The following is a 56413-nucleotide window of genomic DNA, read 5'->3' as shown; positions in this document are numbered from 1 at the left end:
ATATTCCAATGCCTGATATTCAGCCTGCAACGCGCGCTTGCGATCCGATGGATCAAGTGATGCACTGGCGCTGCCGCCGATAAGACCATTGCCAAGCGCAGCAAGAACGTCCGCTGTCGCGGGTTGAGATGCCTTGCCGGTTAATCGGGCGAATGCGCCTCCGCTGCTCTTGGAGCCTGATGTGGTCGAGCAGCCGGAAAGAAGGGCAATAGCGAGAAGAGAAAGAGCAATCTGGGATTTCATCATGGGTCCGCTTTTACGGGGCCTCGCAATAAAGGCAATATCTGGCAAGCAGTTATGACCTGATTGGGTACCCGCTTGCAAGCTCCATTCAGTTTCCAGCCACCGGGAGCGTAATACGCGCGCATAAACCGCCCAGATCCACGCTGCGTTCGAGCCGCAATGTTCCGCCATATTCGCGCACCGTATCGTACACGATGGAGAGGCCAAGACCGGTGCCGGGTTTGCTTTCGTCAAGACGTTTGCCACGGGTCAGGGCATCTTTGATCTGGTCCGGCGCAAGCCCCGGACCATCATCCTCAACGCTGATATCGAAGGCGTTATCCATGGCGTCCGACTTTGCCGCCGCCAAAGTCAGGCGGATCGCGCTGCGACCCCATTTGCCGGCATTCTCCAGCAAATTGCCGATGATCTCCTCCAGGTCTTCCTGCTCCCCGGCAAAGACAGCATCCGCCATCTCGTTGACGAAACGAATTTCCATTCCCGGATTGAGTTTGGCCGTAACCCGCACCAGCCGGGCAAGAATTGGTGTAACCGGCGCGCGGAAAACTACACTGTCCCGCTGGGCTGCAACACGGGCTCGCTGCAGATAATGCTGGATTTGCACCTGCATGGCCGTGCTTTGTTCGGCGACAATCTTGCCTTTGGCACCACCAATAGTGCGGCTTTCATTGGCTAGCACCGACAGCGGTGTCTTCAACGAGTGCGCCAAATTGCCGACCTGGGTGCGCGAACGATCCATGATACGGCGGTTATTATCGATCAGGGCATTCATCTCTCGTGCGAGCGGTGCGATCTCGATTGGCAAATCCTCGTCAAGCCGCGAAACCTTGCCTTCACGGATATCGGTAAGAGAACGGCGCACACGATCCAAGGGCCGCAAACCGAACAGAATGACGGCAGCATTGATCAGCGTTCCGCCTACACCGAAAAAGCCGAGATAGAAGTAAAGCGTATTGCGGAAGTTTGCGATCTCGCCTTCGAGTTCGCTCAGATTGCCCATGACCCGAAAGCGCGCAACGCGGTTTTCCGCATCAAGAACCACTTCAGTTTCGACAACCGATACTTCCTCGCCATTCAAACCGGGTTCCGTATAGGAACGCTGGAATGACGTATCGAACGGCACCATCAGGGTCGAAGGCGAGATGATGGACTTATCGCCCAGCGAGATGGATCGCAGCGACCCCTTGAGATTGTCCGCCACGGGGTCAACCGACCAGTACCAGCCGGAATGCGGGCTCGAATAGCGCACTTCGCCGGGATCCGGGCGCCCGACCAGCGTACCGTCATTGACACTGACCGAGGCTATAACGCTAAAAAGATGAGCGGAAAGCAGTTGCTGAAAACTGTGCTGCCGGGCCTCGCCATACAGCGCCGATATAATCGTGGCGATGGCTACAAAGGATACGATTGTCCATAGCGTCGAGAACAGGATGACGCGCAGGGAAAGCGAGCGGAAATTGGGGAGATAGCGGGTCAGCCGGTTTATCACGCGTTTCCCCTGCCCCTGATCAGGCTTTGCTGTCCTGCGATTTGATCCGGTAGCCCATGCCGCGGATCGTTTCGATCAGATCAATGCCCATCTTCTTGCGCAGGCGCCCGACGAAAACCTCGATCGTATTCGAGTCGCGGTCGAAGTCCTGATCATACAGATGCTCAACGAGTTCCGTGCGGGAGACAACCTCGTCCATGTGATGCATGAGGTAGGAAAGCAGACGAAACTCGTGCGAGGTCAGTTTCAGCGTTGTTCCATTGACTGCCGCCTTTGACGTCTTGGTATCAAGACGCAGCGGCCCGCAGCTGATTTCCGAAGATGCGTGACCAGCGGCGCGGCGAATCAAAGCGCGCAGACGCGCCAGCACTTCTTCAATGTGGAAGGGTTTGGCGACGTAATCATCGGCGCCGGCATCGATACCGGCAACCTTGTCGCTCCAGCGGTCACGAGCGGTGAGCAGCAACACCGGCATGATACGGCCGTCGCGCCGCCATTTCTCCAAAACCGTCAGGCCGTCCATTTGCGGCAGGCCGATATCAAGGATCACGGCGTCATAGGGTTCTGTATCGCCGAGAAAATGCCCTTCTTCGCCATCAAAAGCATGATCAACCACATAACCAGCCTCGGTGGTTGCCTCAACCAGCTGACGATTCAGATCACGGTCGTCTTCGACGATGAGTATTCTCATGCGCAATTTTCCCCGGCGGAGACACTGAATGGTGAACCAGACAGCATTCCGATTTGACGCGTCCTAGCTCTAGTTGGCCGGAACCGCAACCTCGACACGGCGTGGACGTTCGCCATCCTTGCCGGGGATCAGCACAACAACCACGCAAACCTCGCGGCCATTCTGGGTCTGCGCCGTCGCACGGGCAAGCGTACCGCCCTGCGACTCCGCCACCTGCTGACCAACAGCCGAACAGTCAGCTGCTGCCAGCGTCACCGGCAAACCGGTTTCTGGCGAACCCGGCACAATCGGAACTGCCCCGGCATAAAGCACGCCGGATGCTGATATCAGAGCCGCTAGGGGCAAGGAGAGAAATGTGTGTTTCATCATGGCGTCATTAATATCAATTGCTGTCTGAACGATGCATGAACGGCTGGAACATGGCGTGACCCGTGACACATAGGTTTGCCACAGGTCACATCTTATAACACTACAATTCTTTACGTGAAATGAGCGCCGTGGCATCCAACCGGCCAAAAAAAGCAACGATACCGCTGAGTGCGGTCAAAAACTGCGTTACCGTCTGGGCAAGATCAGCTTGGGTGGCATGGTCCAGCGATACGTTGAAGAAGCCGGAACAGGACAACAGAATGGTGGCAATCGAGGCCCAGATGGTCTTTGATAAATACCAGGCTTTCTCTTTGGTCATGATCAATTCCTTTGTTAAATATCGAGATTTTAAAGGGTTTTTGGCTCCATATTCAGAAGTGCACGGGCAAACCGGCCGGAGCCAACCGTGCCGGAAACCATTGCCACGCTGAAATCGATTGTTGTGGCAAGGCTGCAGTAATCCGCCAGCCGCTGCGCTGCCGAATAGTTCCATTCAGGCCGATCCACCGTTAGAGACCGGATCAAAATGCCGCTATTGCGAATTTCGATGCGATAGGTCTCGCGCTCCTCTCCCAATGCGATATCCGGAGCAAGCCAGTTATCGGCATCGATACGCCCGCGCCTGATCCAGCTTATTCGCAAATCACCCTGTCGCCCGATCCGAGAGCGGATATGTACCGGTTCGAGCGGTTCGAGTGCACGTATGCCGCCTGTCATGCTGACAGTGCTGCAATATTGGTCGGAAAAGTCCTGACCGGACGCGCCGATGCGCCAATGCAGATCCAATCCGGTTTCGCGCATTTTTAACCCGGCCGGTAAAACTGTCCCATCAAGAAGAATAAAAGGCGTGTCCTTTTCCCTCGGTTGCGACGCTTCCCGTTCGGTTCCACATTGCCCGCGCAGCAACCCGCTAAGGCGCCACCGATCCTGCTGAATTTCCTCCGCATTGAGAAATTGCAGGATTTCCCACGAGCCATCGGGGGTTGCCATCAGCGCTGAATTGGCACCATTGAACAATTGCGGTAGCGTCGTTGACCGCAATGCACCAAAGTAGAGCTCTACTTCAAGGACGGCATTGGCCAGCAAACGACCGCTCGGACCTCCCCTCAGGGGTTGTGTCAGCCTGCCCATGACCGAGCGGTCAACGAGCGCTGTTCGGGGCTCAAAACCTGAAGTCTCCGGGGAGGCATAGGCACTCGCACCACTCCATGGCCGGGCAAAGGCTGCAACCCGCAATTGATCTACCGGATTTTCGGCACCCGGCCACATCGGCAGATCACACAGGTGAAAATAGGGCTTGCCGAAAACCGCTGCCCTCTCGAGAACCGGTGGCATTGGCAGTCCCGCCCGGTCTGGATAACGTATGTGTCGCGGTAATCCTTTCGCCTCGATACGCCGTGTTGCACCATCTTCGATAGAGGTGATGACATAATCCTTGACCGGCACCGAAGCATCAAGCCTGATCCGGTCACCAGCCTGCAGCGCCGCATATTTCCAGGGCAAGTCAAAATTGACGGTGCGCCGACCTGCTCGCCGCTTTTGCAGCCAGTCTTCCGCAAGTGATTTTGCCTGCCCGGCATCAATCATGCCGGGAATAGCAATATTGTCTGTGCCTTTACCGTCAAGCCTTTCGGCAAAAGCCATGGCCGCCTGATAATCCAGCGTAGGATCGCGATAATTGACCTCGACCCGCGACGGCTGCTCCATCATTTCCTGCAACTGCCGTTTTACCGGTCCTGTCTCTTCCGGTTCGACAAACTCGCCGATGAACAATGGTTCGGCATTCATCCGCGCCGCACTTTGAAACACCAGATTGGTGCCGCTCTCGAAGGCGTTGACGCAATATAATGCCAGAAGCGGCTCAAGAATGGACCGCGCACTGGTTGGCTCTTCAACGATAAAGCCACTGACGAAGCCATCCACCTCTGTGGCATCGACATTCGTTACGCCGAAATCAGCCAAAACAGCGCTGATCAGTTCATCGAGCGCAACACCGGCAAGCCTGCCGTTCAACCAATGCCCTGATGTCCAGTTATCGCCATCGGACCACAAAGTACGGTTGAGAGGAAACTCCGGAAACGGCCGCGTGTCCCATGCCCAGACATACAAGCGGTTCGTATCCAGCATCGCGCCGCCATGCGCCGCCCAATAATCCAGATGTGCCCGCAGGAAGCGGTTCTGAGCCAGATCGCAGCGGCCATGATCGGAAAAATAGGGAAATGCTCCTTCCGATGACTTGGCGTCGGGAAATACATTGGGCTGGTTAGGCCCTTTATCGACTGCAGGGCATCCTAACTCAGTAAACCAGAGTGGCTTTCCCCGGGGCTGCCAGAGCGTCGCGACAGCGCTCTCGACGCCATCCTTTCGGTTGTGATGCGGGTTCGCCCACCAGGCGGCGATGTCCTTGTAGCGATAGACCCAAGGCTTGCCGGCGCCATCCGTAATAGGCGTACGCTTGCGCGACGTTCGGTCAGCATCCGATGCATAATACCATTCGGACCCTTCGCCCGCAGCAATTTGAGTTTTCAAAGCATTGAGATCATAGGGTGCCGCAAAACCGTCCGGGTTCGGGACGCTATAATCTTCGTCGCGCCAATCACTGAGCGGCATATAATTGTCGATGCCGACCGCTCCGATGTCCGGATGCGCCCACAGCGGATCAAGATGATAATAGACATCGCCGGAACCGTCCTGTGGATGATGACCAAAATACTCAGTCCAGTCAGCGCCATAGGTCAACGTGCAACCGCCGCCAAGAATAGTGCGCAGATCACCAGCCAAGGCACAAAGCCCTTCCACGAAGGGAAAGCTATCCGTTTCATCCCGGATGATTGTCAGGCTGCACAGTTCGGAGCCCAGCAGGAATGTATCGACGCCATCGGCACAAAGGGCGAGATGTGCCAGATGCAGGATAAAGCGCCGGTAGCCCCAATCATCGGCGTCGCCTCTGTATTTGACCGCGTTTTTCTTGATGCTGAAAGAGCCAGCAGCTGCTGTACCCAGAAAGGCAGTAACTTGCGCCGTTGCCCCTGCCGTACGGTTGGCGCTGTCTGGTTGATACGGCGCAGGGTGGCAGGTGATACGGCCACGCCAGGGATAAGCGGCCTGCTTTGCACCGCCATAGGGATCTGGCAAAATATTGTCCGACTGAACATCAAGCATAACAAAGGGATAGAGTGTTACCTTCAACCCTCTGGCCTTGGCGTCCCGGATCGCTGCAATCACACTTTGATCAGATGGCGTACCGCCATAGGCCGCGCATTTTCCAAGCCGCGAGATTAAATGAGCATCGGTGCGCGATACACCGCCTGCCTCCCAATCGTCGCTTTCGTTAAATCCCTGCCTGTCCATAATTCCCGGACGAATGCTGCAGTGAGATGCCCGCAAATCCGCACCAAACCATGGAACGACAATGGCCACGTGCTGAAGCTGCGGGCATAGCGATTGCAATTCATCCAGCGAGGTCTGCCAGTCCGTTTGGTTGCGCAGGCAATTGCGGTTCAAGCCCCGCGTTTCGCCCTTGGACGGTTCATTGGTGATGAGCACGGGCGACAGGCCAAACTCGGTCGCCCCCGGGATAAGCGCGACCGCTTTAAGGTTATGCGCCAGCGTTCCGATTGCCCGCACAACTTCAAACTGAAACTGCGGAACGCGATTGCCGTATGTATCGAGGGGAAATTGCTCGAACACGACATAGGCCGTGTTGCGATAGGCGGGCGCGTTACCAGTTCCCTGCTTTGCTTCGATTAGCGGATCCGGCAGTTGTGACGCACTGCCTTTATAGACCCGCATATTTATTGCGCTTTGGTCCATTTCTTTGCCGTCCACCCAAACTCGGCGAACAAGGCTGATCTCCCCTTCTGTGAGCGCAATGGCGAAATTGGCAAAGTAGCTGTACGTATTGACCTTGGGGCCACCTTTGCCACCACTTCTGCTGGTTGATTTCTTTTCCTCGAAACGAGTCGCCCAGATAAGCGTGCCTGAAAGCCGCACCGCGCCATAGACCTTTGGCAGAGCTGCGCCCTCTTCAGCAGACATAGGCCGCATCGAAGACAGACGTGCGCCTTCGATAGATTTTGCAAAGATGGTCTGGTCGATCAGATACCCGCCCAGCGCACCAACTGCAGTGCCAATGGCAGCCGACCCCAGAGCCTCACCAAGGAGGCTGCCTGCTACCTCCAGAATAATGGTCGCCATGGTTTTTCCTAAACGCCTGATCGGTTCATGGGGTGGTCCGGAAAGGCAAACACCGCCGCTATGCGTCGCCGCCATTGCGGAACAAGCGCCGATTCCAGAACCGCATGTCCTTCGTAGGCGTGAACAAAATGATGTGGTGTGGTGACAATACCAAGATGCTTTGCCGCCATGCCGTCGCGCCAGCGAAAGATGATCAAATCGCCTGTCGTGATCGCGGCAATATCCTTGGCAAGCATATGCCGGCACGCCGCATCAATCAGCGGATCACCCTTACCGGTTTCAGCCCAATCGCCGGAATAGGCCGGCACCGCTTCCGGCTCACGGTCATATAATGCCCGCCAGACACCGCGCACCAAACCAAGGCAGTCACAGCCAATCTGAAAGGATGAGCCGCCATGCCGGTACGGCGTGCCGATCCAGCGCCTGGCCTCGGCCACGGCTCGCACGGCAATTGTCATGGCACCAGCACCCCGCCATCGAAGTTGCCTTTGCCGTCAGCATAAGTATAGGCGGCGTCATTGCCAGGCATGTGCGGAAAGCCGCGAAAGTTGGCGGCATTGTTAAATCGTGCCTTGCATTGGCTGAAACTTTTGTCACAGCCCGGAAGCAGCGAAAATTTGTCGCCCGGCTTCGCGTCCGGCACTGGCGCATCACGCAAATCCAGCCGTAGACCGCCGCTGGACGGCGCTTGTGCCACAACCACGTTCGTTCGTGCAGCATGCGCTGCATCTGCCCAAGTCAGCACACCATAGCGAAACCAGCTGTCATCCCGCGGCTGCAATCCACTGACGACAAAAGCTGTGTCGGATATCACGCTGACCACAACACCGTCTTGCTGACCGCCCTGAAAGCTGCAACGGGCATCGCCAAGCTGCGCATCGCAAAGCCGGGTTATCCGCCGTCCCTTCACCTTGTCGAGATCGGCTGCACTGCTTTTCAGTTCTGCAACGAAGCTGTTGCCCGACCGGGTGATCATTCCGATACGCGAGCGCCGCAACATCGAGCGCTGTTCAGGTGCTTGCCAATTGACGAGAAAGGTCTCAACTATGGCCTCATCGAAAGCGCCCGCTTCTATGTCGCTCTCGGAGATACTGAGTGAGGACAATGCGCCTTCCACTTCGGCACTATCCACAGCCAGCCCTAGTGCACTTGTCGCCTCGCTTGCTCTCAAACCCGTTTGTGGCTCGCAGGAAACGCCCGAGATTACCAACTCTTGGTCATGATCGGTAAAGCCGTGAACCACGCCATCCTTACGCCGGATGATCCAGCAGAAACAAAGTGTTGTCACATCACCCGCAAGATGTGATTCAAGCTCCGCAGATAAGCGGTTCATACTTTCACCTCGACAATGGGAATGGTCGGAATTTCTCCCACCTTGAAGGATTTAATGCTGATGGTCAGCCTGTCCGCATCGAAACGTGCAGGAACATCGAAGGCGAAACCGGCGGTCACTACCGAACCGGCAGACGGTATCTGTCCCGCTTGGAAGGCAATGTTTCCGGTCAGCAAGTCGGTGCCAAAGTCGACCGACTCATGTTTCTCGACTCCATCCACCGCCACGCGAACCGAACCTGCCTGCGGCTTGGTAATCGGTCGCGTGTGGTCACCGTAGTGCTTCAGCAATGCGAAAGTTGTCTGTTTGCCATCACCTTGACCGAGCAGTTGATCTGTCGCGGCGGCGAGCCTTCCTGTTGCACAGGATTGATGGTCAAAGGGGTCGCGAAACCGAAATGCATAAAGTGAGCCACGCCGCGCCTGAAAGAAATTCAGCACATCTTCGAGATCGCCAAGCGAACGCAGGCCTGTCCCCGCATCATAATGGTGGCGGGCATTGGCCCAGCGCGCATTGCGCTGTTCGTGGCCCGAAGTCAGGGGAACGATTTCGTTCTTCCATTCGGGACCGCCCGTTGCACCAAAGGAAACGCCGAGCGGAAAGCGGACGTCGTGAAAAGCCTGCACGCTTTGCTCCTAGAGTGTTCGACTGCCGCGGCGCACGGCACGCGCCAGCATACCCGTCAACTGTGCCTCGGATTTGCGGAATGACGCGGCATCCGGCGTATTAATGTGCATGACAACCTGCACGGGTGATCCGCCACCTTGGGCCGCTACGCCGAGCCTGCCGTCAGCGCCGCGGGTGAGCGGCATGATTGCTTCGGCACCGGCCTCGCCCATGAGCCCAAGCGAGCCGCCCGCAGTGAAATAAGTGGGACTGGAAACAATGCCGCCCTTGGCGTGAGGTTTTGCCGGACCGAGCGCCCCAATCATATCCGAAAAGAACTTTGAACCGATCTCCTGGATCGGTTTCAAACCAGCACTTAACGCCATACCGGATAGGCTAAGTCCGAGTTGCCGCAGCACATCATCAAGGCTCTTACCGCTCAGCGTTGCACCCTTCAGCGCATCAGTCAGCGATCGCCCGAATTGATCGGAATGGCTTTTCAGGTTCTTCAACGTCGTCTCAAAACCGTTGGTGTCGGCTTTGATTTCAACCCTCATTTCTTCTGGCATCGGCTTTCCCTAACTTTTGTCCGGAAACGTCTGCATCAAAAGTTCAAGCGCCGGGCGCGATAACCCCGCGTCTGCTGGCGGGCTCCCGAGTGCGGCGCTCAACTCCCTTGGCGTCATCGCCCAAAAATCGCGTGTGGAAAGCCGCAGCAGCCCAAACCCTGCCGCCATGACTGTCGCTCATGGAAAGGGGTCTGAAGATTCTGCTGCGGCATTCAAGGGTTTGCGGCGGATTGCTCCGGTTTCGATTCACCGAATGTTGCAGTCAGCAACTCATTGACGATGCGGGCAAAACCCGTTGCACCACCATCGGCACGCATCTGCGCGACCTGTTCCAGCGGCACAGGATTACCACCGCCTTTCAATCCTGCAGCGATAACCCTCGCCGCATCATGTGCAGAAAGCGTGCTGCCGGAAAAGCGTTTAAGCAACGCACCCATATCACTGGCTTCAAAGGCGGTTTCCAGTTCAGCCAAGGTGCCCAATGTCAGACAGAGTATCCACTCGTGCCCGTCCAGCATGGCACTGATTTCTCCGCGATGCCGGTTTGCCATCATCCGGCCTCCTCAAATGAAATGAACCCGGCCGATTCCAACGCAACGTCGAACGTCACTTCGGCATCGTGTTTGCCGCCATATTCCAATGCCGTGATCTGAAATGGCCCTTGCAAGGTGCCGAAATCCGGCAGGATGATCTGCCATGTCAGGATATTGCAGGCAAAGAATGCCCGCCGTATCAGTGCGTCTGATTGCGCATCCTTGAATAATCCGGAACCGCTGATCGACGCCCGCTGCATACCGCAGGCGCCGAGCAGTTCACGCCAACGTCCGGCGGCATCGGCATCGGTCACATCGACGGTTTCTGTATTGAAAGCGATGCGATTGGAACGCAGCCCCGCACAGGTGACAAACGCCCCTTTTTCATCCCGCGCTTTTAGCAGAATGTCCTTGCCTCTCTGGGCACTCATCTTCGATCCTTTCGAGAAAATAATGCACGTGCTTCGACAGATTCAGGGCGCAGACGCGCTCACCTCTTCTGTAACCGCGCGGTAGCGCATGGTCCCCGCGTAACCGTCGCGGCTGTTCGCTGCGATTGCCTGCGTGTATTCAAGGTTGAGATTGATCAGTTCGTGTGCATCGAGTTTCAATGGCGCAATGCCAAGCACCCGGCTGATCCTGTCCATGATCTCAAAGACTGTCTTTCTGAAGTCACCGCGGCTCCACACCTGCAGCGTCATCAGATGTTCGCTGCCCCGTTCCGTGGCCGTGCTCCAGTCATAACCCGTTGCGGAACCAAACGTGATGTACGGAAATTCCGACCGCGAAGGCACATGGTCATAAATCCGGCCATCCACCCAGTCGTTGAGTTCGGCATCCGCCTTCAAAGCTTTCAGCAGCGCCTTTTGCAATTGAAGTCCGGCGCTACTCATCGTGCTGGCCCTTGATCAGATGGCTGAGCCTCGTTCGTGGCCGCTATCGAAGCTCGCTCAACCCTGGTTGGTTTGGCCACATTCATTGTCGCTTCGGAAAGCTCGACTGCTCGCCAGCGCAACGCACGAATGAGATCAGAAATCGTCACTTCCATGCTGAAATTCATCGCCCTTCCTCCCGTGCCCGGCAGATGAGATAACGTCCGGTTTCGTCCGGGTCGTGAACCGTGATTATCTGAAAACTGCGCTGGCCTTTGCGCAAGCGCATGCCTGTTTTTATGTCGTTACGCAGGCGCATGGTGATACGGTGCGTTACCTCGGCTAGACTTTGCTCGCCAAAGAGAACCGTGCTTGTTCCGACCGGTTCAAGATGCGCCCAGACCGTTGCAATTTCTTGCCAGCTCTCAATTTTGCCGTTGACATCGTCATCACCAAGAAGGGCCTGTTCCAGCTGAAATTCATGCGAAAATTTACCGGGATCTATGAACAGCGTCGGCATTATAACGGCACCCGCCGCCAGAGCGCGACGGCCCGATCAAATGCTGGTGTCAGGGAAACTGGATGATCAGCCGGGCCGTAAACGCCGCGAAACTCATACCAATGCGCAACCAGCGTCATCAGCGCATGTTTCAGTGCGTCGGGTACATCGGCGCCGGTTTCTCCAAAACCGGCGACAAAATCGATCTCAATTCCTGCCAGTTTACTTTCTCTGCCCAGTTCGGACAAATGAAGACAGGCTGGCCGGCTCGCCGCATCAATCCAGATATCAGATTTGGGAATATTGATCGGCGTTCCATCCCGCTGATATGCGGTGATGCAAATCACGGATTGCACGGGATAGCGGGCAATCCTGATCCTGCCGTCCGTTGGCCAGCGATCGATATAAAGCCGCAAACTTTGGCGGATCAGTGCGAGGCCGGTCTGAGCTTCCAATGTTTCTCGCGCTGCCTTTAACAGGCCTGAAACCAAGGCATCGTCATTTTCGCCTTGCAGCCGCAGGAACTGGCGCAACTCCGCCAGTGCCACCGGCTCCACAGCCGGCGGCGTTAACACATTGATGGTCATTGAAAATTCCTGGATTGGTGGGAAAGACCGTGTTGCATCAAATCATGGTGCTATCACGCCGCGAATTTCAGCAACTTGATCGCATCGAAATCCTGCACACCGCCGCCCACACGCTTTGTCGTATAGAAGAGCACATAAGGCTTTGCGGAATAGGGATCCCGCAAGACACGCACCCCGGTACGATCCACCACCAGATAGCCACGGGCGAAATCCCCGAACGCGATTGCAGCGGTCTTGCTGGATATATCCGGCATGCCTTCCGCTTCCGTCAGCCGGAACCCTAAAAGCGAAGCCTGCTGGCCAGGTGCTGCGGGAGGTGTCCAGAGATAGTTGCCGTCATTGTCCTTGAGTTTGCGGACTGCGGCCTGCGTTTTGCGGTTCATCACCCAACTGGCATTTTGCCGGTATCCTGCTTTCAAGGCATAGATCGTATCGAGCAGAATGTCAGATGCATCCGCTGCCGGGAAAGCACCGGTAACGCCCGTCGACAGACCGCCGAGCTTACCCCAGCTCCACTCACTTTCAGGAACACTGTCATAGGACAGGAAACCCTTTGGCCGGTTGATACCATCACCATTGATGAAGGCCTGTCCCTCCTGTTCGGCAAAGGCGGTTTCAACCTCTGCGGAAATCCACTGTTCAACGTCCACTGCCGCATCATCAAGCAGTGACGAAGTCGCCGCAGGCATGGCGTAAAGCTCCATTGTCTGGAACTGCAGTTCGGTCAATTTGGATGCCTCGGTCTGTGGCCGGGCATCCGTTTCGCCAACCCAGCCAACGGCCGGTCCTTCCACCGAGAACGGTTTCTTTAATACGGAACTTGAAACCTGCCGGACAGTAGCCAGAGCACGGATGGGCGAGATCAGCGCCAATCGTGTGCCAATGTCACGCTCCAGCTCCGGTGGAACCAGATAACCGCCATCCGGAGCAGAACCGATGGACATGGCTTTGGCTTCGATCGAGCGTACGCCGTGTTCATCACCGCGCCTGACATAGTTGTCGAAGGCATTCTTGTGTTCCAGCGAAAGCAGCGGGCTCACACCGGTGTCGAGCGCCGGACGGGCTTTCTTCAGCAGCATATGGTCGATAATGCGCTTCTGCTCATCCAGAGAATGATTGATGCGTTCGACTTTGTCATGGGTCAGGACATCGGCATTGGCCCTCTTTTCAATCTGCTTCAGCCGGTCATCATTGTGCTGTCTGAACGCTTCGAAAGAATGCATGAATTCATCAAATGCTTCGGCGACATTCCCGTTGCCGGTACTCTTGATTTCGAGTGCGGGTGTTGAAAATTGTTCGGTCATTTCAAATCCTTTGCGTATGGGGTGAACAGAATGATTCAAGGGCGTATGCGCTGCGCCGCAGCGCGGAAGGCTGTCGCCAGCACAGCTTCAGTATCGGTATGGATGGTATGCGACCACGGGCTCTTCTTGACCTGTGCCACACGGGCCGAGGGCAGCATCGGAAACGTGACCACAGAAATTTCCCATAGATCCGCTTCCAGAATATGCCGAATGCCAGAATTATCGGCCTTGGCCTTTACGGTGCGAAAGCCGATGGACAATCCATCGATGGCTCCTGCCCGCATCAGTTCGAGCACCTCGCGTCCTCGGTTCACGCCTGTCGTCAGACGCCCCTCGACATAGAGTCCGCGTTTGTCTTCAACGATCCGCGTCCACGTTCCAATGGGTTCATTGGCATCGTGCTGCCAGAGCATGCGGATTCCGGAGACACCACGTTTACGAATAGACCCGGCAAAGGCGCCCGGAGATATGGCGTCCTTGCCAAGGTCCACCTCGCCAAATAGGCTGGCATAACCGGAAAAGCTGCCGTCAAGCTCGACCCGGTCGATCGCCAGCCCGGCGAACTTCTTCTCAATGCTGTTATTTGGCATCGGCAATATCCCTTTTGTCTGAGGGATTTGATGCGATTTCCGCAGATTTTGATTCACCCATCCGCGCGGTGATACGGGCAAAAACGCCAAGTGCTGTCCATGCGGCAAGACTGGCAGCAGCAGCTCCCATCAGCATCAATTCGCCATCACCAAGCTGGCCGCGAATGTCCAGTTCGGCGGCGATCTTCACGCCTGCCGCTCCGCCAAAGGCAAGGCCGCAGACAATGCCGACAATGAAACGTATCGCCGCCTCACCCTTATCTCTAGGCAGCATATAGGCGAGGGATACAGCAGACCCGGCAATAGCGCCGGCCGCTTTGGCCACCAGAATCCATGCGGCTTCAGACCAGTTTGTCATCATCATTCTCCTGAAATTTCAATCAGGCATGGCGGGCATAACCCACTGCCTCTCGCTTCTCGTCATCGCTCAGGAATGGGGCAGCGGAGACCCGTTGCCATAGCGCATCGCGCTCCATCGACAGACCATCGATTCGGTCAAAGTCCGGTTCCAATCGCAACTCGTTGCCGTAGACAGGCCCAAGCCAATTGCCGATTGCCTTGGCCGTGCGTGTGATCAACGGGATGACCGTCAGGCGATAGAATGCCCGGTTGGCTTCGGCATAATTGGCGTAAGTGTTGTCACCGGGAATCCCCAGCAGCATGGGCGGAATGCCGAAGGCCAGCGCGATATCACGGCTGGCCCCATTCTTGGCAGCCATGAAATCCATATCGCGCGGGGAAAGTCCCATGGATTTCCAATCGAGCCCGCCTTCGAGCAACAGGGGACGACCAGCCTTGGCTGCACCGGTATATCCCTCTTCCAATTCGGTTTTCAGCCGTTCGAACTGCTCTTCCGTCAGACGGGCCGTATCAGACGGCGCATAGACCAGCGCACCGGACGGGCGGGCGGAATTGTCCAGCAATGCCTTGTTCCAGATGCCGGACGCATTGTGGATATCGAGCGCCATCAGCGCCGCTTCCAGCGGCGCAAAGCCGTAATGATCATCGAGCGGATGAAACAGTTTGAGATGCAGAGCCTGCCCGTCGTCAAGCGTGATCGTCCGTTTGCTGGCTCCGACGCCATAAGCCAACGCGACCGGCCAGCCATTGTCACCTGCTATTACCCGTACCCGGTCGGGGCGCAGGAGATGCAATTCACTGGCGCCATGCCCGTTGCCTACCCGCTCAAGATAGGCATTGCCTGAAAGCAACAGGTGTCCATAAAGCGTTTCGAACAGGCTGGCCCCGTCCGTACCGCGATGTGGATTAGATAGCAGATCAATCAGCGGATGTTCCGTGTGCTCTGACCGCCCTTCGTATAGAAGTAAGGGGGTAGCCGCCGCAGCTTCCGCCAGAAGCCGCACGCAGCGATAAACAACCGGGTTGCGCATGAATCCCTGCCGCGACAAGCCGGTATAACCACTTTGCGACCAGCGCGCTTCGCGGTCAAACTGCAGGGCAACAAAACCTTGCCCCGACTTGGTTTGAAGGTGCGCGTGCTCATTCGCGGCGCGCCGGCGCCACGGCCAAAAGAGTGCCATACGAAGATTTCTCTCTGTTGAATGAAATACGGCCCGCTCCACAACAACTGAGCGGGATTTAGGCGTAAATTTTACAACCCTGCATTCGTTGCGGGGCGGTCAGAACCGGGCATTCTGTTGATCAGGTTCAGTTTTGAGAGCGAAGCAGCACGCACCGAGCCAGCCGGTGTATCGGGATGATGGGCCTCCCGACCTTAGCAAGGGCCTTGCTCTCAAACTTGGAGGTGAGCTGTGTGGTATCTACCACTGAGTATCACCCTGGAAATGAAAAAGACCCGGAGCAGCTGGCAACTGATCATCCGGGTCCATTTCATTCACTAGGAAAGGGGGACGGGCGAAAGTCCGTTCCCCACTCCAAGACCATACGATATTTTATCGGCCTTTCCAAGCAACCCTGGGTCTATCCCAGCACGCGAATACGCGGATTGGCATCGGTTTTCAGCATCAGTTCGCTCAAGGCCCAAACCAGCGCATCAACGCGGTCAGGCGAGCGTCCCGACGAAAGCCCCGCGTGGGTGAAATCACACATCTCGTCTTCCAGTGCCGCAAACCGTCCCGCGTGCCGAACCCTGCCCTGTTCGTACAATGCCGCAATGGGCTCTGCGCGCAATGCCTTTCCACGGTTGGCACGCACACCGCGCACCGGCACAGTTGGGTCTTCTGCCGCGATCACCGCCGGCACCATATCACCGCCCTGATTGATTTCGGCAATGATCAGGTCAGCTTCCAGCCGATAGAACAAGGCAATCGTGCGGCGCGCCCACTGAATCGGTTTTGCGGGTGCAAAACTCTCGTCTGCCAGTACCCAGCCAAACCCTTTTGCGTCGAGCCCGGCGGCCACGATCCCGCAGGCATCTGATTTCTTCGTAGCGCTCGCTGGCGGGTCGATTGCCACAACAATTCGCTTCAGTTCCGGTACGTCAGCGCTGTAAATCTCTTCCATCATCTGGCGTGACCATAGAGCATCCCGGCGATCTTCGATCAGTTCGCCATCAAGCTCCTGCCGCCCGAGGCGAGTACCGCCATAAAGCTTTTTCACATGCACCATGAAACTCGGAGCAAGGTTAGCCTGATTTTCTGATGTCGCCATACGCTGGGTCAAAACTGTTTCATCGGCCATCAACGCCTTCAACAAAGCAATCGGCTTCGGCGTTGTCGTCACGACGAGCTTTGGGCTCTCGCCCAGGCGCAATCCAAATTGCAGCATATCCCACGTCGCCTGCACATTCTTCCATTTTGCCAGTTCATCGCACCAGGCAGCGTCAAATTGCGGACCACGCAAACTATCCGGATCTTCGGACGAGAACATCGCTGCTGTCGCACCACTCGCCCAGACGAGCCTGCGCCGTGTTGCCTCAAAGCGTGGCCGTTCCAACCGCGATACAGCCATGATGCCCGATGGCCCGTCGATCATCACCTCTCGCACATCGGCGAGTGTTTCACCCACCAGCGCAATATTGAGTGTCTCTTTCGGTTCGAACGGCGGAAATCCGCGAACCAGACTGTTAACCCATTCGGCCCCGGCTCGTGTCTTGCCGGAACCACGCCCGCCGAGGATCAACCATGTACGCCAATTATCACGGGGCGGCTGCTGACTCGGTCGCCCGTTCATCACCCATTCCCGGGCTAATGCTTCGATCATCAATGGACTGAATTTGCCGGCGCACCAAGTCATCAGCCCTGGATCGGGCAAGCTCTTGTATTCTTTCATCAATACGGACCAATGCCTTGCATAGTTCGTCAGAATTAAACGCCGTAACCGAACGCTGTTGCTCGCTGCGCCTTTGCTGCATTTCACTCACCCGGTCCATCGTACGGGCAAGCTGCGCCAAGGCATCGAGCCGGGTCTTGACCGGAATTGTCTCGTCGTTCAGCTGCAACCGATGCAACTCTTTCATCAGTAATTCCATAATATCGCGCACAATCGTGAGCTCGTTGTTTTGACATTCCAGATATTTAAGTGTCAGCCCGTCGCGCAGCACAAAGTCTTCGAATTTCCGATGATGAATGCCAAAGACCGGTGCCATTTCACCAGTTGAAATTCCATAGCGACGGCAGAGATCATAGGCGTGCCGCCGGCACAGTGCCGGCGTAATGCGTCGAATGAAGGTCATGGAAATCCTCAGGGAAAGACCAGACAACGCATCCACTCCCGGCAGCCTGCCTGGTTCAATCTTGCGGATACATCTCTGACGATAACCAGAAGCTACATGATGATCGTCACGCAGTCAAGGATTATTTTCCTAGATACGATTATTTTCTTTGAATGACGAAACCTAAGCTGCGGCCTTCTTCCAGCTTAGTGCCAACAGTCCCGCACCAATCATCAGTGAGCCGCCGGTCCGGTTGACGATGCGCTGCACTTTTGGCTTTCGGATGGTCTGACGCGCCATGGATGCCATCAGGGCGTAGGTCCCCGCATTCAGTGTCGCAAGCACAAGGAATGTCGTTTCGAAGATAACCATCTGTGTGAATACCGGCCGTGTCGTATCAAGAAACTGCGGCAGGAAAGCCACGAAGAAAATGATGCTTTTCGGGTTCAAAGCCGTCACCACATAAGTGTGCAGAAAGATGCGCAGGGCACTTTCATTTTGGTAAGCCGCATCGCTCGTGCCTGTATTGGCAACCGGCGCACGCCAAAGCTTGACGCCAAGGTAAATCAGATAGGCCGCGCCGACCCATTTCAGCACGGTGAAGATAGCAGCGGAAGCCGCCAGCAACGCGCCAAGCCCGAGCATGGAAGCAGTCATGGCCGTAAAATCCCCCAGTGCTACCCCCGCCACGGTCGCAGCAGCAAAACGCCGCCCGTGGCCAAGAGCATAGGAAATCACGAGAAGAATAGTGGGGCCGGGGATGGCGAGAAGAATAGCCGATGCCGCAACGAATGCCAACCAATGTTCAATAGACATGCTCTTTTTGCTCCCAACTTAAAAAGGCAGCAATCCATTGCTTTAAACCAATTGCAAGCAGAAATTTCAGGACGCCGAAATCCATCAAATCTCGGTGTTGAAGTCCCTGCCCCTTGTAGCATTGCGCGAAAAAGAGTTAGATTTTTCCTTGAGATAGTAAGGGACGAAACGGACTGCACCTGCGTTGTAACGGCCATCATAAGAAGCTGTTAAGCGTAATCAGCTACACCAGAGCTTCGCGCGAAGACGTGGCTGACGATAGGCAGACAAGAGATTGGCATGATGAACGAGCCTCGGCCCGAGAACAAACGCAAGCGATTCAAGGTCTCGCCGCTGCTTGGACTTGATGCCTGGATTGATTCCTCGCTGTATGAATTGCGTTTCCGCCTTGCCGAGTTCTGGGAAGACACCACGATCTTCTTCCGCCGCTTTCATGTATCAGGCTGGCGGCGCGGCGTGATCGAAGTTCTCAGCGAGGGCTTTACCTGGGGTACCGCCGGGTCTGTGGTTATGCTGACATTGGCCATTCCAGCCTTTCATGACACGGAAAAGAACTGGCGCACTCGCGACGATTTTGCGGTCACGTTTCTTGACCGTTACGGCAACGAGATCGGCCAGCGCGGTATCCTGCATCGCAGCGCTGTACCCATCGATGAACTGCCTGATCATGTGATCAAGGCGGTGCTTGCGACGGAAGACCGGCGCTTCTTTGACCATTTCGGCATTGATTTCCTCGGTCTGTCGCGCGCCATGACCGAAAATCTGCGCGCCAATTCCGTCGTTCAGGGTGGTTCGACCATCACTCAGCAGCTGGCGAAAAACCTGTTCCTTACCAATGAGCGCAGCCTCGACCGCAAGATCAAGGAAGCATTCCTCGCGCTGTGGCTTGAATCCAATCTGTCGAAAAAAGAAATCCTGCAGACCTATCTGGACCGTGCCTATATGGGCGGCGGAACATTTGGCATTGCGGCAGCCTCCGAATTCTATTTCGGCAAGAGCGTCAAGGACGTCAACCTCGCTGAAGCCGCCATGCTGGCAGGCCTATTCAAGGCGCCGGCCAAATATGCGCCGCACGTCAACCTGCCCGCTGCCCGCGCTCGTGCCAATGTCGTCCTCAGCAATCTCGTGCAGGGCGGACTCATGACGGAGGGCCAAGTTGTTGGTGCCCGCCGCAACCCGGCGAGCGTGGTTGATCGCGGCCGTTCGGAAAGCCCGGATTATTTCCTCGACTGGGCATTTGATGAAGTGCGCCGTGTCGCGCAGAAACTGCCAAACCACACGCTGGTGGTACGCACCACGCTTGACACCGGCATCCAGAAAGCTGCTGAAGAAGCTGCCGAATATCATCTCCGCCAGTTCGGCAAGGAATATAATGTCACCCAGGCCGCTATCGTGGTGCTGGAAAACAATGGCGCCGTGCGGGCCATTGTTGGTGGCCGCGACTATGGCGAGAGCCAATTCAACCGTGCCACCGCCGCCCAACGGCAGGCTGGTTCGTCATTCAAACCCTACGTCTATGCCGCTGCCATGGAAAAAGGCATGACGCCCAAGACCATGATATCAGGCGGCGCCGTATCCTGGGGCAACTGGTCACCGCAGAACTATTCCCGCCAGTATCTCGGGCAGATTGACCTGACCACCGCATTGGTCAAATCCATCAACACGGTTCCGGTGCGGCTGGCCAAAGACTATCTGACGACTGCACCCATCGTTGCGCTGGCCAAGGCCATGGGTGTCGAATCACCGATAAGCTCGCACAAGACCATGGTGCTGGGTACATCCGGCATGACAGTCATGGACCAGGCGACCGGCTACAATGTCTTTGCCACAGGCGGCATCGCCGGGTTGCGCCACGCTTTTACCCAGATGACCAACCAGAACGGCGACGTTATCTGGGACTGGAAGAAAGATGGCGATGAACCACACCGCGCTTTGACCGAAAAGGCCGCCTTCAACATGAATATTATGTTGTCGCAAGTGCCCGAGTGGGGCACCGGGCGGCGTGCCGCCCTGCCGATGACACGCGTAGCGGGGAAAACCGGCACAACGCAAAGTTATCATGATGCATGGTTTGTCGGCTTCACCGGCAATTATACGGGGGCTGTTTGGTTCGGCAATGATAATTTCACGCCCACCAAGGAACTGACTGGCGGCATTCTGCCTGCCATGACATGGCAGCGTTTCATGAATTATGCGCATCAAAACATCGACCTGAAGGCGATACCCGGTATCGATCCCGCCATGCCGAAGCAGGATAAGGTCGCGGCGGCCAAACCTGCAACCGCCGATGATGCCGAAGCGCTGAAGGCGGCTGAGCGTCCGCGGGTTCTGTCCAATGCAACAGTCACCTCGTTGCGCGAGATCGGTCAGGCGCTGAAAGAAGCGCCGGAACTGAAACTACCGGTTGTGCCAGCAAAAGTCTCTGCACTTTGACCGCACAGCGCTTGCGTCCTGCCCGCGCTCCCGTGTAGTCATCCATACATGCTTCGAAATGTACTCTTAGCCCTCCTAGCTCTTGTGATTGCCGTCGGCGGCGGTACGCTGAGCGCATGGTATGCTGTCAACCGCTTCGATGGCTTTGGCTCGCTGCGGATCGGCCAGTGGACTGGCTATCCCGATGCAGGCACGCCGCAATCCGATCCCTATGCCAAAGCCCGTGCCGCACGTGAAGGGGCATTTCCGCTCGGCAGTGCCGAGGGCCTCGCCTTTTATGCCTATAGCGACGATCAAGGCAAAGCACTGGAACGTCAGTGTTCCTACAGCATTAATGGTAACAGTCCCAATTCGCGGTTCTGGACAATCTACGCGTCGGATCTGGCGCTGATCCCGCTTGATCCCGATGCGGGCCGACTGAAAGCGCTGCACTCGCGCCAAATTTTCCGCGAGGAAAATGGACAATTTATCGTCAATGTCTCGCCCAAGGCGCAAGCCGGCAACTGGCTTGCCACGACAGGCTTCGGCCGTATGGTGCTGGTCATGACACTCTATGACACGCCGGTTGGCAGCAATTCAGGCCTGGTCGATATGACGTTTCCGGCTGTGAAGAAGGTCAGCTGCGATGGGTAAAATTCTCCGCGCACTGCTTTTCGGTCTGGTTGGCGCGGGTCTCGTCCACGTCGCTGTCGTACTCCTCGTCCCCTATTATTCCGACCGGAACGCGTGGTCGCGCATTTCTGACTATGGTGAAGATTGGCGATTTCATGCGGTGGTGCGCCAGGCGACCACCGAGGCAGTGCCTCTCGCGCTGGATCCGTTATTCGAAGCAGTGGCATGCCGCTTTGATATTACAGACCTCCCGGCCCATATTACGGCCGTCGGTACGGCACCGTACTGGTCAATCTCGGTCTATAACCGGCAGGGTGAAAACATATACTCGATCAACGACCGGACAGCGATTGCCGATCAGCTTGATCTGGTTGTCGCACGGCCTCCGCAGATGATTGAGCTCAACAAGACCAAGCCGATCTCAGCGGCAAACTCTGTGCTTATTGAGGCTGACATGAACGAAGGTTTTGTCGTCGTGCGCGGTTTTGTCCCCGATTCGACCTGGAAGACACAAGTTGACACTTTTCTAAAAAGCGCCAACTGCTTGCCTCTCCTTTGACGAGGATTAAGACTTAACCCAGCAGACCTTCCAATCCGGGGCCAGTTTTTGTCGCGGTGAATTGCTGGATGTCATAGGTCGCCAATTTCTGTTCCCAGAATGGATCCTCGGCAAGAATTTCACGCAACGCTTCCTCGCTCTCACTCCTGGCGAGAATGATGCCGCCGGTGCGCGGTACTTTACGGCCCGATGCCAGAAACGTTCCGGTTTCGTAGTGGCGGTTGAGAAAAGCGATGTGCGCATCTATTGCCGCATCAAGCTGTTCGAGTGGCGCGGTGTAAGTCAGGGAAACAATATACATGGGAGAACTCCGGGAGGGCCTTGCTCCCGTTATATAGGATAACGACAGGCTGACGCGAAAGCCCCAGCATCAAAAAACGGTGATCAAAACCGGTTACAAAACCCGTGCTGATGTTTACTCTGCTCACATACCAACAGTCGAATCCCGCGAAAGAAAACCCATGAAACCTCTGATCCTTGCCGGAACCACTGCCCTTCTTGCTTTGACGGTCTGCCTGCCCGCTTTTGCTTTCGATCCGCAAAATGCCGAACGCATCAAGACGCTGGTCGATACGGGGATGCAATATTACTGGAGCGGTGGTGACGTGAAGAAGGCGGAAGCCGAAATTTTCAAGGGCATCACGCTGCATGGGCGCTATGACGTGGTGGAACAGTCTTTTTCCGAGGCATCGAAACTCGCGCCGGAACAGATGAATTTCCGCTTCGCCGTTGCATCCTCGCAGATCCTTCAGAAGAAGGTCACCGAAGCGCGCGCCACCTATGAAGATATTCTTGCCAAAGACCCTACTTCGTTCGATGCGCAGGCCTGGATCGAAGCCCTCGCCCGTATTGGCAATGATGAAACCGGGGCAACGATTGCGCATCAGGCGCTTGCCGGTCTCGACCGCACCAAGGCAGAAGCCTATCGCCAGCGCTTTGTCCGGGCTGAACAGATTATCGCGGCAAAGCCCAACATCGATGTTCCCACGGTTTCAGGCAAAGTGATGATCGTGGCACTCGGCTATGCGTTGGCCAAAGACGGCACTATGGAAAAACCACTGCTCGACCGCCTCGACGTAACGTTAAAGGCAGCACAAGCCAATCCGTCAGCACGTATCATGGTCACGGGCGGCCAGCCTCAGGCGGGCGTCACCGAAGGCGACCTTATGACCAAATGGCTGGTGGAAAAAGGTGTGGACCGCGACCGGATTCTCATCGAGGACAAATCAAAAGACACGGTCGGCAATGTGCTGAACGTTGCCAATCTTCTGAAGCGCCACACGGCGGACAGCGTCATTCTGGTGACGAGTTCCAGCCATATGCGCCGCGCGCAAACGCTTTTGGAAGATGCCTTGAAGCAATATGATATCGGGGCGAATGTTCTGCCGGTTGTAGCACTCGATGCGCCGTCGGTGGACGAAGCCGCAAAGGTTTCAGCTGACGAACGCCTGGTGATCTACCGCGACCTGATGCGCGTCTCAGGCCTCTGGGCCTATCCCGGATTGCAGCAGTAAGGGGTTTGCAATCACTTCTCTCTGCAAACAAACAGGCCCCGCGAGCGGGGCCTGTTTTAATCTTCGCGCCGTGACGCAGATCAGAACTTCAAGGTCAGATCGGCTTTCACCGCATTGTCATGGGCATTGGACGAGAACTGGCCGTTATAGCTGATGCCAAGGTTGGTGGCTTTGCCGATATTGACATCAAACCCGGCTTCGACCAGTGCGGTGTCCTGTGCAATCGGCAGTCCGTCGATGGAGAAAGCCGAACCACCCGCAAAGGCGAGATTGGCCGTGGGTGCCGTATCGCCAAAAGCATGCCGCCAGCCCGCCATGCCATGGGCGGTAAGGATGGTGGCATCGGAGATGGCAAAGCCGTGCGAAGCCCTGAGCCCGAGCGTTGTGGTGGTGAGGTCCGTGCTGTCGCCAGCGGATGAGAGCGCCGTCAAGCCGCCGGTCTCGGCAAAGCCATCGGTTTTCAGATGCACGTAAGCTGCCCCGGCAAAGGGTTCGAGTGCAGCATAGGGCGTATCGATGCGGTAGGAGGCTTCACCGAACACCTGCACGGACTTGGCCGTATAGGTGGCATCATCGCCTTCATCAATGGTTAGAAGATGCGCCCTGCGGCTGGTGTCGATTGCATGATGGGCAAGACTGGCACCAAGGCTTAAGGTTATGGCATCCAGCTTGGTGCCGCCATAGACACCGACCTGATAGCTGTCGGCGGAGCCATGACCGCGATCCGTATGGATGGATGTGTTGCCATAGCCGGCCAGAAGGCCAAGACGCCAATCGGAATGGAACAACCCGTCGGCAATGATGCCATCAAGCCCGGTGACGAAGCCGCCGACATTGCGGGAAAGCCCGGATGCATTGCTTGTCCCATCGCGCTGGCTCCATGAACCATAGCCTTCGGCCCAGATGGCAGTGGTTTTGGTATCGGCTGAAGCCAGTGCCCCTGCTTGCTCCGCACCATCCGGACCATAGGCCAGCACCGGTGCGGATGCCTTGGCACCTGTTCCGTCCCCGAAGGCTGCCCTGATGCGGCTTGATGCTGCATCGCGGACAAAGCGGCTGTCTTCGGCAAGCACACCCTGGACCGAGGCATGGATCTCGCCGGAGAGGCTGTCATAATTGAAGACGTCACCGACTTTCGAGAACAGCACCGCATCCAGCAGCGGATTGCCCAGATCGAGCATCTTGATGGCAGCGCCGACACTCTTTTGGTTTCTGGTATCGGCACCAACCAGCACTAGGTTTTTGACGCGCTCTTTCAAGGCGCTGATTCGTGCCTGCTCGTCAGCATCTGCCTTGGCTTTTTTGGCTCCGTCGGTCAGATCGAAATCGAGGCTAACTGCATTGTCGGTATAAAGGAGCGATGTGGTGATGTAATTGTACTGGGGCAGAACCTGTTCAAAAATTCCCTTGTCCTTGATACCGCCCGCTGCCGTGAGGATAGCGTAGTTCTGGTGAAACAGCCCGGCGATTTCGCCTTCACTGAGCGTTGTTTTGGAGCCTTCCAGAGAGACCGAGACCACGCCGCCCAGCAAAATGGCCTGACCGCCCACGGCCAGCTGATCGGCGCGGCTCATGTCCTGCGTAATCTCGACCGCAAAGGCACTGCCCTTTTCGAATGTCGCATCGCCGTTAACGCCAAGCTTGCCAACCGAATTGCCCGGCGCAACCGTACCGCCCGCATGCACCATCAACCCACCGACAAAACCATTGCCGCCGAGCGTGCCGCTGTCATTGACAATGGTATTCGATGTCAGCGAGCCATTCACTGCCAGCAGGCCGCCATTGATTATGGTATCGCCTGTATAAGTATTCTTGCCTTCGAGCCCGAGGGTTCCCGTGCCATTTTTAATAAGGCCGCCGCTGCCGCCGATATCATTGCGCCATGCGTCAAGCGCGTTAAAGCCGCCTTTACTGGCATCCATAGTGACGCTGACAGTGGTGTTGAAAGCGCTATATCCATCCGCCGCCGCATAAAGATTAAGCCGTGCCCAGCCCGAACCATCGTCCAGCGCCTGACCCGAGGCAATTTCCGTTGTCGCCAACACCTCCCGACGCTGTTCGGCATCGAGATAGGGCAAGCGCGTCGCTATCAGCACTTCCGCTCCAACAGGAACGACAGGTGCAAGATTTGTCGGCCCGACAGCGGGCAAACCATACGTCAGGCGAAAGAGATAATCCGCTTTGTTCTTGGCTCTGTCGCTAAAGCGATCGACATCACTCGACGCGGCACACGCAGAAATCGATGTGCCACACCCCGCTTCGAGAGCACCGCGCAAATCCGTCTGCGCCGCAGCAAACAGCGCCTGAAAATCATTTGCAGTCGTTTTGCCGCCAACGCTTTGATTGAGATAGTCAGGGTTGTTGTTAAGCATCTGCGCCAATGCATAGGTCGTCATGATGCGCGCGCCGATCACATCAAGCGCATAGTGGACACCAAGAGTGACCCGGCTATTGCCATATTCAGACCCGCGCGTCAGGCTTTCCTGAAAGCGTTCGGGCAGCAACTGAGCAAACAGCAAAGAGTCGGTCAGACCAGAGGCGGCGTGGCAGCTTGGAAATGCAGGGCTTGAGCGCAAGGTTGGAAAAATATCTGTCGCATTACCGGTCTGCATGCCGAAATAATCTGGCGCACTAAAAGCCTGTATACGGTCCGGCACAACCTGGAAGGGTCGTGAATCGCCCGTTGCATTGCGGTTTTCGAGCGTCGGATTATAAGCCAGATCATAGACATTAGCGACGCCGCCAACGGGAAAACTGATCCCGTTAGCGGGTATGCCGGGATTTCCGCTTGCGCTGCCATTGGCATAGAAGTTCTTGCCCAAACCGTTATCGGCCAACACAATCGCATTAGCCTGGCTAAACAGTTTTTCAACATTCACCGAAAACGTCTTGGCGGCGAATGTCTTCGGATCGATACTGTTGATCCCGGCATAGTACGCACTAATTTTTGAACCAAGCGCATCGGACAACAAAAGCCCGTTGCTTATGGAACCGACGAGTGCGGCAATCGTGTTGTCCTTGATCGCCTGCGCGCGCTGCGCGGCATTTGCTGTGTTGTTGATGTGGATTGTCGTCTCAAGATTGCTCGCCAGTGCCGCTTTGCCGGCCTCCGACTGCAACAGCTGGCTGAAACCATCAACAAGCTCCACCGCGTGAACGCTGTTGACGGTTTGGGCAAAACAAGGACTGGCGGCAAAAACTGTCACGAATGTGACTGCTGAAAAGCAGAAGCGAAAACGCATGATCATTATCCAAAAAATATTGAGCCGAAGCTCTGAAAAAATAGGGCAATGATCAAACGCTAGCGCGTAACTATGACACGGGTGTAACAACACCAGTTATTTCAGGATTGGTGGCGTCTTAGGCTGATCTCAAACCGACACTCGCCGACGGCCCATGAGGCTTGCTCGAATAATATGGTTCCCATCAATGCCGGGCCATAAATCGGAAATGAAGCAACAAATTGTGCGCTGCTTGTCAGCTTGGCTGCGGCATGGGATCAAACAAACCCTTGCCCGACTTGTCCTTGTCGCGGGTGCGAACGTCTTTCGCAGTGCGCTCGTAGCGCACGCCCGGAAAAATCATGATCTCTGCGGGTGCTACCCGCTGTTCGGTCTTCCTTGCGATGCGCTGGCGCATAGCACTGTTTGGAAATGTGATGACAAAACCCATTTCGTCCATCCGTTTGGCTTGTTGATCTCCTTGATACGCAAACGCTCATGCTGGTCTTTGCATCCGGCCAAAGCGCCGAACACGGGCTGCTTTGTTCCCCTCTGGGGCATCCCCTAAGGGGGCTGATCGGTAAGGATCAGTCTTCGCGCGATAACTCCGCGCATAATTTCATTAGACACCCCGATGGTTAACGGGTTGCTAACGCTTCGCAGCTAATTTTAGCCATGGTTTGGTAGCGTGTTGCGTCGGCAAGTGGAGTGTGTTCGTGAAGTATCCTGAGTTTCGCGCGCTTGAAGACCGCAATGGCGGCAGCAAGGCTGACGATCTCCTGACCGCATCCATAACTGCATTCTGCTGTGTCGCCCGACCGGCAAAGAGCGATGCCCAGCAGCTTGAGGATCTCGCAGTACCGCTTCTTGCCCTCGCATCGCCGCGCGTGCGCCGTCATGCGGCCGCAGCTCTGTCCGAAATGGCCCATGCGCCCAAACGCCTGATTATCGCGCTTGCCGAAGACGACATCGATATTTCCGCACCGCTGCTCTTGCGCTCACCGGTGCTGCAGTCCGCTGACCTCATTGATCTGATCCAACGCAAAGGTATCAGCCATGCCCGCGCCATTGCCCGGAGGGAGATCGATGACCCCCTGCTCCTGCAAGCCTTGCACCGTTTCCATGATCCGGCCATTGACCGCGCACTGGCGCTGCAGGCGGGCCTGCCGGTTAGCGAAGAGGAAAAGCCTTTGAGCCAAGCTGAAACGGAATCACCGCGGCTGCGGGAAACGCGTGAGGCATTGCGTGCCTTGATGCGCGATTCGGATGCGGGCTTCTCCACCGATCAGGCACTCGCCAATCATTTGATCGACGCGGCATTGCTCGACCACACCCATTATTTTCAAGGTGAATTTGCTAAAGCCCTGCAATTGGATGACGAGACTGCGGCCCGCATTGTCGGCCATAGCCTGAATGCGGAATTGACCATCGCCCTTGCCTCGCTCGGTCTTTCAGCTGAAGCGGCCCATCTGGTACTCACCGGCCTGTTCGGTCTGGTCCATAAGGACCTGCATTCCCTGCGCCTGTTCGTCCAGTCCTACCGCCAGATCGACAAGGACAAGGCGCAACTGACCATTGATCGCTGGAAGACTGAAGAAAATTCGCAAAAGCTCAGGCAAAAATTGCGGGAGATGGCGGCAGACTTTGAACGCGGCAGCACTGTGCCGGGCTCATCGCGCAAGGTTTCGTAATTCAGTCCTTGGCGACAGGGAATAGCTCAGCGCGGTCACCGCGATAATCCTCGATCTCGACAATCCATAAATCCCGGTCCCAGCGCTTCTGCTTTTCCAGATCCGCGTCCGCGTCATAGTCGGCGATGCAGGATTTCAGCAGGCTGAACTGCCGCTCATCGGGCTTGGTCTCGTCATAGACCATCTGCGGCGCGGGACCGAACAGGTCGTAGGTGCCGTCGGCATTGCGAAATTTGATGAAGATGGCCCCGGCCTCCGCCGCCCCCTTATTGCTCAAAGCAGCAAAAGCGCCCGTATCGTTGATCCGGCGCACCAGTGCAGAAACCCAGAATTCAGATGTCAGACGCATTGTGATTTCCCAGCCATGATCAATCAGTTGATCAGGCCGATTTCCTGCATCTTGGCAAGCAGTTTCGCGTCGGGTTCGCCGGTAACCGGCAGTTTGAACAGACCCTGGAATTCCTTGACTGCGGTCTTGGTGGTTGCACCAACCTTGCCATCAATTTCAACCATATCATTGCCGAAAGCACGCAGGCCCGCCTGAATACGGACAATTTCCGCCGGTGCAAGACCGCCACCAGCGGGTGCTTGCGCTGCACTGCTCGTCACCTTGTCGTTCGACGTCGCGGATATGCTCTGGACCGTTGCCTTGTCATTCCCATGGCCCGGCTTGGCTGCGGGAATGGCGATGCTCGCCGTCGTATCACTGGCATTGCCCACAGCCGGCTGTACCTCGACACCCATTTCCGCCGTCGCCTTGCGGTAGGCCTCAATCGCCGCGCGCGTGCCCTTGCCTGCCAGTCCATCGACGGCGCCATTGTAGAATCCGAGCGCCAGCAGCTTCTGCTGCATCTTTGCCACTTCCGGATCGCCGCCTGGTGCCAGAACCGGCTCTCCATTGATGGCAGCGGCAACAGGATCCGGATTGGCCTGTGGCACGGGTACAGAATTCACCTTGCGTATAGGCGCATCGACAGAACTTTGCTTCTGCGGCGTGCCGAACACGGTACCATCATGTTTGACTGGTTTGAACACCAGTTCCGGCCGGGTGCGGAAGAAGACGCCATCATGGCCCTGCGGCTGATACCACAGCGCATTGGCCGAAATGAACCCAAGTGTAACCAGAAAGGCAGTTGCTCCACCCGCTATAGCCGGATTACGGGCAATCAAGCCGCCTGCACCGATGAGAACGGAAGCCATCCGGCCTCTTTTAGGCGGACGGCGTTTCCTGTTGTCAGGCCGATTTACGGGCTTCCGCATGGGAACCTCCCTCACTGTCGCTGTCAGCTCTGAATTCGACGATATTGACCGGTTCTGGCTGAACCAATTCGGTCTGCGGACCGGCGAGCGGAATAAGAATATTCACCACCGTGCCATGCCCCGGACGGCTGCGAATATCCATCCTGCCGCCGTGCAGGCCAATCAGCCCCTTTACGGTCGCAAGACCAAGGCCAGTGCCCTCATGCCTGCGGGTATAATCGTTCTGCACCTGACGGAATGGTTGGCCCAGTGTCAGCAGGTCGGCTTCGGCAATACCGATACCCGTGTCGCTGACCGAGAAAGACAGCATCTCGTCGTGAATGCCGGCATCAACAGTTACAATGCCGCCATGCTCGGTGAACTTCACCGCATTGGAGACGAGATTGATCAGCACCTGCTGGATAGCGCGGCGATCCGCAACAACCGAACCAATATGCGCGCTCACCCGGTCGCACAGGGTGACATTCTTCTGCGAAGCCTGATGGGCCATCATATCATGCACCATCGTTACCGCCTCCTTGAAGGCGAACGTTTCAGCGATGATCGGATAGGTGCCTGCCTCGATCTTCGAAACGTCGAGAATCGCATTGACCACGGAAAGCAGGTGCGTGCCGGATTGATGCACGAGTTCGACATATTCGCGCTGGCGTGCGTCCGGCAGCTTGCCGCAGATTTCCTGCAGCAGCACATCGGAGAAACCAATAATGGAATTCAGCGGCGTGCGCAGTTCATGGCTGACGGAAGCGAGGAAGCGACCTTTGGTAATTTCTGCCGTTTCAACCTTGGTTCGCGCCGCCTCAAGGGCAAAACGATCGGCGACTGCGGCGGATATGTCCGTCGCAATAACAACGAACCCGTCACTTTGGCTGTGTGGCGCACCGGAGAGCCTATAATTGGCAAAGCGAACGCTATGGGCGGACCGGGGCGTATCGCCCGGCGCAACGCAACGTAGCTTCACCTCTGTGACGCTGCCCGCAACACCGCTGCGTAAATCCGAGAGAAACGCCAGAAAATGCACACGGTCCGATACATGCACCCGGTCAAGCAAGGCAGTGCCGATCAACAGACTGCGGGCCATGCCGAAATGGTCCTGCGCCTTGCTGGACAGTGTCGTGATCATACCGTCGCGGCCAATACCCATGACCACGCCTTCAATGGCGCTTTCAAGATCATACACGCGGTCATCGCGGCGCGCCTCACGGCCACGGGCAATCAACGTGGCGGCCGCACGGGTCAAGAGGGAAGCGCCGTAGCCCAGCGAGGCCAGCAACGAGAATGCTGTCATGGTGACTGCGCCGCCCATCCATATGGAGACGCCGAGAAGCACAGCGAGAACGCCAACAGCAACGGTGCCGGAAGCTGCAAGGGATTGCTGCGAGCGATAGACAAACCAGGCTTCAAGCGGAATGGCCGCGCCCATGATCCACAAAAGCAGATTGGCGGATGGTCCGGTCACACTGATCAACCCGATAGCCATGCCATAAGAAGCCAATGCGCCCAACCCGATCATCTTGCTGCTGCGCGCGAGCGAAAGCGCACCGCACAAGATCATTGGCAAAGCAAAAACCCCGATCGCAAGGCTGAGCATACCGCCTGCTTCACTAAAGAGGGTATGGCTCGTCACCAGGGCGACCGCCAACAAGACTGGCATCGCCAGAAAGGCGCCGGCCATACGTGCATCCTTGTCGCGTTCGGCTATGCCCGCAACAGATGCGCTCACCCAATGCTTGCAATGGCGCCGGTAGGCATCAGCAATCTTGGATAGTGGGACGGAGTGAATCGGCACCAGTTTTTTCCTGCTTTCCGTGTGAGTCGGCCGGAGCCGAGCACTTCACGGTCATTTCAATGTCGCCGTTAACTTTCGCAGACGAGGCTTTAAGGAAAGGATAAAACCGGGGCCCGAGATGCCCCTCGCAACCGGTTTCAGCCGAATGTGGAGCGGCTTTTCAATGCATGGTAAACGAAGGGTTTCGGGTTGCGGCCAGATTATGCGTCGAATCGGAAAACCGGCATTTTCGCCGCCAATATTTCTTAATCCTTCGTTTCTATGATCGCTCAAATGCAAAAGCACGTCTCAACGGGTTTTTGCCGTGTCTGTGGCAAGGTCTCGATATGAACCGCTCCTGGGAAGCGGTCTGTGTGTCGACAGAGGGTTGTGAGAAATGTTCTTCCTGATCAGGTTTGCGATCAAGTTCTGCTTCTGGATGATGTTGATCTCACTGTTCATTCCAGTGGATTCAAAAAACAATCCGGATGGAACCGCACAGCCCGGCCCCATCGAGGCGTTCTTTGCCGCGCGTGAAACGATCAGCGATCTCAGCCAGTTCTGCACACGCAATCCCAATGCGTGTGAAACTGGCAAGGCTGCCCTTAACAATGCCGGTGTTCGCGCCAGCGAGGTTGCCAAAGTTGGCTATACCTATCTCGACGGACAGTTAGGCAATAAAGCCACCAGCCCAGATGCAGCGGTTGCCGCCGCACATGCCAATGCCGAGGCCAGCTCCGCCATTGATGCAGCGACCGACAAGAGCGACCTGATCAAATCCAAACTGCGAGAAATGGCGTTGCGGGAAATCCTCGATGTGGTCGTCCGCCAGCGCGAACAGACCGGTGCAGTCGATACCAAAACCACGGGCACTGTCGCCAAGAAGTAATGTCTGCGACATGATTAAACGGTGACGTGCGGTCTTCCCATCACTATATGTGCCCTATAAGGAATGGATCCATGGCACAGACAATCGACGACATTATTGCGGATTTTGACTTTCTCGATGATTGGGAAGACCGCTATCGCTATGTCATCGACCTTGGACGTGAGCTCAAACCCTATCCCGACACAGCGCGCGATGCCGCCCATAAGGTCAATGGGTGTGTCAGCCAGGTCTGGCTGAAAGGCACGCTCGGGGATGGCGCTGATCCGATGATTGAGTTTGTTGGCGATTCCGACGCGCATATCGTCCGCGGTCTCGTTGCCATCATGATGGTACTTTACTCCGGCAAGAAAGCATCGGAAATCCTGGCTGTCGATCCGGAAGCGATTCTTAAAAAGCTTGGTCTCGTTGAAAATCTGACACCACAGCGCTCCAACGGTCTGCGCTCGATGATTGGGCGTATCCGCAACGAGGCACAGGCTGCACTTGGTGCAGCCAACGCCACCCAGCATTAATCGTGCATTAAAATCGTGCGTGGTTCGACAAGCTCACCATGAGGGAGATGGGTGGGTTGCAATGCCAATCGTCACATACATGCTCAGAATTTGGCTCCCTGCAATCCTCCATCTCCCTCATGGTGAGCTTGTCGAACCACGTACCATCAGAATGCAGACCGAAATATCTTAGTCTACCGCGCAATCACCGGCCGATAATCCTCCGTTCCCCAATGTATGATTTGCATGCGCCGCCGCGAGGGTGACGGCGGGTAATAATGCCGGTCCAGCGCCGCAAGGGCCGTCTTCAGGATCAGCTTGGCCGAACGCACAGGCCATAGTCTTTCACGCTCTACCGTTTCCAGACCTTTGAGGAAACAGCACACATCGACGAGCACGCCGGACAATTCCGGCCCAACCGCTTCCAGCGCTCGCTCAACCCTTTGGCGTGCCGCCAGCGCTGCGTCGGTGATTTCGAGCACACCGTTGCTGCCACAATGGCGCGAGCCAGAGCCAGTCACATCCCAGTTGACGCCAAGCGCTGGCATGAGATTGCCTAGCGTATAATCACCGCGCAGCCGCTCTCCCGCCCTGAATGCGGCATCGCTGATCATTGGCTGGCCCGATGCATCCTTGCGCTTGCGCAAAAGGCCGAGCGGTGATTCCGCGTCGTTGCAGCGCGCCTGCGTCGACCCGTTGATATCACTGAGAATGATCGTCGCTTCGCTGCGATGTTGGGCGGCATACGCGTCATCTGTACTATCCAACCGGCGCAACCAGGCTCTGCCCGCATCGCTGATACTCAGCCGGTCTTTGCTGATCATCGCAAGCCCTTGGCGCAGCACCTTATCGACCACCGTCCGTTCCATGGAGATGGCACCACCAGCTGTACTTTCCAGCGTCAGTCTCGCGCCCTCCGATGCCGCCCCCTCTGCCGGAGCTTTAGCGAGAAACCGCAAAACCCTGCGCACCGGCCCACTATCCTTACGAAAATTACTCATCGGCGCACCGTCCCGTAACGCAGAAATGTTGCCCGCAGAATATTCTCGATAGTGTGGATAATGCGGTCAAACTCCGGTTCCTCGCGCAAATCCTCGATCGTTTGGCACGCATGATTGACCGTGCTGCGGTCGCGGCCAAAGGCTCGCCCGACCTCCGCCATGTTCAATTCCAGCGTGACATGAGCCACATACATTCCCACCTGCCGCACCCTGGCGATGGGCCTGCTGCAGCGGGAATGCGCCCGCAGATCGCGCCCGCTGACGTTGAAAAACGTCGACAGGACATCGATAACGCCATCGCACACCTCGTAGACGCGTTCATTGCATGAACTCCACTCGGACAATATCAGGGGCTGAATAGCTTTGGGCTTGATGCGTCCCGGACGGAGAATATCGATCATCGCCTGCGCTTCGGCGCTCGAACGGATCAAACGGGGGAAACTCTCGGACATTCTCACTCCACTTCATGAATAGGAATATCTTCTTATAAACCCACCATCAAGATCGTGGATAAGTTTTCTGACATCTATAGGTTAAGCAGTTGTATTAATTTGTATTTTTCTTACATCTTAAAAAGCTTTAGGATTCTTATCCTCTATCACTCCCATGGCCTGATAATGCCTATATCCACCATCAGAGGACGCAAGCATGGCAATGCAAGAATGGAAAAAGCAGCAACTCGCATTTCTGGCCGCGCGGGAGGCAGAACGCGACACGGCAAGGCAGCGGCTGGCGCTGCAAATTTTATGCGGTGAAGACCTGGATACGATGATCGCCTGGGATAAAACGGAGAAGCTTGTCTACTGCAGGCGATTGAAGCGGCTCATCGAGCGCGAGAGGATCAAGGGCGGTGCTGGACATTGGAGCTATGACCTTAATCGTCATATCGGGTTGAAGCAGGCGCTGGAAACCTTGCAAAAATCCCTATCCGCCGAACACTATCCCGAAGGGAAGTCCAGAAAACAAAACGGCGCCCGAAGGCGCCGCTCTGTCGAAACTTCTGGAAGGTGCTGTTAAGCGGCCTTCTTGCGCTTGCGGCCGAGCCCCATGTTCTTGGCCAGACGCGAACGAGCCGCAGCATAGTTTGGCGCAACCATTGGGTAGGAAGCATCCAAATCCCACTTTTCGCGGTACTGTTCCGGGGTCAAACCATAATGTGTCATCAGGTGACGCTTGAGCGACTTGAACTTCTTGCCGTCTTCGAGACAAACAATGTAGTCGTCCGCTACAGATTTCTTCGGATTGATTGCAGGCTTCGGCTTTTCCTGAACCGTTACGACTGCCTCTGCGCCACTACCGACCCGACCAAGGGCAGCGTGGACATCAGCAATCAGCGCCGGGAGATCGCCAGACGGAACAGAATTATTGCTTACGTAAGCAGCAACCAACTCTGCAGTCAGTTCCAAAAGAACGTCTCCAGCAGCTGTATTTGAGTTGTCGAATGTTGTCATCAAAGTCCAAATCCTTCATCTAATTTGAAAACTGGGGTATTACGCGGGAAAGCACGCAGTATAAATCTGCAAATATCAGAAACCCTGACACTTATGACGACAGTCTATTCAGGATATAGATCAAATTGTCAAATCAATACTTCACTTAAAAAAGGAATATTCGAAATTTCTCGCCGATATAGAGTGTACACGGACCATAAAAGCCAATTAAGGCAAGAAAGCTAAAATCCGAGTACACATGTGATAACATAAATGTTCACACGTGAACATCCATTGCAACACCACTAAGACCAAAAATGGCAAAAATGAGGAAGCAATCCTCATTTCACAAGCATTCTATAATAAGAGATGTTGCTGGATATATTGTCAAAACCTGCATTTGAGCAACACATGGCAATATTGATGCAGTTGTTTTTACCAAGAAGACAATTTTTGCGCATTTGAGCAACATCGAAGAGGCTAAAAAATCTCGAAAAACACGGTAAATTATGTGTTTTCGCTTCAATCGGAACAACGCAGCAAAATATCCGATGTATAGAGATGCACCGCATTCTTCATCACTAAACACGGATATACTGTTGCACGCTGTAACGTGCCAAGCACACCATCGTGAACCGCATATTCAGTGCGGCGGAGGCGAGCCCGACCGCCGCACGCGCGCCAAGGCTTCCATCGCCGCTGTTGCTTGGACCATCAAACATTGGTCTTTGGTGAGGATTGACGTAATCACTATATATGTATTGTCATCGCGCCCTCTTAGGCACACGAGCCCTTACCGCGACAGCATCGGCTTCAAAGATTCAACGCACAGATACTGAAAGCTTTCATGACCAGCACCTCCCGTTTCGCCGCCCTGCCCGCTCCGAAGTCCGAAAAGCATCCAGTATCCGACACACGCCACGGAATTACCCGTGTGGATAATTATGCCTGGATGCGCGCCGAGAACTGGCAGGACGTATTCAAGGACCCTGCTGTACTCGCCCCCGCAATCCGCTCGCATCTGGATGCCGAGAATGCCTATCAGGCTGCACTGATGGCTGACACCAAGGAACTGCAGACGAGACTTTTCGAGGAAATGAAAGGCCGTATCAAGGAAGATGATTCATCGGTTCCTTCCAAGGATGGCCCCTATGCCTACGGAACGTCCTACAAAACCGGCGGCGAGCATCCACGTTTCTTCCGAACACCCCGTGATGGCGGCCCCGAGACGATGCTGCTTGACGGCGATCTGGAAGGCGATGGCAAGGCCTATTTCAGCCTGGGCTCAGCGGATCATTCTCCCGATCATACCAAGATGATCTGGGGTTTTGACGATATGGGTTCGGAATTCTACACGCTGCGTGTGCGTGATCTCGCAACACTGAACGACGAGGTTGACACAGTCAGCGATACGTCGGGCGGCGGGGTCTGGAATGCGCAGTCCAACGGATTCTATTATACGAAGGTCGATGCCAATCACCGTCCATCCCGTTTGTTCTACCACGAGCTCGGCCAGCCCGAGAGCACAGATCGCCTCATCCATGAGGAAAAGGACGCCGGCTTTTTCATGGGTGTGGGCGGCAGTTCGCTGGATGATTTCATTTTCATCGACTGCCATGACCACGAAACTTCGGAAGTCTGGCTGCTGGATGCCCGCGATTCCGCGTCGCAACCGAAGCTGGTTGCAGCACGCCAATCCGGCGTCGAATACAGCCTGACAGAAGGCGGCGAGGTCTTTTACATCCTCACCAATGCCGACGGCGCCAAGGATTTCAAGATCATGAGCACGCCGGTTGGCACGCCGGAACCTGCAAACTGGACCGAAGTTGTCCCGCACACAGCTGGCCGCCTGCTGCTCGGCCATGGGGCCTATAAAGATTATCTTGTCTGGCTGGAGCGTGAAAACAGCCTGCCGCGCATCATGATTCGCAACCGCCATTCAGGCGAAGAACATGCCATTGCCTTTGACGAGGAGGCCTTCTCGCTCGGCCTGCAGGGCAGCGCTGAATATGACACGGAAATCATCCGCTTTTCCTATTCGTCCATGACGACGCCGTCGCAGCTCTTCGACTACAATATGCGCACGCGTGAACGCACCCTTTTGAAAACACAGGAAGTGCCATCCGGTCATAACCCGGACGACTATGTCACGCGGCGGCTGCTGGCACCGGCGGCCGATGGCGAGACGGTTCCTGTTTCTATTCTTTACCACCGCGATACCAAAATCGACGGTTCCGCACCCTGTCTGCTTTATGGCTACGGCTCCTATGGCAGCAGCATACCCGCCAGCTTCAGCACGACCTGCCTGTCGCTGGTTGATCGCGGCTTTGTCTATGCTATCGCTCATATTCGTGGTGGCAAAGACAAGGGCTATCGCTGGTATGATGATGGCAAACGCCTGCACAAGAAGAATACGTTCACCGATTTCATCGCCGCCGCCCACCATCTGGCTGCGGAGAGCTTTACCAGCCCTGCACGCACCATTGCGCAAGGCGGGTCGGCCGGCGGCATGCTGATGGGAGCCATTGCCAATATGGCACCGGAGGCCTTTAGCGGCATTATCGCCGAGGTTCCCTTCGTCGATGTCATCAACACTATGCTCGACGATACGTTGCCGCTTACCCCGCCGGAATGGACGGAATGGGGCAACCCGATCACATCGCCAACCGACTATGCCTACATGGCTTCCTATTCGCCCTATGACAATGTCAGTGCGCAAGCCTATCCGCCGATCCTCGCCGTCGCAGGTCTTACCGATCCGCGCGTCACCTACTGGGAACCGGCGAAATGGGTGGCGAAACTGCGCGAACTCAAGACCGACGATCATCCCATCCTGTTCCGCATCAATATGGATGCAGGTCATGCGGGCGCATCCGGCCGTTTCTCGCGGTTGGAAGAAGTCGCCTATGTCTATGCTTACGCCCTGAAGCTGGTGGACAAGACTAGTCTTTGATCAGCAACACATACCTGAATATTTTCATCCAGCCGTCCGCTTTATCACGCGGAGGGCTGGATGTGTTTCGACACCAATAAGACGCGTGCGTTTTGTTGACCTCTAAAATTCACAGGAAAAATGAGCTACGAAATCACACTTCAGAAACATCAATCAGACGGTCTTTCAAATCGATAAGGTATGTTTTTAAGGGTGAAAGTGGTTTTTTCGGATTGAATAGCAGATACATCCCGTCTTTGACGGCTACCCTTTCTGTTTTGCTGCTGACAACGTTTTCCTCTATGAGGCCCAACATATAGCCTGGCGGATAAGTCTCCAGAACTTCATCGTTGGCACCAAGTTTCCGCCCACCTAACGACCAGAACACATAGGGCAGTTCACCCGTATTTGCGCTTGAACAAAACGGTGCAAAAGACTTGATGGCCGCTTCACTCAGTTCAATGTTTTTTGCGATTTTGGAAATCACTTTCTAAATCCTTGAAACATCGGCCAAACGACCAAATACCAATTAACTTGATTGGAACTTCACGAGCTTTTATCTGCCATAAAGCTGTCGCTGATTAGATATACCCCATGCTATGGGTTAATATTCCTATATTTCTCCAACCTCGTCAATTCGACTTTGGTCGCGCAGATGTGTTTAATGGCACCGCCGGTTTCAGTTACATGGCGCGGCGTTTCGGCTATAAAGAACATGGCGCTGGGTGGGGAACGCCATCACACGTGATTGACTGCGGAGGTATCTTACAATGAAACGAAGCGCTCTTGTCCTGATGCTCGGTCTGGGTTTTGCTGCTCAGCCGGTGCTTTCCGTGCTTGACACGGCCGAGGTTCAGGCCGCCGTCCGCAAGAATGTCAGTGAATATGCCGGCGCGCGCTGCAATACACCGCCGCGAGGTTCCGGTGTTATCGTTGGCCGGTATTCCGGCACCACTGATAATCCGATAATCTCCATGGGCGGCGACAACGTACCCGTTTCGGACTTTCGCTGCTTCCGCTCGATGGAAGAATGCCGCGGCTGGCTTTATACGATGCGCAGCAAATATACCGACGGTAATTCAGTCCTTATCGGTTGCGAAAGACGCTGATTTCCGGCAGCACCAGAGGCTGACATCTGTCGGGCCTTTTCTGGACAGCAAACCTCAGGCAGGTCTGCCATTCCAGACAATATCGCTGATATTGAGCTTCTTCGGAATGATTTTCAGATCATAGAACTCATCGGCCAGCGCCTGTTGATAGGCAATGGCCTCGGGTGACACGGTAGCCACATCACCCAGCTGCAATCCTTTGCGCGTCAATGTGATCCGCTGGATATCCTGCGGAACGCCGGTGATTTTGGAGAGCGCAGCTACGGTATCGTCGAGATTGTCCTGCGCCGCGCGGCCGACTTTCGCCAGTTCGTCGAGTACCTCGGCAACGACGTCGCCATGGGCTGCGGTGAAATCGCCGTTGCTGAGGAAATATGACCAGCTATCAACAATGCCGTCGCCAGTGGCAAGAATGCGGGTTTCAGGGCGCTTTTCCGCCACGGCAAGATAAGGGTCCCAAATCGACCAGGCATCCACTTGGCCGGAGGAGAAAGCAGCGGCGGCATCGGAGGGCGAAAGGTCGGAAGGCTGAATGTCCGTCACGCCAAGTCCCGCTTTGCGCAGCGCCTTGACGGTGAAATTATGTGCGCTCGATCCGCGCTTGAAGGCCACGCGCTTGCCCTTGAGATCAGCGAGCGTCTGGATCGGCGAATCCTTGCGCACCAGAATAGCTGACCCTTCGGGCGAGCCTTTATAGGTTCCGGCATAGACAAGATTGCCGCCAGCCGCCTGTGCAAATAGCGGCGGCACGTCACCCGTCGGGCCAAAATCTACAGCACCCGCGCCTAGCGCCTCCAGCAGCGGCGGACCGGAAGAGAATTCCGCCCATGTCACAGTGATACCGCGCGGCTCAAGCCGCTTTCCAACGCGCCCGTACTCTTGGCAAGGGCGAGAACCCCGCCCTTTTGCCAGCCGATGCGCAAAGTTTTGAGCGGTGTTGTGGCCGCTTTTGCGGTGAGTGGCACCGCCGCAGTCAGGGTTACGGCACCGATGAGAGACAGGGTTTGTCTGCGGGTAAACATGGCTGGCATCCTTTTCAGCTCGCGGCACCGCAATATGCGGAGGCCTTTGATCACAGGATGGGGTAAACGATGTTTTGGATCGACGTCATAAATATTGAACAATGACCTCGTTCGGGAAAATCATTCCCCGCGACCACGACACCAATGAAATGATTTGGTTCAGGGCTTTCCAAAATATTGCAGCACACAACCCGCCACATCCTATCATCAGGGTTTTGGAAAACCGTTCGGATGCGCGGGAATAGCCTTGAGATAGGCTGCAATTGCCTCGCGGTCGGCTGGGTCCAGATGCGCCATGTTCTGCACCACATCGGTCATCGAACCGCCAAGCGAGTCAAAATCCGGGGTAAAGCCGCTCTCAAGTGCATAGGAAATGTCTTTTGCGGACCAGTTGTCGATCCCGCCCTCACCCCCGGTAATATTTGGCACGACACCTTTGCCTTCCGGCGCTTTCGCGCCTGCCAGCCATCGCGTCTTGTCGAGGCCGCCTATAGCATTGCGTGGGGTATGACATTCGCCGCAATGGCCGGGTCCTTCAACCAGATATTGGCCGCGCTTGATCGCATCGCTGGCATCGGCGATGGCCAGCACCGGCTCGGGCGAAAGGTAAAGCCGTTTCCACAATCCGATACCGCGGCGGATATTAAAGGGAAAACCAAGTTTATGCGGCCCGGCCACGTTGTCTGACGGCGGCAGGGTTTTCAGATAGGCGTAGAGATCGGCAATATCCTGCACCTGCATGCGCGCATAGGACGTGTAGGGAAAGGCCGGATAAAAGTGTCTTCCATCCGGTGACACACCCGCCTGCATGGCATTGGCGAAATCCTCGAATGCCCACTTGCCGATGCCTTGATCGGAAGGGGAAATATTGGGGGTCACGAATGTGCCGAAGGGCGTGACCAGCTCATGCCCCCCGGCAAGCACCAGCCGGGCGTCACCGGTTGCGCCGGGCGCGGCATGGCAGGAAGCACACCCACCTGCCCAGAAGACGCTTTCACCGCGCTTCAGATCGCCAGGGCGTGCCGCCGCGAGCTTTGCCGGATCAATCCGCACCGGCACCGAGAGAAACCAGAACCCGGCTCCTCCCGCAATCATGCCCAGAACAATGAGAAGCAGCAGCTTGCGCAGCAACGATCCCCCGGCGTTCAACTAGTTTTTCTTGATGCGGAATGCCTGATGGCAAGCACCGCAATTCTGCGTCACCTGACCGAAAGCCACCTTGAAACTGTCGAGATCCTGCGGCTTGGAGGCAAGAGCTGCGGCAGTATCGGCCTTGTACTTGTTCACCGCTGCAACAAAACCGGCATTGTCTTCCCATATTTTCGGTGAAGCGGTGGTGTCGCCGCCGGTCTCTGTGCCCGCTGGGAACATCGCTGCAGGATCAATCTTTTGTGCATCTTCATTCAGCTTGTTCAGTGCTGCCAGCACCGCAGCCGCATCAAATGGCTTTTCACCCTTGGCGATGGGGGCAAGGCTGCCAACGGCTTTGCCCTGGTCCTTCATCAACGCCTGCCGGTCAGCGATGGGGTCTGCATTGGCCGCAGCCGAAAACACCGCAATGGCCAGCAAGGGCGCAGCAGCAAAAGCAATCAGTCTCTTCATGGAGTATCTCCAACTCTTGTGGCTTCAAAAGCATGTGGCTTCAAGGGTTTCCGGGATCACCTTAGATTAAAGATTCGCGATTGCACCTGCGGCGCTTGATCACATTTTCGTATGCTGCGCATCCCGGTCAAAAAGAAAAACCCCGGTACATGACCGGGGTTTTCAGAACAATGTGATCAGATACGGCGCCATCTGCGATCATGGCGGCGATCCCAGCGGTGGTCGTAACGGCGATCCCACCGGCGGTCCCAGCGGCGATCGTGACGACGATCCCAACGGCGATCCCACCTGCGGTCATAGCGACGGTCCCAACGGCGATCCCATCTGCGGTCATAGCGACGATCATAACGGTCACGGTAGTAGTACTGAACCGTCTGCACATTTGTATTTGCAGCAGCTGGCCCGGTTGTGGTGATTGGCTTCTCGACAGTCATCGGCGCAGCGGATACCGGTGCGCTCACGCCGATTGCGCCGATCGACATCACGACGGCAAAAAAGGCTGAAATCAACTTTTTCATAGTGCCTCCAGTGAAATGCGCTCTGAGTGGCAGGCATTTCCATCATTAAAGTCCCTAGAGATAGACTTAAGTCTAATCCCATGAACCAGAGATGAATAATTAATATGGCGGACCGAAGGCATATAGGGAAAGCGTGATCACATATAAAAACAGGCCGCGTGAATGTGTGAAAGCAACCGTCGTGTGGCCTTTCTTTGTGCCTTCTCCAGTTCTTGGATTGCATCACATCAGGTAAACTCCGCCATGCTGGTGAGTCGAAGGGTGATCTCGTGAAAAAGAAGCGCGCCGACTACGTTTGGGATGTGCCGCCTTCGACGCGCGGCAAACCTGTCCGATTGACCGTCGCCACCTGTCAGTTCCCGGTTTCACACGATATCGCGGCCAATCTCGCCCATATGCTGGATCTGACCGCCCGTGCCGCATCTGCCGGTGCTGACGTGGCGCATTTTCCTGAATGCGCGCTGTCCGGCTATGGCGCTGCCTCATGGCCGACATGGGATGATTTCGAATGGGCAACGCTCAATGCCGCCATGGACAGCCTTGCCGAGGCTGCGCGAAACCACGGAATATGGATTGTCACCGGCTCCGTCCATTGGGACCATTCCCATGCGCGGCCTACCAATTCGCTGTTTATTTTTGATGATAAAGGCGCCATCGCGGGCCGTTATGACAAACGCCGCTGCTCGATCAACGATCTGCGCGCCTTTGCCCCCGGCGATCAGCCTTTAACGCTTGTTATCAAGGGTGTGCGCTGCGGTTTTCTGATCTGTCTGGATTGGGCTTTCCCCGAGCTTTGGCAGGAGCATGCTGGTAAGGTCGAGTTGATTTTTCACTCCTGCTATAGCGATAACGTCTCGCGCGATCGCATCGAAGCCCATGCAATCCAGCCACTCATTCAAAGTTATGGCTGGTTGCATCAATATGCGATCAGTTCCTCGAACTCCTGCCGCCCACGCCAGAATTTTCCCAGTTTCTGGATCGAGCGCACCGGCCATCGCGGCAGCAGCGCCATCCCTGACGAAACCGGTTTCGTCCTGAATGCACTGACCAACGATCCTGAGCTTGATGCATTCTGCGATCGCGTCTTGGAATTCCGGCGTTCGGCGAGCGACGGCAGCCTCTATGCGCCTTATCTCGAACTGCAAAAGGGTTGATGCGGATACTGCCAAAATCTGGCATGATCCGGCAAACTTCTCACAAGCCGAGTATCTGAGCTTTGTCCCGATCCGAACGCCTGCTTGACCTTATCCAGACCATGCGACGCTACCGCCGTCCGGTCAGCGGCAAGGTGCTGGCGGAAGAGACCGGCATCAGCATCCGCACACTCTACCGGGACATCGCAACTTTGCAGGCGCAGGGCGCGCATATCGAAGGCGAACCCGGACTTGGCTATATCTTGCGCCCCGGCTTCATGCTGCCGCCGCTGATGTTCACCGAAGATGAGATCGAGGCGCTGGTGCTCGGCTCGCGCTGGGTGGCAAAACAGCCGGACAACCGGCTTTCCACCGCCGCCCGCGATGCACTGAACAAGATTGCTGCCGTGCTGCCGGACGATCTGCGTGACAGCGTCGATGCATCAGCATTGCTGGTCGGCCCCAGCCAGCCGTCAATCGACGCCAATATTGATCTTGCAGCCGTGCGCAAGGCAATTCGCACCGAGCGCAAGCTCGATATAAGCTATCGAGATAAAAGTAATTCAGAGATCGAGCCGCCTTGTCTGGCCCTTTGCGCTGGGATTTTTTGAGCAGGTCCGCGTTATTGTTGCCTGGTGCGAATTGCGGCAGGACTTCCGGCATTTTCGCACTGACCGCATCTCGCGTCTTGCGCTAACAGACGTGCGTTATCCGCGCCGCCGCCAAGTGATGCTGAAGGAATGGCGCGACGCAGAGGGCATCAAACCACCACGCTGAATGAAATCACTACTGCCAGAAACTGACAGCATGTCGCCGTAACGTTGTTCCAGCCACAATCCAAGGAGACACGTCATGGCCAACCCCAATCTATTGATTCTCTACGTTACAGATGCAACACGCAGCCGCGCTTTTTATGCGGATCTGCTCAAACGCCAACCGATCGAAGAATCCCCTAACTTTTCGATGTTCATTCTCGATTCCGGCCTGATGCTCGGCCTGTGGGCGCGCGACAAGGTTGAACCTGCCGTCACCGGCACCGGCTCCTCCAGCGAGCTCGTATTTCGTGCCGATGCCGATACGGACGTCGATGCCGCCTATACTGATTGGACAGCGCTGGGCCTGACGATTGTCCAAACACCCGTTGTCATGGATTTTGGGTATACCTTTGTTGCGCTCGATCCCGATGGTCATCGTCTGCGCATGTTTGCTCCATCAGTCGAAGCAGGGGCAGCACAATGAGCGCGCACTGGATCGCCGTCGCGTCGGCGGAGCATGTTCGCCGCGGACTGCGGGAAGGTTTCATGCAGGTGTGCCACAGCAAGGAAGGGCCGCTCAAACGTATCAAACCCGGTGACAAGGTCATTTACTACTCACCAACCGAAGTGTTTGGCGGCAAGGACAAGTTGCAATCCTTCACTGCCATTGGTGTCGTGGAGGAAGATGATGCCTATCGTTACGATATGGGTGGCGGGTTCGTGCCCTGGCGTCGCAACATCGATTGGCTCGATGCGACAGAAGCTGAAATCCGGCCATTGCTGGAAGCCCTCAGCTTCACCAGGGCCAGACAGAACTGGGGTTACCAGTTCCGCTTTGGTGTTCTGGCGATCAGCGCCGAGGATTTCAACATCATCGCGGCAGCCATGAAAATCCGCGTGCCGGAGATCGCTTAGCCAACCGGACGTACGACTGGCCCGGAAGGCGTCAGGTGCCGGGTCAGCGCCCAGAATAGCAGGGCAAGAGCGCTGATCCCCGCCCCCGCCAGACTGACACCCGCCCAGCCCGCAGCGGCATAGATCAGCGTCGAACTTAGCGACCCTATGGCGCTGCCGATGGAATAGAAAATCATATAGCCCGCCGTCAAACGGCTCTGCGCTTCCGGCCGGACGCGATAAATCATGCTTTGATTGGAGACGTGCACCGCCTGCAAGGCAAAATCGATGGTCACAACACCAATGATCAGGAACCATAGCGACGATTGCATATAAGCGACGGGTATCCAAGACAGAAGCATAATGGTCAGCGCAATACCGGTTGTGCGCTGGGCGAAGCCCCGGTCGACCCAATTGCCTGACCGCGACGCTGCCAATGCACCGGCGGCACCAGCAAGGCCAAACAAGCCGATCTGCGTATGTGATAACGAGAACGGCGGAACACTCAGCGGCAAGACCAGCGGTGTCAAAAGCATGGTGATATCGGCGAAGATGAACATCGCAATGACAGCGCGGATACGCAGCACCGGCTCTTCGATGAACAGCGTGAAGACCGACTTGATCAGTTTTGGATAGGCGATCCTTTGCCGCTTTGCTTCATTGCGTGGCAGAAAATGAAACAGCAGTGCTGCGATAATCAATGTCAACACGGCAGAAACCGCATAAACCGAGCGCCATCCGGCAAGATCAGCCATAGTGCCGGCAATCGTCCTGGCGAGCAGGATGCCGATAACAATACCGCTTGTGACGATACCCACGACCTGGCCCCGTTCATGCGGTTTTGCCAGACTGGCCGCATAAGCAACGAGCACCTGTGTTACCACCGCCAGAAGTCCGATGGATGCCATGGCAGCCAGCAACGCCAGGGATGTTGGGGCAAAACACACCGCCAGCAGTGCCAAAGCCGAGAGAGATCGACTGCCCTGCAATCAGTTTGCGCCGGTCGATCAGATCACCCAGCGGCACGATCAGCAGCAGTCCAAGCCCATAACCTACCTGCGAAATCGAGACAATAATGCCGATTGTGGCATGGCTCATATCAAACGTATCGGCAATGGCATCCAGCAACGGCGGGGCGAAATAGACATTGGCCACAGCGAGGCCACAGGCAACTGCGAACAATAATGCCAGCGGACGCGAGAAATGTGGGGCTGCAGCACTGTCATTTGCATCTTTTTCAGCAATTCTTCGTGAAGAGACCGCTTGTCCCCCGCCCATGAGCAGATTATCCTCCCGTTCAAGCTTCATCATGACCCCTGTGAATGCGGTTGCAAATTAAAACCTATTGCCTCATAGCGAACTAGGTTTTATATTGCAACCACCCTTCGCAGGTGTTTAGAATTGAGCACGGCTTTGCGACGACTAAAGGGGGACACTATGGTCAAGCGAACAAGCCACAAGGACGACCCATGCCCGGTGGCACGCCCACTGGATGCAATCGGCGACTGGTGGTCACTGCTGATAATCCGCGATGCATTCGAGGGGTCGCGGCGGTTTGGGGAATTTCAGAAAAACCTTGGTCTGGCCAAGAATATTCTGGCGACACGCCTGCGCAACCTGGTTGCCCATGGCATCTTTACGCTCGAGCCCTGTGCGGACGGCAGCGCCTATAATGAATATGTGCTGACGGACAAAGGGCGGGGTCTGTTTCCCTTGCTTGTCGCCTTGCGCCAATGGGGCGAGGATTACTTTTCCGACGCCTACGAACCGCGGGCTCGACTGGTCGACAGGCAAACCGGCAAACCCGTGCGGCGCTTGGAGCTGCGCTCCGACGACGGACGCCTGCTGAAGCCTGAAGACACGGTCGTCGTCGGGCATTAGATTCATTTGTCATAATATAAATGGCCGGGATGCGGACGGAACACACGTCCCATTCCGGCATAACCTAAATATGCGAGCTTATGACGATGAGCGATGCAGACGAACCCAAACTATTGTCGAGCGGTAATCCGCAAATCGCAAAGGGTGAAGGCAACGCGCCTGTCCAAGCCTATATCGCTGCTATGCCAGGCTGGAAAAGGCAGATTGGACGCCGCATAGACGACATTGTGGATCGTGTTTTCCCCGATGTTCAAAAGGCGGTTAAATGGAATACCCCCCTCTATGGCAAGGAGGATGGCTGGTTCTTTGCGATGTACTGTTACAAAAAGTATGTCCAGCTGACCTTCATGCGAGGGAGGTCTCTGACACCTGTCCCGCCCGTGGCATCCAAAGTGGAAGGCACACGCTACTTCAGTATCTATGAAGACGATGTGCTGGATGAAACTCAGATCGCCGATTGGTTGAAGCAGGCCACCAAGCTACCGGGTGTGAAGCTTTAAGCTGAGACTGACAGCCAAAGCGGCCACAACGGCCGCTCTGCTCTTCTGACTCTGGAGGGTTATGCGGCATCAGCCGCCGCGCAGTGGCGGGATTCATCAAAAAGAGTACGCCCAATCTCGCGGGCCTTTTCGAGACAAGAAACCGGCGCCTGTGTTTCTGTTTCAAAAAGCAGCTCAGACGTTATGACCTGCGCCCCGCAATAATCGAAAATTCCGCGATCGATCTGGGTCTTCATCGCACCGAAATAGCCGTGCCGTGCATAGGTTCGCTCACTGGCGCCGCCAATGGCAACCAGATGAACCCGCAGATGCTGCTGTTTCTTCGTCAGCTTCATATTGGGGACGTCGTCATAGGCCCAGCCATTTGAAAAAACGCGGTCGATCCATCCCTTGAGCAACCCCGGCATTGACCACCAATAAACGGGGTAGACCAGCACTAGCGCGTCAGCACGATCGATTCTCGCCTGCTCGGCAGCGACATCTGCAGCTTGCGGCAGCTCGCGTCGATGCGCGGCGATATCCGCCATGGTAAATCTGGGATCGAAACCTTCAGCCATCAGATCCGCAATTTCGAATGAGTGATCAGGACTGGACAGGGTTACGCCTGCGCCAACTTGCGCAGCGACACTGTGGGTAAGCGACTCCAGATCGGGATGCGCGAAAACGATGAGTGCGTGCATGATTAAAACTCCTGCTGACTGGTTGCAGATGAAGGTGCTTACCTATATACTTTCGGTAAGTTATATTTAGTAACTTACTTTTGGTATATAAAGATGTCAAGCATCGAACCGACAAATCAAGCCCTGATTTTACAGCCAAGACGCCGGTTAACGCGCGAGGCGCGGCATCGCCAGCTTATGGATGCTGCCTGGCAATTGATCCGGGAGGAAGGAACGGAAGCCCTGTCGCTTGGGCGGCTCGCCGAGCGGTCGGACATTACAAAGCCGGTTGTCTACGACCATTTCGGCACACGATCCGGTTTACTGGCGGCCCTCTATCGTGAATTCGATGCGCGACAAACAGCCATTATGGACGCCGCGCGCGAGACAAGCGAACCCACCTTGGCGAGCAAAGCCACAATCATCGCGTCATCCTATGTCGACTGTGTGCTGGCGCAAGGCCGTGAGATATCCGGCATTATTGCCGCCTTGGCCGGCTCGCCCGAACTGGAACGGATGAAACGCGATTATGAAGTAATATTCATTGAAAAGTGCCGAGCCGCCCTCGCCCCGTTCGCCGGAAAAGGAACCATCGGGCTGCCGGGCCTGTGGGCGATGCTGGGTGCCGCCGAAGCCCTGTCCTATGCCGCCGCATCAGGCGACATCACCGCCGAGCAGGCGCAGAATGAACTTTTTGAAACCATCGTCGCCATGGTTGAACGAAGTGCACGATAAGCCGTGTGAGCGAATGCTAGCGATTGAGAATAAGCCTCACATATTGCCGCTTCACCACGCCATCACCCAACTTTGAACAGTTCAACTCATTCCTCTCTTATTCCCCCTCTCACGCCACCCAGATCAAAGCAAATTTGCAAATGCAAATCATTTGCAATAACACTTGACGGTGCCTGTAATCTCCGTATTCTTGAAATGTGATGCAAAGCAGTTCTCCGAGCCGACATCCTGCGCTCGTGCTTTGCTCATCCAGTGGTTCAAAAACACCGAAGCGGGTGGTCAGATGCTTTTTATTCCGGATCAAGTTCGACAGCGCCTGCTTGCGGAACGCGATGGCCGTTTCACCTCATCCGCCATACGCGCAAAGATCAAGGCGGCAGGTCTGCGGCCGACAAAACAGCGGCTGGCTCTTGGCCAAATCCTGTTTCACCACGGGGAAGGACACGTCACCGCCGAAAAACTGCACCGCGACGCCACCAGGGCAGGACATCGCATATCTCTGGCGACGGTCTACAACACACTCAATCAGTTTGCCGAAGCCGGTCTGCTTGGCAAGGTCAATCTGGATGGCGATCAGAGTTGCTTTGATATCAATGTCAGCGACCATCATCACTTCTATGTGGAGGCGCTGGACCTGCTGATTGATATTCCTGCCAGTGAACTGGAATTTGCAAAACTGCCAGCACCGCCTGCGGGATACAAGATCAGCAAGATTAATGTGCTGATCCAGTTGCAACCGGTTGCGGATGCGCCGGAACCAACTTGCCTCGGTGTTTTATCAGCCGAATGTGAGGCTTGTGGCAGATGCTCCCCCTTCAATGAAAAAAGGCCCCGCTTGTGACGGGGCCTTTGTATCAATCGGAAAAGCGATTACTTGGCTTTTTCGTAAAGCTCGAGGACGTAGTCCCAGTTGATCAGGCTATCAACGAACGCTTCCAGATATTTTGGACGGGCGTTGCGGTAATCGATGTAATAGGAATGCTCCCATACGTCGACGCCGAGGATCGGCGTTGCGCCATGAACCAGCGGGTTTTCGCCATTTGGTGTCTTGGAAATTTCCAGCTTGCCGTTCTTGACGGACAACCAGGCCCAGCCGGAGCCGAACTGCGTTGTACCGGCAGCGATGAAATCGGTGCGGAACTTGTCATAACCGCCAAGATCCGAGTCAACAGCCTTTTCCAAAGCGCCGGGCAGCTTCTTGCCGCCGCCGTTCTTTTTCAGCCAATGCCAGAAATGCAGATGGTTATAATGCTGGCCTGCATTGTTGAAGAGGCCGGCATTCTTGCCATAGGACTGCTTGACGATCTCTTCGAGCGAAAGATTCTCGAGACCAGCTTCGGCAGCCAGTTTGTTGCCGTTATCAACGTAAGCCTTGTGATGCTTGTCGTGGTGATATTCCAGCGTCTCGCGCGACATGAACGGTGCGAGTGCGGCATAATCATACGGCAGTGCGGGCAGTTCGAAAGCCATGGAAAACTCCTCTTCGATTCAATCTATAAACGGGATTGGCACCGGGATGTATCCCCGTTGCGGGGTGGTAGCCAATCCTGACAAAACCTGCGTTTGTTACATAGGTCCGTATTTCTCCGGGGGCAATGCGAAACGGATCAATATTTCGGATTGATCCACTTTCAGCGTTAAATTTTCGCCGTTGAGTGGGCGAACTCCCAATAAAGCTCCCTCGCCTTCTTGGCGATTGGACCCGGCTGAAGATCACGATCTTCAATACGGGTAACGGGCACGACCTTCGAATGGTTCCCCGTCGAGAAAATCTCATCCGCTGTAAGGAAATCCTGCACCGTGAGAGTCGCCTGCGTCGTGCGGAAACCATAATCCGCAAGCACATCGATGGTGCGGGCGCGGGTAATACCCGAAAGGAACGTTCCGTTCGGCGCAGGCGTAAAAATATGCCCGTCCTTCACCATGAAAATATTCGAACTGCCGGTCTCGGCGACATTGCCAAGCATGTCGAGAACCAGCGCATTGTCGAAACCGCGCGAGCGGGCTTCCAGAATGGCGCGGCCATTATTGGGGTAAAGGCAGCCAGCCTTGGCATTGGTCGGCATGGTTTCAAAGCTCGGGCGCCGGAATGGCGAAACGGTCAGGGAAAAGCCCGTGGGTTCCTGCATCGGCGATTCATAGAGGCAGAGGCAGAAGCGGGTTGAATCCGGATCGGCCGGCACGCCCATATAGCCGCCATGTTCGGCCCAATACATCGGGCGGATATAGACGGCGGTCTTGCCGTCGAACTTCTTCAACCCGTCACGCGCCAGCCCGACGATTTCGTCGGCGCTCATGGTCGGTGCGAGACCCAGCGCGGTGGCGGAAACGTTGACACGGGCGCAATGGCGATCCAGATCGGGCGACACGCCTTCAAACCAGCGCCCGCCGTCGAAAACCGATGAAGCAAGCCACATGGCGTGGCTGCGCGGGCCGATCAGGGGTACATTGCCCTCGTGCCAATCGCCATCGACATAGGTCCAGGTCGTTGTTTGCGCTGCGGTGCTGACTGCCATGATATGTGATTCCGTCTGTGTCTTTTCTGCCGCCTATCGAAATGCCATTCGATCGCAAGGTCAATGGCTCCAGCAAAGAGACCTTCTTTCTCTACAGCACAGCAACACAAATCATCGCCAAAACGGCCGACCTCATACTTTCGCTTAATTGTACGTCATCACAGAATGCGGCACACTTTCATTGTCCGCCCGTGTACAGACATAGAAATATCCACGGCGGATAAAGTGGTTCCCCGACATTTGGAGCTTCCGTATTATCTTTCCCACCCCCGATACGGATGATTGGCAGGCCTCGTTCGCGAGGCCTGTCCTTTCCGCGTGCGGACAAACAAAAAGCCGGTGGCGCGAGCCCCCGGCTTTTTCATAGGATGAATAATTGAACGAAGACTACATTACCAGAATTGGTGTCTTGTTCGGTACACGATCATAAAGATCGATAATGTCCTGATTGATCAGACGAACGCAGCCGGATGAGACAGCCTTTCCGATAGACCACCATTCGGGTGAACCGTGCAGGCGATAGAGCGTGTCCTGACCGTTCTGGAAAATATACAATGCGCGAGCGCCGAGCGGGTTTTTCAGGCCAGGCTGCATGCCGCCATTGCGGGCGCTGTACTGAACCAGTTCCGGCTGGCGGGCCACCATTTCGTCCGGTGGAGTCCAGGTTGGCCAATGGCGCTTCCACTGGATAACCGCACGGCCTGACCAGGCAAAACCTTCGCGGCCGATACCGACGCCGTAGCGAATAGCCTGTCCGCCTTCGCGCACCAGATAAAGGAACTTGTTCTGGGTATCGACAACAATGGTGCCCGGCTGTTCACCTGTGGGATCCTGCACAACCTGACGCAGATAGCGCTTGTCCATCTTGCCTATCGGGATAGCAGGCAACTGGAAGCCATCATCTTCGCGGGCCGCATACATACCCGCATAGGATCCGAGCGCCGAATCCACATCGGTTTGCGGTGAAAGCAGTCTGCCGTCATCATCGACTCTGATTACCGGCATATCCGGGATCGCAGCACATCCGGCAAGACCGGCGGCCGCCGTTGCGGTCAACGCAGTTAGGAAGCCGCGGCGGGAAATTGTGTTTTGCATCATTCAACCATTTAACGGTGGGAGACAGGACGAAGGTAGACTGATCGGGTTTACATGCTCTAAACGCACATAAAATGTGGCGGCCAACCGTTGGCAATAGGGCGTAAAAAAGGCGACACCCCGACTGTTGCTGTGCCGCAACAGAAATGCTGCCGACAGAGCGTGGCATCCGTTCAACCGCCGATAAACAATTCGTGAAAACGTGCCGCGCGGCTTTTAATGCAATTGATAGCGAAAATCGGTGACACCGGACATCCCGCCTATCGCCTGGAGATTCGCATCGACGGGCTTGCCTCTGACATAGCGATCCATGAATGCCACGGCAGTTTCGGTAATGCGCTTGCGTGTAAACAGACCAAGATCAGTCCATGTCAAATGACCTGCGCCAAAAAACTCGACATAATATTTCGGCGCGGGTGAGCGATCATAGCCGCCACCCGCGCGGCGCACGGGAGGCGTTACGAAAATATCGCGCGTGCCGCCCTGATACATGACCGGCGCCGTCAGCCTGCCGAGCAGGTGCTCCGGAAAATATGGTTTGATAAATGGCGACAATGCCAATGTCGCCTTCACGCCGTCCACCTGCCAGCTTGGCCAGGCACCGCTCATCCCGAGCACCGTATAACCACCAAGGGAATGACCGGCCAGCCCCATCTGGGACCAATTGATCTTGCTGTTCCATTGCCGGTCGCGTTTCAACGCAGCAATCAGCTTTTTGAAATCATCGGCCCGGTTGCGGTGGGTCGCCTCGGTCCATTTGTAAGGCTTGCGCAACGAAACCTGCGGCTTGTCCCAAATCTTCTGATCGCCATTGTTGCAGGTCGCATCATGATGGTTTGGTGCAAAGACGATATAGCCCGCATCGGCAAAGGCCCGCATCAAAAACTTGGACTGTGTCGAACAGCCGTGGAAGCCATGCGAGAAAAAGATAACCGGCTGTTTGGGCGTCTGACGCTGATCCGGCTCCCAGACATGCACGTGGACGCCGCCGATCACCTGCTCACTGTCTTTGGCTTGGGCTGCTCCGGCTACTACGAAAGCCAGCAGACTGGCAACGAGCACCCGCAGCAATGTTCTCATGCGGGGCAGAAATGATATTGCTTTGATCATTCTGATGCTCGCTTGACGCGCCTATCGCCGGCTCAGACTTCCCAAAATCCCCCGCACCAGCGCGCGGCCGAGCGAGCTGCCAACCGAGCGCACCACAGACTTCATCGCGGCTTCCGCCACAGTCTGGCGTGCTCGGGGCTGGCCTCCACGTGGACCCGGCTTGCTGCTCCCGCCACCAAGAATGTCCGGCAGATGCCAGCCGCTGGTACTGTCGGCTTCCTGCTCCTTGGCAGTATCGACTTCGGCTTGAACCTGCGCTGCCTTCTTCTGCAAAATTTCGTAAGCGGATTCGCGATCAACCATCGCGTCATATTGACCGGCAACCGGGCTGGAATTGATCAGTTTTTGCCGTTCGTCCGGGGTCAGCGGCCCGATGCGTCCGGCAGGCGGGCGGATCAATGTGCGTTGCACCACCGAAGGCACGCCCTTGTCGGCCAGAGTCGAAACCAGCGCCTCACCGGTGGCAAGGTTGGTGATCGCGGCAAACGTGTTGAAATCCGGATTTGGACGGAATGTATCGGCGGCGGTCTTTACCGCGTTCTGCTCGCGCGGTGTATAGGCACGCAACGCATGCTGCAGACGGTTGCCGAGCTGGGCCAGCACGGTTTCCGGCACATCCAGCGGGTTCTGCGAAATGAAGAAGACGCCGACGCCCTTGGAACGGATCAACCGCACCACCTGCTCCACCCGGTCAAGCAGCGCCTTGGGCGCTTCGTTGAACAACAGATGCGCTTCGTCGAAAAAGAACACGAGGCGCGGCTTTTCCGGATCACCAATTTCCGGCAATTCCTCGAAAAGCTCCGAGAGCAGCCAAAGCAGGAAAGTGGAATAAAGCCGCGGGTTCATCATCAGCTTGTCGGCTGCCAGCACGCTCACCACACCACGCCCATTGGTGCTGGTGCGCATGATATCTGCGATTTTCAATGCGGGTTCACCGAAAAACTTTGTGCCGCCCTGCTGTTCGAGCACCAGCAACGAACGCTGGATTGCTCCTACGGATGGCTTCGTCACATTGCCATAGCGGGCAGAGATTTCCTCGGCACGCTCGGCAATATTGACCAGCAATGACTGCAGGTCTTTCATGTCAAGCAAAAGCAGGCCTTCTTCATCGGCGATCTTGAAGGCAATGTTCATGATGCCTTCCTGCGCGTCGGTCAGATTCATCAGGCGCGACAGCAAGAGGGGCCCCATCTCCGAAATGGTGGCGCGGATCGGATGGCCCTGCTCGCCAAAAATATCCCAGAAAATGACGGGCGATGCATCGAGTTCGTAGGGATCAAGCTTCACATCGGCAGCGCGCTTGACAAGAAAGTCCTTGGCTTCACCCTTGGCGCCAATGCCGGAAAGGTCGCCCTTGATATCGGCGCAGAACACCGGGACGCCAGCGCGCGAAAAACCTTCCGCCAGCACCTGCAGCGTCACAGTCTTGCCTGTACCTGTCGCACCGGTAATCAGCCCGTGCCGGTTGCCATATTTCAGCAACAGGGCCTCTGCCTGCTGATAGCTGTCATCCGGCTTGCGGCTCGCACCAAGGAAGATTCTGTCGTCAGCTGCCATATCGATTGATCCTCATCGCGCGGTGTTGCTTCTACCCGATATAAAGGCCCGATGCCGAAGCGACAATGCTTTGGCATAACGTTCTTGTAAAACCCGGGCAGAAAGTTCAGGCTGACATCGCCGGGAGAAGCGCCAGCCGCAAAGCGCATCATCCGAGTCGAAACAGGAAATCCGGATATGCATAGTCCAAACGGCAAACGCGCGTTCATCGCCGGAATCGTCATGGTCGCCATCTATGCATTGCAGTTTGTGACGGCGCGTTTTAGTTTGCGCGATCACCTTACCCCCAGCGATCTGACGATTTTGCGCTTCGGTGCAGCCGGTATTGTTTTTGCAGCCATCATGGCGAGACAGGGGCTGAAAACCATAAAGGCACTGGGCTTACGGAAAATGCTGATTCTTGCCTTGCTCGTCGGCCTGCCCTATCCATGGATCATCAATTGGGGCATGCGCCACGCTCCGGCCGCTCATGCCGCGGCGATCGCTCCTGCTGCAATCATGCTGTTTTCCTTCCTGCTTGCGCGTCTGGTTTTTGGCGATGTGGTGTCACGGGCCCGCGTCATTGGCCTTGCGGCGGTCCTCGCCGGGCTGTTTCTCTTCGTCTCCCCGGCTGCCGAAACGACCTCACAGGTTCTGTTCGGCGACATGCTGTTTGCCTTTTCGGGTCTGATGTTCGCCACTTATGGCACTCTGGTACGCCGGTGGGAGGTTGATCCGATCGTGGCGACGGCCTCGGTCGTGCTGCTCTCCTGCATACCGCTTCCGCTTGTCTATGGCCTTGCGCCGAGTGGATTGACCACCGCGCCGCTTTGGGAAATCGGGGCGCAAATCATCACGCAGGGCCTGTTGTCCGGCGCGGCGGCGATGTTTCTCTATACCTATATCGTGCGTGAATTGGGCTCGCAGACAGCATCATTGTTCATGCCGTGGGTACCGATAGCCACCGCGCTTCTTGGCGTTGTCGTTCTTGCCGAAATACCGGCCACGGTGCAAATGGCCGCCATTGCCATCATGGTGTTCGGCATGACCTATCCTCCCCTTGCCGCCCGATTTGGCCGCCAGCCTGTCCCGGCAAAAGGCGCTGCCATCCCTGACTTACCAACGTCATCCTGAGATGCAAGAGTTGCATCTGTCCTGTTCCGTTTCGATCAGAAACGCTAACCAGATTGACGCAGTGGCTTGCAATGGAAAGAATGA

General features: G+C 55.9%; 59 protein-coding genes and 4 pseudogenes (1 of these 63 running past the window's edge). 19 read left to right on the top strand and 44 right to left on the bottom strand.

From position 1 onward, the window contains the following. The 23 genes from HB779_RS11180 to HB779_RS11070 all read right to left on the bottom strand — a co-directional run. Positions 1-282, bottom strand: the 5' portion of a protein-coding gene (locus HB779_RS11180; protein ID WP_371823921.1) for a hypothetical protein. 198 nt of this gene lie to the left of the window's left edge; 282 of the gene's 480 nt are visible here — the first part of the coding sequence; it begins with the start codon at positions 280-282; the stop codon falls past the left edge of the window. A gap of 49 nt (positions 283-331) precedes the next feature. Beyond that, positions 332-1672: an ATP-binding protein gene (locus tag HB779_RS11175; protein WP_244642607.1), complete on the bottom strand. Its 1341-nt coding sequence runs from the start codon at positions 1670-1672 to the stop codon at positions 332-334. Between the two features lie 79 nt (positions 1673-1751). Continuing rightward, entirely contained in the window at positions 1752-2423 is a 672-nt protein-coding gene (locus HB779_RS11170) for a response regulator transcription factor (RefSeq protein WP_188342488.1), read from the bottom strand. Between the two features lie 69 nt (positions 2424-2492). Then, positions 2493-2792 (bottom strand): hypothetical protein, encoded by a 300-nt coding sequence (locus tag HB779_RS11165; protein ID WP_371823844.1) that lies wholly within the window; start codon positions 2790-2792, stop codon positions 2493-2495. Between the two features lie 100 nt (positions 2793-2892). Then, positions 2893-3111, bottom strand: coding sequence for a hypothetical protein (locus tag HB779_RS11160; RefSeq protein WP_188342486.1), 219 nt, complete (start codon positions 3109-3111; stop codon positions 2893-2895). A gap of 29 nt (positions 3112-3140) precedes the next feature. Continuing rightward, a complete protein-coding gene (locus HB779_RS11155) occupies positions 3141-6989 on the bottom strand; it encodes a glycoside hydrolase/phage tail family protein (protein ID WP_188342485.1) in 3849 nt (1282 codons plus the stop codon). Between the two features lie 8 nt (positions 6990-6997). Beyond that, a complete protein-coding gene (locus HB779_RS11150; RefSeq protein ID WP_188342484.1) occupies positions 6998-7447 on the bottom strand; it encodes an NlpC/P60 family protein in 450 nt (149 codons plus the stop codon). Next, complete coding sequence (locus tag HB779_RS11145) at positions 7444-8322, bottom strand: DUF2163 domain-containing protein (RefSeq protein WP_188342483.1); 879 nt, start codon at positions 8320-8322, stop codon at positions 7444-7446. Before HB779_RS11145 ends, HB779_RS11150 begins: the two co-directional genes overlap by 4 nt. Continuing rightward, entirely contained in the window at positions 8319-8948 is a 630-nt protein-coding gene (locus HB779_RS11140; RefSeq protein ID WP_188342482.1) for a DUF2460 domain-containing protein, read from the bottom strand. The genes HB779_RS11145 and HB779_RS11140 overlap by 4 nt, the downstream gene beginning before the upstream one ends. Positions 8949-8957: 9 nt before the next feature. After that, a complete protein-coding gene (locus tag HB779_RS11135) occupies positions 8958-9497 on the bottom strand; it encodes a phage tail tape measure protein (protein WP_188342481.1) in 540 nt (179 codons plus the stop codon). Positions 9498-9506: 9 nt separating this feature from the next. Beyond that, positions 9507-9665 (bottom strand): phage tail assembly chaperone, encoded by a 159-nt coding sequence (locus HB779_RS11130; protein WP_188342480.1) that lies wholly within the window; start codon positions 9663-9665, stop codon positions 9507-9509. 44 nt (positions 9666-9709) lie between these two features. Further along, the gene (locus HB779_RS11125) at positions 9710-10051 is read right to left on the bottom strand and encodes a gene transfer agent family protein (protein ID WP_244642343.1); all 342 of its coding nucleotides are present in this window, start codon (positions 10049-10051) and stop codon (positions 9710-9712) included. Continuing rightward, the gene (locus HB779_RS11120) at positions 10048-10461 is read right to left on the bottom strand and encodes a phage major tail protein, TP901-1 family (protein ID WP_188342479.1); all 414 of its coding nucleotides are present in this window, start codon (positions 10459-10461) and stop codon (positions 10048-10050) included. Before HB779_RS11120 ends, HB779_RS11125 begins: the two co-directional genes overlap by 4 nt. Positions 10462-10503: 42 nt before the next feature. Then, positions 10504-10923: a DUF3168 domain-containing protein gene (locus HB779_RS11115; protein ID WP_188342478.1), complete on the bottom strand. Its 420-nt coding sequence runs from the start codon at positions 10921-10923 to the stop codon at positions 10504-10506. 163 nt (positions 10924-11086) lie between these two features. Beyond that, positions 11087-11425 (bottom strand): phage head closure protein, encoded by a 339-nt coding sequence (locus tag HB779_RS11110; RefSeq protein WP_188345883.1) that lies wholly within the window; start codon positions 11423-11425, stop codon positions 11087-11089. Then, a complete protein-coding gene (locus HB779_RS11105; protein WP_188342477.1) occupies positions 11422-11988 on the bottom strand; it encodes a phage head-tail connector protein in 567 nt (188 codons plus the stop codon). The genes HB779_RS11110 and HB779_RS11105 overlap by 4 nt, the downstream gene beginning before the upstream one ends. A 53-nt stretch (positions 11989-12041) precedes the next feature. After that, the gene (locus HB779_RS11100) at positions 12042-13292 is read right to left on the bottom strand and encodes a phage major capsid protein (RefSeq protein ID WP_188342476.1); all 1251 of its coding nucleotides are present in this window, start codon (positions 13290-13292) and stop codon (positions 12042-12044) included. A gap of 35 nt (positions 13293-13327) precedes the next feature. Further along, on the bottom strand, positions 13328-13882 hold the full coding sequence (locus HB779_RS11095; RefSeq protein ID WP_188342475.1) for an HK97 family phage prohead protease: 555 nt from the start codon (positions 13880-13882) through the stop codon (positions 13328-13330). Then, the gene (locus HB779_RS11090; RefSeq protein ID WP_188342474.1) at positions 13872-14240 is read right to left on the bottom strand and encodes a DUF6107 family protein; all 369 of its coding nucleotides are present in this window, start codon (positions 14238-14240) and stop codon (positions 13872-13874) included. Before HB779_RS11090 ends, HB779_RS11095 begins: the two co-directional genes overlap by 11 nt. A 22-nt stretch (positions 14241-14262) precedes the next feature. Next, entirely contained in the window at positions 14263-15423 is a 1161-nt protein-coding gene (locus HB779_RS11085) for a phage portal protein (RefSeq protein WP_188345737.1), read from the bottom strand. A 400-nt stretch (positions 15424-15823) separates the two neighbouring features. Beyond that, positions 15824-17035 (bottom strand): DNA-packaging protein, encoded by a 1212-nt coding sequence (locus HB779_RS11080; protein WP_244642529.1) that lies wholly within the window; start codon positions 17033-17035, stop codon positions 15824-15826. Then, positions 17001-17537, bottom strand: coding sequence for a hypothetical protein (locus HB779_RS11075; protein ID WP_188345735.1), 537 nt, complete (start codon positions 17535-17537; stop codon positions 17001-17003). The genes HB779_RS11080 and HB779_RS11075 overlap by 35 nt, the downstream gene beginning before the upstream one ends. Positions 17538-17699: 162 nt before the next feature. Further along, complete coding sequence (locus HB779_RS11070; protein ID WP_188345734.1) at positions 17700-18332, bottom strand: LysE family translocator; 633 nt, start codon at positions 18330-18332, stop codon at positions 17700-17702. Between the two features lie 279 nt (positions 18333-18611). Here HB779_RS11070 and HB779_RS11065 point away from each other — a divergent pair, with 279 nt between their 5' ends. From HB779_RS11065 to HB779_RS11055, 3 genes are read left to right on the top strand one after another with little or no spacing between them, the layout of a single operon-like run. Continuing rightward, positions 18612-20765, top strand: coding sequence for a transglycosylase domain-containing protein (locus HB779_RS11065; protein ID WP_371823905.1), 2154 nt, complete (start codon positions 18612-18614; stop codon positions 20763-20765). Positions 20766-20813: 48 nt separating this feature from the next. Next, positions 20814-21398 carry a DUF1214 domain-containing protein gene (locus HB779_RS11060; protein ID WP_188345733.1) on the top strand — a complete coding sequence of 195 codons (585 nt, stop codon included), beginning with the start codon at positions 20814-20816 and terminating at the stop codon, positions 21396-21398. Then, the gene (locus HB779_RS11055; RefSeq protein ID WP_188345732.1) at positions 21391-21936 is read left to right on the top strand and encodes a hypothetical protein; all 546 of its coding nucleotides are present in this window, start codon (positions 21391-21393) and stop codon (positions 21934-21936) included. Before HB779_RS11060 ends, HB779_RS11055 begins: the two co-directional genes overlap by 8 nt. A 13-nt stretch (positions 21937-21949) precedes the next feature. Here the strand turns inward: HB779_RS11055 and HB779_RS11050 are convergent, their stop codons facing one another. Next, a complete protein-coding gene (locus HB779_RS11050) occupies positions 21950-22237 on the bottom strand; it encodes a YciI family protein (RefSeq protein WP_188345731.1) in 288 nt (95 codons plus the stop codon). 160 nt (positions 22238-22397) lie between these two features. Between HB779_RS11050 and HB779_RS11045 the strand changes: the two genes are divergently transcribed. After that, positions 22398-23450 (top strand): YdcF family protein, encoded by a 1053-nt coding sequence (locus HB779_RS11045; RefSeq protein WP_188345730.1) that lies wholly within the window; start codon positions 22398-22400, stop codon positions 23448-23450. An 80-nt stretch (positions 23451-23530) separates the two neighbouring features. Here HB779_RS11045 and HB779_RS11040 read toward each other — a convergent pair whose 3' ends face one another. Further along, positions 23531-26692 carry an autotransporter domain-containing protein gene (locus tag HB779_RS11040; protein WP_188345729.1) on the bottom strand — a complete coding sequence of 1054 codons (3162 nt, stop codon included), beginning with the start codon at positions 26690-26692 and terminating at the stop codon, positions 23531-23533. Positions 26693-26927: 235 nt separating this feature from the next. Next, a complete protein-coding gene (locus HB779_RS11035) occupies positions 26928-27122 on the bottom strand; it encodes a hypothetical protein (RefSeq protein ID WP_188345728.1) in 195 nt (64 codons plus the stop codon). Between the two features lie 265 nt (positions 27123-27387). Here HB779_RS11035 and HB779_RS11030 point away from each other — a divergent pair, with 265 nt between their 5' ends. Next, positions 27388-28362 (top strand): DUF2336 domain-containing protein, encoded by a 975-nt coding sequence (locus HB779_RS11030; RefSeq protein WP_188345727.1) that lies wholly within the window; start codon positions 27388-27390, stop codon positions 28360-28362. A gap of 1 nt (position 28363) precedes the next feature. Here HB779_RS11030 and HB779_RS11025 read toward each other — a convergent pair whose 3' ends face one another. Genes HB779_RS11025 through HB779_RS11015 form a run of 3 tightly spaced genes read right to left on the bottom strand, consistent with a single transcriptional unit; the run spans position 28364 to position 31408 of the window. Further along, positions 28364-28711 (bottom strand): DUF1491 family protein, encoded by a 348-nt coding sequence (locus HB779_RS11025; RefSeq protein ID WP_188345726.1) that lies wholly within the window; start codon positions 28709-28711, stop codon positions 28364-28366. Between the two features lie 23 nt (positions 28712-28734). Then, complete coding sequence (locus HB779_RS11020) at positions 28735-29562, bottom strand: peptidoglycan-binding protein (protein ID WP_188345725.1); 828 nt, start codon at positions 29560-29562, stop codon at positions 28735-28737. A gap of 34 nt (positions 29563-29596) precedes the next feature. After that, entirely contained in the window at positions 29597-31408 is a 1812-nt protein-coding gene (locus HB779_RS11015) for a HAMP domain-containing sensor histidine kinase (protein ID WP_188345724.1), read from the bottom strand. A 376-nt stretch (positions 31409-31784) separates the two neighbouring features. Here HB779_RS11015 and HB779_RS11010 point away from each other — a divergent pair, with 376 nt between their 5' ends. Together HB779_RS11010 and HB779_RS11005 are read left to right on the top strand one after the other, a co-directional pair. Next, positions 31785-32276, top strand: a complete 492-nt coding sequence (locus HB779_RS11010; protein ID WP_188345723.1) for a DUF5330 domain-containing protein — start codon at positions 31785-31787, stop codon at positions 32274-32276. A gap of 71 nt (positions 32277-32347) precedes the next feature. Further along, on the top strand, positions 32348-32788 hold the full coding sequence (locus tag HB779_RS11005) for a SufE family protein (RefSeq protein WP_188345722.1): 441 nt from the start codon (positions 32348-32350) through the stop codon (positions 32786-32788). A 173-nt stretch (positions 32789-32961) separates the two neighbouring features. Here HB779_RS11005 and HB779_RS11000 read toward each other — a convergent pair whose 3' ends face one another. Together HB779_RS11000 and HB779_RS10995 are read right to left on the bottom strand one after the other, a co-directional pair. Next, complete coding sequence (locus HB779_RS11000; protein ID WP_188345721.1) at positions 32962-33768, bottom strand: DUF6456 domain-containing protein; 807 nt, start codon at positions 33766-33768, stop codon at positions 32962-32964. Next, positions 33765-34220 carry a helix-turn-helix domain-containing protein gene (locus HB779_RS10995; protein ID WP_244642528.1) on the bottom strand — a complete coding sequence of 152 codons (456 nt, stop codon included), beginning with the start codon at positions 34218-34220 and terminating at the stop codon, positions 33765-33767. The genes HB779_RS11000 and HB779_RS10995 overlap by 4 nt, the downstream gene beginning before the upstream one ends. Before the next feature lie 196 nt (positions 34221-34416). Here HB779_RS10995 and HB779_RS10990 point away from each other — a divergent pair. After that, positions 34417-34686, top strand: a pseudogene (locus HB779_RS10990) (cytoplasmic protein); the annotation flags it as partial. A 95-nt stretch (positions 34687-34781) separates the two neighbouring features. Here HB779_RS10990 and HB779_RS10985 read toward each other — a convergent pair. Continuing rightward, positions 34782-35219 carry a MucR family transcriptional regulator gene (locus HB779_RS10985; protein WP_188345720.1) on the bottom strand — a complete coding sequence of 146 codons (438 nt, stop codon included), beginning with the start codon at positions 35217-35219 and terminating at the stop codon, positions 34782-34784. 826 nt (positions 35220-36045) lie between these two features. On the opposite strand from HB779_RS10985, the gene HB779_RS10980 reads away from it, so the two are divergent. After that, a complete protein-coding gene (locus tag HB779_RS10980; protein ID WP_188345719.1) occupies positions 36046-38151 on the top strand; it encodes a S9 family peptidase in 2106 nt (701 codons plus the stop codon). Between the two features lie 133 nt (positions 38152-38284). Here HB779_RS10980 and HB779_RS10975 read toward each other — a convergent pair whose 3' ends face one another. Further along, complete coding sequence (locus HB779_RS10975; RefSeq protein WP_188345718.1) at positions 38285-38617, bottom strand: hypothetical protein; 333 nt, start codon at positions 38615-38617, stop codon at positions 38285-38287. 283 nt (positions 38618-38900) lie between these two features. Here HB779_RS10975 and HB779_RS10970 point away from each other — a divergent pair, with 283 nt between their 5' ends. Then, on the top strand, positions 38901-39239 hold the full coding sequence (locus HB779_RS10970; RefSeq protein WP_188345717.1) for a metallophosphoesterase: 339 nt from the start codon (positions 38901-38903) through the stop codon (positions 39237-39239). Between the two features lie 54 nt (positions 39240-39293). Here the strand turns inward: HB779_RS10970 and HB779_RS10965 are convergent. The 4 genes and pseudogenes from HB779_RS10965 to HB779_RS10950 form a co-directional block, all read right to left on the bottom strand. After that, positions 39294-40261 (bottom strand): annotated as a pseudogene (locus HB779_RS10965) (aliphatic sulfonate ABC transporter substrate-binding protein). Between the two features lie 207 nt (positions 40262-40468). Further along, positions 40469-41392 (bottom strand): cytochrome c, encoded by a 924-nt coding sequence (locus HB779_RS10960; protein ID WP_371823920.1) that lies wholly within the window; start codon positions 41390-41392, stop codon positions 40469-40471. An 18-nt stretch (positions 41393-41410) separates the two neighbouring features. Continuing rightward, entirely contained in the window at positions 41411-41863 is a 453-nt protein-coding gene (locus HB779_RS10955) for a cytochrome c (protein WP_188345716.1), read from the bottom strand. A 176-nt stretch (positions 41864-42039) separates the two neighbouring features. After that, positions 42040-42381, bottom strand: coding sequence for a hypothetical protein (locus tag HB779_RS10950; RefSeq protein WP_188345715.1), 342 nt, complete (start codon positions 42379-42381; stop codon positions 42040-42042). A gap of 269 nt (positions 42382-42650) precedes the next feature. Here HB779_RS10950 and HB779_RS10945 point away from each other — a divergent pair, with 269 nt between their 5' ends. The 4 genes and pseudogenes from HB779_RS10945 to HB779_RS10930 all read left to right on the top strand — a co-directional run bounded on the left by HB779_RS10945 (position 42651) and on the right by HB779_RS10930 (position 45184). Then, positions 42651-43535 (top strand): carbon-nitrogen hydrolase family protein, encoded by an 885-nt coding sequence (locus HB779_RS10945; protein ID WP_188345714.1) that lies wholly within the window; start codon positions 42651-42653, stop codon positions 43533-43535. A 62-nt stretch (positions 43536-43597) separates the two neighbouring features. Then, a pseudogene (locus tag HB779_RS10940) lies at positions 43598-44291 on the top strand (helix-turn-helix transcriptional regulator). A gap of 75 nt (positions 44292-44366) precedes the next feature. After that, positions 44367-44753 (top strand): VOC family protein, encoded by a 387-nt coding sequence (locus tag HB779_RS10935; protein ID WP_188345713.1) that lies wholly within the window; start codon positions 44367-44369, stop codon positions 44751-44753. Further along, the gene (locus HB779_RS10930; RefSeq protein WP_188345712.1) at positions 44750-45184 is read left to right on the top strand and encodes an EVE domain-containing protein; all 435 of its coding nucleotides are present in this window, start codon (positions 44750-44752) and stop codon (positions 45182-45184) included. Before HB779_RS10935 ends, HB779_RS10930 begins: the two co-directional genes overlap by 4 nt. On the opposite strand, the pseudogene HB779_RS10925 reads toward HB779_RS10930, so the two are convergent. Continuing rightward, a pseudogene (locus HB779_RS10925) lies at positions 45181-46441 on the bottom strand (MFS transporter). The gene HB779_RS10930 and the pseudogene HB779_RS10925 overlap by 4 nt on opposite strands. Positions 46442-46600: 159 nt before the next feature. Here HB779_RS10925 and HB779_RS10920 point away from each other — a divergent pair. Both HB779_RS10920 and HB779_RS10915 read left to right on the top strand, forming a co-directional pair. Then, complete coding sequence (locus tag HB779_RS10920) at positions 46601-47044, top strand: helix-turn-helix domain-containing protein (RefSeq protein ID WP_188345711.1); 444 nt, start codon at positions 46601-46603, stop codon at positions 47042-47044. Between the two features lie 86 nt (positions 47045-47130). Continuing rightward, positions 47131-47544, top strand: coding sequence for a DUF1801 domain-containing protein (locus tag HB779_RS10915; RefSeq protein ID WP_371823904.1), 414 nt, complete (start codon positions 47131-47133; stop codon positions 47542-47544). A 59-nt stretch (positions 47545-47603) separates the two neighbouring features. Here the strand turns inward: HB779_RS10915 and HB779_RS10910 are convergent, their stop codons facing one another. Next, positions 47604-48224, bottom strand: a complete 621-nt coding sequence (locus HB779_RS10910) for an NAD(P)H-dependent oxidoreductase (protein ID WP_188345709.1) — start codon at positions 48222-48224, stop codon at positions 47604-47606. 93 nt (positions 48225-48317) lie between these two features. Here HB779_RS10910 and HB779_RS10905 point away from each other — a divergent pair, with 93 nt between their 5' ends. Both HB779_RS10905 and irrA read left to right on the top strand, forming a co-directional pair. Next, on the top strand, positions 48318-48938 hold the full coding sequence (locus HB779_RS10905; RefSeq protein WP_188345708.1) for a TetR/AcrR family transcriptional regulator: 621 nt from the start codon (positions 48318-48320) through the stop codon (positions 48936-48938). Between the two features lie 283 nt (positions 48939-49221). Further along, a complete protein-coding gene (gene irrA / locus HB779_RS10900) occupies positions 49222-49779 on the top strand; it encodes an iron response transcriptional regulator IrrA (RefSeq protein WP_188345707.1) in 558 nt (185 codons plus the stop codon). A gap of 29 nt (positions 49780-49808) precedes the next feature. Here the strand turns inward: irrA and HB779_RS10895 are convergent, their stop codons facing one another. The 5 genes from HB779_RS10895 to HB779_RS10875 form a co-directional block, all read right to left on the bottom strand. Further along, the gene (locus HB779_RS10895) at positions 49809-50408 is read right to left on the bottom strand and encodes a superoxide dismutase (RefSeq protein WP_188345706.1); all 600 of its coding nucleotides are present in this window, start codon (positions 50406-50408) and stop codon (positions 49809-49811) included. Between the two features lie 167 nt (positions 50409-50575). Beyond that, positions 50576-51454, bottom strand: a complete 879-nt coding sequence (locus tag HB779_RS10890) for a branched-chain amino acid aminotransferase (protein WP_188345705.1) — start codon at positions 51452-51454, stop codon at positions 50576-50578. Positions 51455-51841: 387 nt separating this feature from the next. Beyond that, positions 51842-52549, bottom strand: a complete 708-nt coding sequence (locus tag HB779_RS10885; RefSeq protein ID WP_188345879.1) for a L,D-transpeptidase — start codon at positions 52547-52549, stop codon at positions 51842-51844. A 216-nt stretch (positions 52550-52765) separates the two neighbouring features. After that, positions 52766-53659: a dienelactone hydrolase family protein gene (locus HB779_RS10880; RefSeq protein WP_188345704.1), complete on the bottom strand. Its 894-nt coding sequence runs from the start codon at positions 53657-53659 to the stop codon at positions 52766-52768. Positions 53660-53680: 21 nt separating this feature from the next. Continuing rightward, positions 53681-55216: a helicase HerA-like C-terminal domain-containing protein gene (locus HB779_RS10875; protein WP_188345703.1), complete on the bottom strand. Its 1536-nt coding sequence runs from the start codon at positions 55214-55216 to the stop codon at positions 53681-53683. 177 nt (positions 55217-55393) lie between these two features. Here HB779_RS10875 and HB779_RS10870 point away from each other — a divergent pair, with 177 nt between their 5' ends. Beyond that, entirely contained in the window at positions 55394-56329 is a 936-nt protein-coding gene (locus tag HB779_RS10870) for a DMT family transporter (protein WP_188345702.1), read from the top strand. Positions 56330-56413 lie beyond the last annotated feature (84 nt).

Source organism: Phyllobacterium sp. 628 (assembly GCF_014189505.1).
In the GTDB taxonomy this organism is placed as follows: Bacteria; Pseudomonadota; Alphaproteobacteria; order Rhizobiales; family Rhizobiaceae; genus Phyllobacterium.
The sequence above is the reverse complement of the archived record's forward strand: the minus strand, read 5'-3'. Positions and strand labels throughout refer to the sequence as shown.

Coding starts and splice junctions, on each gene's coding strand:
- HB779_RS11100 (WP_188342476.1), bottom strand. CDS start 13,292: ATGACCGAACAATTTTCAACACCCGCACTCGAAATCAAGAGTACCGGC.
- HB779_RS11160 (WP_188342486.1), bottom strand. CDS start 3,111: ATGACCAAAGAGAAAGCCTGGTATTTATCAAAGACCATCTGGGCCTCG.
- HB779_RS10935 (WP_188345713.1), top strand. CDS start 44,367: ATGGCCAACCCCAATCTATTGATTCTCTACGTTACAGATGCAACACGC.
- HB779_RS11085 (WP_188345737.1), bottom strand. CDS start 15,423: ATGGCACTCTTTTGGCCGTGGCGCCGGCGCGCCGCGAATGAGCACGCG.
- HB779_RS11050 (WP_188345731.1), bottom strand. CDS start 22,237: ATGTATATTGTTTCCCTGACTTACACCGCGCCACTCGAACAGCTTGAT.
- HB779_RS11005 (WP_188345722.1), top strand. CDS start 32,348: ATGGCACAGACAATCGACGACATTATTGCGGATTTTGACTTTCTCGAT.
- HB779_RS10930 (WP_188345712.1), top strand. CDS start 44,750: ATGAGCGCGCACTGGATCGCCGTCGCGTCGGCGGAGCATGTTCGCCGC.
- HB779_RS11155 (WP_188342485.1), bottom strand. CDS start 6,989: ATGGCGACCATTATTCTGGAGGTAGCAGGCAGCCTCCTTGGTGAGGCT.
- HB779_RS10870 (WP_188345702.1), top strand. CDS start 55,394: ATGCATAGTCCAAACGGCAAACGCGCGTTCATCGCCGGAATCGTCATG.
- HB779_RS11125 (WP_244642343.1), bottom strand. CDS start 10,051: ATGATGGCAAACCGGCATCGCGGAGAAATCAGTGCCATGCTGGACGGG.
- HB779_RS11055 (WP_188345732.1), top strand. CDS start 21,391: ATGGGTAAAATTCTCCGCGCACTGCTTTTCGGTCTGGTTGGCGCGGGT.
- HB779_RS11070 (WP_188345734.1), bottom strand. CDS start 18,332: ATGTCTATTGAACATTGGTTGGCATTCGTTGCGGCATCGGCTATTCTT.
- HB779_RS10970 (WP_188345717.1), top strand. CDS start 38,901: ATGAAACGAAGCGCTCTTGTCCTGATGCTCGGTCTGGGTTTTGCTGCT.
- HB779_RS11000 (WP_188345721.1), bottom strand. CDS start 33,768: ATGAGTAATTTTCGTAAGGATAGTGGGCCGGTGCGCAGGGTTTTGCGG.
- HB779_RS11075 (WP_188345735.1), bottom strand. CDS start 17,537: ATGACCTTCATTCGACGCATTACGCCGGCACTGTGCCGGCGGCACGCC.
- HB779_RS11145 (WP_188342483.1), bottom strand. CDS start 8,322: ATGAACCGCTTATCTGCGGAGCTTGAATCACATCTTGCGGGTGATGTG.
- HB779_RS11080 (WP_244642529.1), bottom strand. CDS start 17,035: ATGAACGGGCGACCGAGTCAGCAGCCGCCCCGTGATAATTGGCGTACA.
- HB779_RS10905 (WP_188345708.1), top strand. CDS start 48,318: ATGTCAAGCATCGAACCGACAAATCAAGCCCTGATTTTACAGCCAAGA.
- HB779_RS10980 (WP_188345719.1), top strand. CDS start 36,046: ATGACCAGCACCTCCCGTTTCGCCGCCCTGCCCGCTCCGAAGTCCGAA.
- HB779_RS11170 (WP_188342488.1), bottom strand. CDS start 2,423: ATGAGAATACTCATCGTCGAAGACGACCGTGATCTGAATCGTCAGCTG.
- irrA (WP_188345707.1), top strand. CDS start 49,222: ATGCTTTTTATTCCGGATCAAGTTCGACAGCGCCTGCTTGCGGAACGC.
- HB779_RS11045 (WP_188345730.1), top strand. CDS start 22,398: ATGAAACCTCTGATCCTTGCCGGAACCACTGCCCTTCTTGCTTTGACG.
- HB779_RS10955 (WP_188345716.1), bottom strand. CDS start 41,863: ATGAAGAGACTGATTGCTTTTGCTGCTGCGCCCTTGCTGGCCATTGCG.
- HB779_RS11095 (WP_188342475.1), bottom strand. CDS start 13,882: ATGCCAAATAACAGCATTGAGAAGAAGTTCGCCGGGCTGGCGATCGAC.
- HB779_RS11090 (WP_188342474.1), bottom strand. CDS start 14,240: ATGACAAACTGGTCTGAAGCCGCATGGATTCTGGTGGCCAAAGCGGCC.
- HB779_RS11130 (WP_188342480.1), bottom strand. CDS start 9,665: ATGGCGGCAGGGTTTGGGCTGCTGCGGCTTTCCACACGCGATTTTTGG.
- HB779_RS10915 (WP_371823904.1), top strand. CDS start 47,131: ATGAGCGATGCAGACGAACCCAAACTATTGTCGAGCGGTAATCCGCAA.
- HB779_RS11105 (WP_188342477.1), bottom strand. CDS start 11,988: ATGACCATCAATGTGTTAACGCCGCCGGCTGTGGAGCCGGTGGCACTG.
- HB779_RS11165 (WP_371823844.1), bottom strand. CDS start 2,792: ATGATGAAACACACATTTCTCTCCTTGCCCCTAGCGGCTCTGATATCA.
- HB779_RS10875 (WP_188345703.1), bottom strand. CDS start 55,216: ATGGCAGCTGACGACAGAATCTTCCTTGGTGCGAGCCGCAAGCCGGAT.
- HB779_RS10920 (WP_188345711.1), top strand. CDS start 46,601: ATGGTCAAGCGAACAAGCCACAAGGACGACCCATGCCCGGTGGCACGC.
- HB779_RS10910 (WP_188345709.1), bottom strand. CDS start 48,224: ATGCACGCACTCATCGTTTTCGCGCATCCCGATCTGGAGTCGCTTACC.
- HB779_RS11120 (WP_188342479.1), bottom strand. CDS start 10,461: ATGAGTGCCCAGAGAGGCAAGGACATTCTGCTAAAAGCGCGGGATGAA.
- HB779_RS10890 (WP_188345705.1), bottom strand. CDS start 51,454: ATGGCAGTCAGCACCGCAGCGCAAACAACGACCTGGACCTATGTCGAT.
- HB779_RS11065 (WP_371823905.1), top strand. CDS start 18,612: ATGATGAACGAGCCTCGGCCCGAGAACAAACGCAAGCGATTCAAGGTC.
- HB779_RS10895 (WP_188345706.1), bottom strand. CDS start 50,408: ATGGCTTTCGAACTGCCCGCACTGCCGTATGATTATGCCGCACTCGCA.
- HB779_RS10885 (WP_188345879.1), bottom strand. CDS start 52,549: ATGCAAAACACAATTTCCCGCCGCGGCTTCCTAACTGCGTTGACCGCA.
- HB779_RS11035 (WP_188345728.1), bottom strand. CDS start 27,122: ATGGGTTTTGTCATCACATTTCCAAACAGTGCTATGCGCCAGCGCATC.
- HB779_RS11040 (WP_188345729.1), bottom strand. CDS start 26,692: ATGCGTTTTCGCTTCTGCTTTTCAGCAGTCACATTCGTGACAGTTTTT.
- HB779_RS10995 (WP_244642528.1), bottom strand. CDS start 34,220: ATGTCCGAGAGTTTCCCCCGTTTGATCCGTTCGAGCGCCGAAGCGCAG.
- HB779_RS11135 (WP_188342481.1), bottom strand. CDS start 9,497: ATGCCAGAAGAAATGAGGGTTGAAATCAAAGCCGACACCAACGGTTTT.
- HB779_RS11060 (WP_188345733.1), top strand. CDS start 20,814: ATGCTTCGAAATGTACTCTTAGCCCTCCTAGCTCTTGTGATTGCCGTC.
- HB779_RS11115 (WP_188342478.1), bottom strand. CDS start 10,923: ATGAGTAGCGCCGGACTTCAATTGCAAAAGGCGCTGCTGAAAGCTTTG.
- HB779_RS11010 (WP_188345723.1), top strand. CDS start 31,785: ATGTTCTTCCTGATCAGGTTTGCGATCAAGTTCTGCTTCTGGATGATG.
- HB779_RS10880 (WP_188345704.1), bottom strand. CDS start 53,659: ATGATCAAAGCAATATCATTTCTGCCCCGCATGAGAACATTGCTGCGG.
- HB779_RS10985 (WP_188345720.1), bottom strand. CDS start 35,219: ATGACAACATTCGACAACTCAAATACAGCTGCTGGAGACGTTCTTTTG.
- HB779_RS10950 (WP_188345715.1), bottom strand. CDS start 42,381: ATGAAAAAGTTGATTTCAGCCTTTTTTGCCGTCGTGATGTCGATCGGC.
- HB779_RS11150 (WP_188342484.1), bottom strand. CDS start 7,447: ATGACAATTGCCGTGCGAGCCGTGGCCGAGGCCAGGCGCTGGATCGGC.
- HB779_RS11025 (WP_188345726.1), bottom strand. CDS start 28,711: ATGCGTCTGACATCTGAATTCTGGGTTTCTGCACTGGTGCGCCGGATC.
- HB779_RS11020 (WP_188345725.1), bottom strand. CDS start 29,562: ATGGCTTCCGTTCTCATCGGTGCAGGCGGCTTGATTGCCCGTAATCCG.